The organism is Candidatus Enterococcus avicola, assembly GCF_047470845.1.
Classification (GTDB): domain Bacteria; phylum Bacillota; class Bacilli; order Lactobacillales; family Enterococcaceae; genus Enterococcus_D; species Enterococcus_D casseliflavus.
In genome coordinates, this window is the sequence record NZ_JBLGTY010000003.1 from 171568 (window position 1) to 228994 (window position 57427).

The following is a 57427-nucleotide window of genomic DNA, read 5'->3' on the forward strand; positions in this document are numbered from 1 at the left end:
TTCATGAAAAACTAGAACAAATTAAGAACCAACATCAAAGCGACCTAGCGTTAGCGGAGGAAAAAGTTAAGAATTCTTTTGACAAACAACTTTCCTTAAAAGAGAAAGAACTGGGCGAACTTCAGGCTAAGCTTGATGCTGGTGAACAAGATAAGAAAATAGCTATTTCTTCCGTCGAGTCAGATATGAAAGAAAAACTTGCCAAACAAGAAAAGAAAATTACTGAACTTGAAACAAAAGCAAAGTCGATTGAAAAAGAAAAAGAATTTGAAGTCAAACAAGCGTTAGCCGATAAAGAAAAAGATCTACTTGAGCTTACCGCGAAAATGAATGCGCTTCAAATAGATAACAAATTAAAAATCACAGAATCTAATTCGGAAAAGGAAAAAGAAATTGCTGAGCTAAAATCAAAACTTCAACTTCAAGAAAAAGAAGCTGAGCTTGAGAAGAATTCTATTAAAGAGAAGTTCGATAGCGAGATCAAACAGAAAGAAGAAACAATTGCTTTTTATAAAGATTTTAAAGCTAAACAATCTACTAAAATGATCGGGGAAAGCCTCGAACAACATTGTGAGACTTCTTTCAATCAGCTCAGAATGACAGCCTTTCAAAATGCAGAATTTGGCAAGGATAATGATGCTAAAACTGGTAGCAAGGGTGACTACATTTATCGCGAATATGATGAAAATGACACAGAGATTATCTCTATAATGTTCGAAATGAAAAACGAAGGAGATGAAACAGCTACTAAAAAGAAAAACGAACACTTTTTCAAAGAATTAGATAAAGATAGGAACGAGAAAAAATGTGAATATGCTATTCTCGTTACTATGCTTGAGGCAGATAATGAACTTTACAACAATGGAATTGTAGATGTTTCTTATGCGTATGACAAAATGTATGTGATTCGCCCTCAATTCTTTATTCCAATTGTTACGCTTCTTAGAAATGCAGCACTTAACTCTCTTAAATATAAGCAAGAGGTCGCTTTGATGCGAGAGCAAAATATTGATATTACTAATTTTGAAGAAGATCTAAATATATTTAAAGAAGGTTTCGCTCGAAATTATGATTTAGCTAGTCGAAAGTTCAAAACTGCAATTGATGAGATTGATAAAACAATTACTCATCTACAAAAAACTAAAGATGCACTTCTCTCATCTGAAAATAATCTAAGACTAGCTAATAACAAAGCTGACGATTTAACGGTAAAGAAGCTAGTTAAAAATAATCCAACGATGAAAGAAAAGTTTGATAGTCTATAGAATGAGCAGGTGGAAAATAGTATGGTAAATAACACAGTTGATCAGCACAGAAATGCAAGTGCAAGCTGGAGTGGTTACATTCACCAAGGCAAAGTTGGTTTTTTGGTTTCGTTGAGAGAGCTAAAGAAACGTATACAAGAAAAGGCTTCGGATTATGAGAAATATCAAATTCGCTATGAAAATGCAGAAGATTTTGACATTGTAAATGATGACACAGTAATTTCAAGACACCAGGTAAAAGCATATAAAGATGGTGAGGAAAGAGAAAAATATTCCACCCTCTTCTATATACAAACTCGGAATATTGAAGATGGAAAGATTTTAAAAGAGGGTTTTCAGATTCATAAGTTTGATGAGGACGGAAAGATACTAGAAGTTGAAGTTAACGAAGATTCGCGTTATGTTCACACAATAACTGACGTGCCAGACTTCTACTTGTCCGAAGCTAGCTATTTAAAAAAATATAGTCGTAGAAGTAAATATACGAAAAATGAATCCAAGATCAAACTGTATCCATATTCAGAATTGCATAGTTTTTGCCCGCTATCAGTAAATAAGGATAACGATATGGTTAAAATGTACTGCATTAAGGAGATTGAAGAAATTCTGATCTTATTAGAAAATCCTTTGAAGGAAAATTCAGCACATGCTGAGCAAGTTTACTTTAAATATGTTGCATCTATTTTAGATAATAGCATAGGTACAGCACATACAATTTCAACTCATCCAACTATTACCTTTAAAGAAATTCTGAACTTATTATTAACAGATATTTCTGAGGACGATATTTACAAAGCAAAAAATAATTTTATTTACGCCTGGGATGAATACAAAAAAGATTTTGAAGAAACGCTGCCGGTTGAAACTATGCAACAGATGAATAGCATAGTAAAAAATCTGTTACAGAAAAGGAAGAAAAATTTCGAGGAGATAGTTCGTAAGCTTGCTCCACACGAAGAAATAGACAAACCAATATCTCATATCCTCGACGGAACGGTATCAAAAAACATTTTATTCTGTTTATTTGAAGAATTGAATGAGTTTGATTGTGGAACTATCACCTATCTTGACAAAGTCAAAGATTCATATCGCGTATCCTTGATAACTGCTCGCAATAAAAGAGCGAAAATCGCCAAAATAATTGAACATATTATTAATAATAAAGAGTTTTTAAATAAATCATTTGATAATAGATACTTAATTAATGAAAAAATATCCGGCATTTCATTAAACGATTCCGTAAATGACTCCCCAGAAGCTAATAGTCTTATAAATTATAAAGAAGAGTGGAATACTGGAATTGCTGATAATATTTTCAATATAGATATGGAATTTATCGACATCGAAACAGCTATAGATAATTTAAAGGAGAAATAGATAAATGAAAGACTACTTAGAGGCAATTATCAGGAATAACGAATTTTATCCTGTAAATGAAGAATCCAATATCTACACAAATCAATTAAAAGCAGAATACTTTATTGTCGAAAACTATTCAAAAGAGGACTTTTTGAATTTTTTTGAATCAGATACTACAGAGACGATTATCGAAGAATTCACTAACTCACAACAATCACCCGAATTCGAAAACTTGAAAAAAAATACCTCACTGTTTCTCTTAGTCAAAGTAGAAGATTTAAAGGAAGCTTATGAAAAACTAAAAAGTCATCTTATACTAATTGAGGAAGATGCTTACTATTTCAGAAAATTTGTTATCTTGTATACGGAAAATGCTTTATTTGGATTGCAGAAAAACATCGATTTAAGCCAACTATATGATTTGTTGGAAGAGAAAATTTTGGATTTCGAAGATAATATGTTCTTCGATGAAAGTTATTTCTTAGCTATGGAGATAGCAATCAAATTGCCTTTTTTTAAAATAAAAGACACAAAAGAAGAGTATAAAACTATCGAAGAAGAGTTCAAGGATGATAATGATAGTATAGATAATCAACTACTGGGCATTTTTGAGAAGCAACAGAATTATATATCTTTGCTGTCTGATATAGAAGAAGGTAAAAAGTTAGCGAGTGAGTTAGCTGATATTTTTGATAAGGAGTTGGAAAATTGAAAATAAAAAAAATATCTATAAGTAATTTCAAAAACATCAAGAATGAGATCATAGTTGACTTCGAAAAAGAAGTGTCTTTATTAGTAGGTCCAAATGGCTTTGGAAAAACAACTATTTTCGACGCTATAGAGTTGGCTCTAACAGGTACGATTTATAGAATTGCAAATTCTAGAATTACAGATGGTCGAAGTACGTTTAATAAGGCTTATTTTCAGAATAATACCAATAAGGATGTAATAATAAAACTGCTGATATGTAATCAGAAAGGAGAACAACTTACGATTGTACGGTGGTATAAGAACAATCTGTCAGGAAGGGACAGAAAAATGAGTCCAGCAAATTCTTTAGATCAATTTCAGTTATTAGTTGGTGATGAATCTAATTTTGCTAGTTCTTCCGCTCTGTCTGACATGAAAATCTCCAAACAAGAAATGATTGACGATTTCATTGGTTTTCGTAGTAATAGCTATAAGATTCAGGAAATATACAATTTATTCAACTATATTCAGCAAGAAGACACAGATTATTATTTAAGAAGAAGTGAAAATTCTAGGAAAACCACGTTGAATTTCTTATTGCAGATTCAAGACTATCAAAATAAGAAATTAAAAATAGGGTCTATAGAAAGTGACTTCAACCGAATAGAGCAGACTTTAACTGATCAAGAGAAAATTTTCAGACAGAACCATATTCTAGACACCGTTAACTTTGAAAAGTTACCTTTTATGTCAAAAAGAGAACATAAATTAAATCACGAGGAGATTGAGTTTGACCAAAACTTATCAGAGGATAGTTTACAGAAATATATGAATGAGCTCGATAGACTTATTGATTTTAGAGAAAAGTTTTCCCCAGATGAATATTTCAAAAAGCAGCAAAAGAATAAATTCGCAAAGGAAATCCTGAATAATGAAGAATTACAAAATTATATCATTTTTAGGGGATTAGTCAAAAATGATCAGACTATCAAACTAATTGTTAATAATCACAATTTATTAAATGACAGTAATAATTATAGTAGCTATTTACTAGAAAATTTTATAGATAAAATTGACTTTTTAGAAAAACAAATTGCTACTAAAGATAATCTTAATCAATTTAAGCGTTATATTAATTCTGAGATAGATGAAATAAGTATAGATAATCTGTCTGTTATGTTCGAAAAAGAAGACTCATTCAAAATTATAAGAGAGATATTTACGCTCTTCAAGTTAAACTTGGAAAGCTTTTTAGAAAAAAATAAAGAATTACTTGATATCAAAAACGATTATTCAGAAGTAAATGCTTTACGAAATAAATTAAAAGAATACTCTTTGCCAAAAAATAAAGAGGATAGCCAATGCGTACTTTGTGGCTATGATTGGAAGAGCAAAAGCCTTCTGCAAGAACAATATAATATCGTTGATCGAATTCTTGATAAAAACATGACCACTATACAAAAAGATGTTTCCGACCTCAGACTAAAAATAGATGGGAATATAAAAGAATTACGAGAAGGATTATCCAAGATTGAAGAAAAACTAATTATAGTAAGTCCTAGTTTTATTAATGAAATAAAAATGATTAAAGTCAGTGATAAAATAAGCAGTTTCAAGAAGGTGGTAACTTCAAATACTGATATCAAGCCATTTGAGTTTAAAGCTCTCGATCTTCAGACATACATCCAAGTTAAAGAAAAGATGGAAAATATTTTGAGTGAACAGCTCCTTGTCTCAAATGAAATTTATGATCTTTTCAGTTTCTCTGGTAAAAATAAAGAGTATTTCGATGCAGTATTAGTAGAATATCCCTCTATTGGAAATGATTTATTAATGAGTCATGAAATAACTAATAAAATGTTGCCACTATCTTTGAATGCCTTCAACTCAAAAAAAGAAAAGATAAAGAGTGAATTGGACGATATTTTCGTGAATATAAATTACGATTTTTTAAAAAGTAATGACCCAAGCAATATTTTTGATGATTATTTCGATAAGCAAAAAGAGGCGTTTATCTTATGTTCAGAGGAAAAAATGATTACCAAGAAAAAATATATTCAATTTAAATTTGAAGAGAAACGATCAATTAAGTTGGAAGAAATCAAAAGTAGATTATCAATTGTAAAAAGAACCCATTACTACTTAAAAGAAAGATCTATAAAGCTTGATGAGAACATAAAAGAGTATCAACAGCGAATGATTGATATTCTAAAGCTTCCTTTTTTCTTATATACGGCAAAGATACTACAAAATTATCAGCAAGGAATGGGTGTGCTTTTAACAACACATGATAGAAATGCTAATATTCGTTTCCTCACTAATAGTTATAGTGAACAAGATGCCATGTATCAATTGAGTTCAGGGCAAGTTGCCGTCATATCATTTGCTTTCACTTTATCATTGAATAAAACATTCAAAATTTCAGAGGGGTTGAAGATATTAGCCATAGATGATCCAATTCAGGATATGGATGCTATGAACGTACACGCACTGATTGATTTGCTAAGGCATTCCCTTCCAGATTATCAGATTATAATGTCAACGCATAGCGATGCTAATGCAATGTTTATTAAATATAAATTTGATTTAATGAGTAATGAAAAAGAAGAGAAGGTTAATTTAGTTAATGCAAAAACACTTTTTTTGGAGAAGTTAGTGTAAAGTGAAGAAAAAATTATTGAAGCAGAAGAAAATAAGAAAAGTAGCTAACGAGTTGTTGGCTACTTTGGGTTATAGGCTATTTTCGGACTGCTTAGTGACTGGTCAGCTTTATAAAGTGTCTTTTTTTAGCTCAATATTTTTGTTACGCACAAGCTTTTTATAATAACAAATTTGATATTATTTCACTTGTGGTTGTAATTAATTATGCTGTACGGATGTATAAAAAGTTAGTAAAAATTTGATATAAAAAGAGAACATAATTTCAATTCTTATGTTCTCTTTGCATTTTAAGTTTTTCTTTTGCAAAAAAATAAACTTCTTTTTTTTGTGAATCGTCTAATTGATCGTATATTGATGAAATAGAATCTTGCCTCTCGGATTTTAAACCTAGCAGATAATCAGAAGATACATTAAATAATTTAGCTAAGAGTTTTATGTCTTTTCCTTTCGGGAAATTATCGTCACTTTCCCATTTATATATGAATTCTATGTGATTTATAGCAAAAAACCTTTAATATCAAAGTTTCTATAAAATCTGTTTTGTACAAATATAAAGAAAATATCAGTTTGGTTCTCAAAATGTTCTCACACCTATATAAAAACAAAACAAAGAGTATTATCAGAAATGATAGTACTCTTTGTTTTGTTTTTATCAATCCAAGTAAAATCTTTGAAGAATAGCTATACTGTGAAACATATTAAATATGATATAATTAATTAGAATAAAAATGTGGATGTGGTTTATAAATGATAAGTTATAATTTCAAAAAATTAACACCTGAAAAAAATATAGAAAATCTAACTACTTATCAAGAAGCTATTGATTACGCTCTAGATGATGAAGAAGTGAGAAATATAGCTATAACTGGTATATATGGCTCTGGAAAGAGTAGTATCATTGAAACTTATAAAAATAAAACGAAAAAGAATCGAAAGTTTATTCATATTTCATTGGCACATTTTCAACAAATTGGGAATGATAAACCACCAAAGAATTTGTCAAAAAATAAAGTTTTGGAAGGTAAAATATTAAATCAATTACTCCATCAAATTAATTCATCGGATATACCGCAAACTATTTTTAAAGTAAAAAATACTATTAGTAGGAAAAAAATTTTTATTTGGAGCCTTATTTTTTCTCTAATCTCACTATCAATTTTCTATTTAATTGCATTTGAATCGTGGGAAAAATTTGTTTTAGGGCTAGATAATACATCAGATCACTTAAAAGCAGCTTTAAATTTATCTATAGCTGCATATTCAAGAATTTTTGTATTTGGAATGGTGTTCATTTTTTTTATTTGGATAACTTACACACTTTTATATACACAAATTTCTAGAAAAATCTTAAAGACTATATCAATCAAGTCAAAAAACATTGAAAGTAATATTGAAGTGTTTAGTGAATCTAAAGATTCGTATTTTGATAAATATTTAGATGATGTGATTTACTTGTTTGACCGTTCAAAGGCAGATGTAATTGTGTTTGAGGATATTGATAGATTTGATAGTAATGAAATTTTTTCTAAACTAAAGGAAATAAATTCATTAGTAAACAATAGGAAAAAATCTAGACAAAATATTATCGCTCGAAAAGTTTTTGACTTTCTTAGAGAAGTTAAGTATATAAATTCATTATCTTTTATTAAAGATTCATTCTCGAATGAAAAATTAAGTTTTATTTATCTATTAAAAGACGATATGTTCGTTTCTAAGGACAGAACAAAATTTTTTGATTTTATTATACCCGTAATTCCGGTTATAAATTCTTCGAATTCTTATGAAAAATTAAAAGAAATTTTAGATAAGGATAAAATATTCGATAAATTTGATAAGGGTTTTTTACAAAGTTTATCATTATATATTGATGATATGAGATTGCTAAAAAATATCTGTAATGAATTTATTATTTATAAAGGTCGATTGAAAGATTCTGATTTTCTTAAGTACAATAATCTTTTTGCTATGATCGTATATAAGAATATATTTCCTAATGATTTTGCTGAATTACAATTAAATAAAGGCTTAGTTTATGAGGTCTTTAATGAAAAAAAAGAATATATTAATAAGGAAAAAAAGAAGATAGATAATAAGATTGAGGATATTAGAATTCGTATAGAGAAAGCAAATAATGAAAAAATCAAATCTGAAACAGAATTATATACTCTTTTTTATAAAATTCCTGAAAAATATTTTAGCGTTAGTGTCGATGGAAAGAATTTAAGTGATTTCAACAGCAGAGTTGAATATGTTGCTGCTTTAAGAAATGGACAAATAAAAGCAGCTGTGAATAATGGTTATAGTAAAACTTGGATTGATGTTTCTTCTGATCAAATCTTTTCCGAAGTTGAAAAAAACTCGGAATTTATTGAGCGAAAAAATGTTCTGTATGATAAAGAAAATTTGAGAGATTTAGCAGCAGATATTAAATTGTTAGAAGAAAATAAGATACTTTTGTCTAGTAAAAAGTTAGCACATTTTATTAAAAGAAATGATATTGAAGGAATTGAAAAAAAGCATTTTATTAAAGATAAAGATTCATTTGATGAGATAAAATCAAGTGATTATTTCGATCTTTTAGTTTTTATTTTGGTAAATGGATATATAGATGAAGGTTACGAAGATTATTTAACATATTTTTATCCAAATAGTTTGAAAATAAATGACAAAAAATATTTAAGAAGTATTACTGATGAAAGAAAATTAGAATGGGATTTCAACTTAACTAATAAATCTGAGGTTTATGACAGAATGAGTTTAGAAATGTTTTCAAAGATTGAAGTACTAAACTATAGTTTAATAAAGTATATTCTAAGCGACGATACGTTAATGGATAGATCTGATAGGTTAAGTAGACTACTTTTGATGATTCAACGTGAAAACAAATTAGGATTTTTAATGAAATTTTTTGATGATGATGAAATTCTAATAAGTGCTTTAATAATAGAATGTAATACCTACTTTCCAGATTTCTTTTTGAGTATGTTAAAAGATAAAAGTTTTACTGAGATTGAAAAAAGTAGAGTGTTAATTCATTTTATTAATGTTCTTAATGTAGATGATCTGATAAAGATAGACTCTCCTAAAAAAGAAATAATTATATTTATTGTAAGTCAATCTGAGTTTTTAAAAGAAATTAAATATACTTCAAATGATTTTCTTAATAAATTTAAAATATCAAACATTAAGTTCGAAAATGTTGAATTCTCTAAAGTAAATAAAATTGTTTCAAGATTTATATATGATCATGATCTTTATATTATTAATTTGGATAATATTTGCGAAGCTTTGAATTTGTTTTATGACGAGGAGGTCTCAAAGGATAATCTAAATAGTTTATATACAATTATTAGAAAACATGACAACGAACCTATTGTAAAATATGTAGAAACAAATATCGAAAGTTTCCTTAAAGAATACCTGTATGTTTATAATGGTGAAACCAAAGATGATTTAGATTATATTTATGAAATTTTAAATAACAATAAGTTGACATTAGATACCCGCAAGCTATATATTGATACTATTTCTAGAAAAGATTTAAATTTGTCCTATATTCAAGAAAAGCAAATATGGGATCATGTTGTGCGTTCTAGTATACTTTATCCGAATGCTTCTAATGTTATTGATTACTTTAGTTTCAATGAATCTTCTTGGAATACTAGTCTTGTTGATTTTGTTAATCATAATAAGTCTGTATTAAAATTCGTTCGTCCTAAAAATGAGGACATCTACAATGATAATTTAATGAGTAACTTTTTCAATTCAACAATAGAACAATCTTCTTTAGAAAATGATGTCTATAAAGAAATACTACGTGGAGTTAATCGATATTTTAAAAAGGGTTTCACAATTCAAGGAATAAGTAAGGATAAAATTAATATTTTAATTGATTTAAGGGTTATTAGATTTACTAAAGAAAGTTTAATTAACATAAGAGAGCTATACTCTGATAATCTAATATATTTCATCTCGAACAATATTGATCGTTATTTAGAAATCATTGACAATGAAGAAATATATAATGTAGATGAATTAAATGATGTTTTAGATAGTAATTTAGATAAATCTTTTTCAATTCAAAAGAAACTTGTCAACGTAATTAAAGAACCAATCCAAATTTCTGGTAGAGATTTTAAAACCAATTTAGTTAATTATATTTTGAAAAATAAATTTAGAATGGATGATTTAAACACACTCTGTATAAGATACTCAACTTATTCATCAAGCACCAGAGATATTGTTTACGATATTGTAATACAATATATTGATTTTATTATTACGAATAAAGTGAGATTTAATAAAGATCTATTAAATATAGTGCTCAATAACAAAGATATACTATTAATTAAGCGACAGCTTTTGTTCAGTAGATCCATTAATTTATTTTCAAATAGTGAGTTGAGAGAAAAGTTTATTTTACTTAAAATTTCAAATTATATAGATTTGATTAATGGAGGTGGTAGATCATCTTTTTCAATAAATGAAACAAATGGTAATATTCTAAGCTATCTAAAAAGAAGTTATCTGATTAGTAGTTTTAATGAAGTTGATAATATTTATAAAGCATATGCTAACAAAAAGAAAAATCAAATATAATTTTAAATACTAAGAAACCTATTTTTAAAGATAAAATCAAAAAAGCATGTATTCATTAAAGTTTTCATGCTTTTTTGTTTTTGTATATTGGTAATTATTTAGGCGTTAATTCTGTAACATCTGTTATTAGAATCTTTAAAAATAATAATTACAGACTGAATTAATGTAATTCAAATTAATAATATACGTTTTATGAAAAGAAGTCTTCGATTTTGACATTATAATAATCAGCAAGAATTCTAGCAGATGATAATTTTGGTTCTTCCTTGTTATTCTCCCACTTAGATAGTTTTCCTTTACTGAATTTAGCTGTATCTGGATACTTTTCATTGAGCTGCTTTGCTAAATCTTCTAAGGTTAAATGTCGTTCTATTCTTAGTTGTTTTAATTTGTCCCCAATCAATTTGAATCCTCCTTTTTTGTTCTCTATGATATTATATCTTTCCTGTTGCGAAAACGCAACAAACATATTTTTTACGCTTTTCGTATTGACAGTGTAAATAGCTATGATAATATAGAATTATAAAGTTTCGAAAACGAAACAAGCGAGGGGGTTGAGGTATGGTCACAGCACAACAATTCAAAAGTCCGTATAATAATTTGAAAATAATAATTGAGAAGCAGGAACAGACTCAAAAAGATGTTGCGGATAAAATGGACATGAATCGCTCAACATTCAATCTTAAGATTAATCGAACAAATGGGCGAGATTTTTCACTGGAAGAAGCAAAAAGACTATCGGAGATATTAAAGATAAGCATTGATAATTTTTTTTGAACTTCTAGTTGCGAAAACGAAACAAAGAGGTGTGGAATTACTATATCTAACAAAGGGGTTTTAGCGAAGCAACTTAAAAGAGATGGCAGAATTAGGTTGTTTCACTAAGGCGTTAGCCTTTAATGTCCATTGAAAAGTAAATAGGAACCAACAATACTGCAAGCGGACTTACTCAAAAGAGGTTAGAAGCTGTAAGTATCGTTGATTCCCTACAAAGAGTTTCCCCTTTGCAAATCGTGGTTGATTTCATTATAAGGGAAAAATACTTTGGTTGGTAGTGGAAACCATTTATAAAATCCATAAGTCGCTCGCTTGACTCGGTCATTGGGGGTGCTGATCGCACTAGATGGAACGCTTAGACTCGGTAACGAGATGAGTGTGTGCGTGACTGACAAAGAAGCCTAGCTGGCATGTCTGTATTTCCGTTTTGAGCGTGTTGATGCGACGAATTTTTCTGATTATAGCATTGATAGTGCCAAAATCAGCGGAAGGAAAAATCAGAACTATGATTCGATAGGAGTGTATAAATGAATGTCGAAAGTTGAATTAGTTCGAAGAACAGCTCGTTTATTAAAGATAGTGGGTTGTTTGATTGGTTGGAAAGACAATAAGATTTGTTTTGCCAAAAATCATTCTGAAATTAACTTATTTTACTATTTAAAAAACGCATATAGTGTAGATGAATTAAAAGATTTAGTAGATTATTTGTTGGATGTATTAGATGATCTTGAAGTAATTGTATTTACAGGAGATTATGATGTCAGAGCTATGTAATATAGATACGAGCTATTTGAAAGATTTATTAGAGTCACGATTACAAGAATTGAAATGTTTATTAAGAGAGTTTTCAAAGTGCCGAATTTCGTGTAAAGTAGATATTGAAAATGAAATCCGTATTTGTGAACGTGTCTTAAGTAAAATAAAATGAGAAAGGATCGATGATTACATGATTTATTCTATTGAAGAGATACAATCAGTCATTAAGCCTGTTTGTGAAGCATATAGAATCCGTGAAGTGTATCTTTTTGGTTCTTATGCTAGAGGTGAAGCAGACGAACAGAGTGACTTAGATTTTGTTGTAGATACAGTAGATTCTAAGATCGTTTCCTTATTAGACAAAATGGCATTTAAAAATCAGCTAGAAAATTTATTGGATAAGGAAATTGATGTTATCTTGAAGTCTTCACTGGATAATCCTAGTAATCGTAAAAGAAACCCTTTCTTTTTGAAAAATATTCAAGAAGACATGAAGGTGATTTATGGAGCAGAAAGACAAGTTTTCGTTAACTAATATTGTAATAATTATAGATGAGATTAGAGAAACTGTTACTAAATTTGGTAACAGTTTTTTTTCGTTTGAAAATGATAGTGACTATCAAAAATCAGTAGCATTTAGTCTTACTCAAGTTGGCGAAATGATTCGTCATAACTTGAGTGATGAATTAAAAGAAAAGTATGCGGATATATCTTGGGATCATTATCGTTTATTCAGAAATGACTTAGTGCATGCATATAATACAATAGATTTAAAAGAAATCTGGTATTTTGTCCAAAATGATTTGAAACCGCTAGAAGAGTACATTAGGTATATCTTAGTTGAAGAACAAGGACGATAATTTTTGAGAAAGATGAGGTATTAAATTTATGGAGTTTGCTATTTGTGAGCCTAAAGCAACATTTGGTCGTTTAGAATATGTAGGTAGAAAAGAAGAATTTGCAGAATACGTTAATGGTCGGCGTCAACCAGTGGGCTATTATCATGCAATTATGTCGGTGAAACAACAAGAAACAATCGAAGTAATCATTCCCAATCGTGTGAATACATCAGGATTGAGCTACGGTGATGAAGTTGTTTTGAGAGATGTGAGATGCGAGCCATTTTCACAAGCTGCTGGAACAGACGGAGCGGTTGCAGGATGGACAATCAAAGCGCAAGGCATTGAAAAAGTCTAGATAATGGAGGGCTATTATGGCAAAAATCAATGAATTGAATAAAGGGATTAGTTTAAATATTGAAGAAACCTTTGGTGAATTGAAATTTCTTCGAATGAAAGAAGATAAAAAGCGAGAAAACGACGAGGGAGAACTTATTTCTACCCAAGTTCGTTATGTTGTGCAATCGAAACGTCAAGTGTCTGAGGAGATTGTGAGTATTGATGTTTCTGCTGATCGGAAAGAGTTTGAGTTTGGTGATCAGGTGAAATTGATCAATCCGAGAATTGAATACTATTCGTTCAGACAAGGCAATCGGACAAATAACTATCTGAAGGTTGTCGCTGATGGCATTGAGAAAGTTCAAAAGAAAGTGGATCAAAGAAAACCAGAATTACATGAACAAAAAGCGAATAAGCAACAATAAAAAATTAGCGAAAAGCGTACAACAAAAGATTAAAGTTGTGCGCTTTTTTTTGATAGTTGGAGATACATAAAATGAAATTAAATTGGGCGTTTGTTGGAAAAATAGACTGAGGTGAAAGCAATGGTTAAAATATTTGTTGAAAATTTACATGTGAGAAATCAAGGAAATATTAAAGGTAGCTGGTTTGACTTGCCTATAAGTATCGATCATATTTATCAAAAATTGGGTTTGGATGACGGTGATGAATATGTCATTACTGACTCTGAAAGCCCATTTCCAATTGGTGAGTATGAAGATTTAGAGGAATTAAACGAGTTAGCTGAATTGTTAGACGACTTGCCCAGTGAGTATAGAGATAATCTATCTGAAATCAAGGATGCTTTCTTTAGTGATGTTCGAGAAGCAATCGAAGGTCATGAGGAAATCACTCACCTATCAGAAGTTTTTAATGATCGAGATTATGGCGATTACATGATTGAAGAAGGATTATTCGAAGTTCCAGAGAACATTATTCCTTATATTGATGGAGAAGCACTGGGCAGGGATTGTCGTTTTGAAGGAAATATTATTTACACTGATGACGGAGCTTTCTGCAAGTGAAAATATGCGTTTACCATAATTGTATTGAATTTTTTTCAAGAATGCGACCAATTTCAAATATGACTCCAAGACGATAGTCAATCGGCTTTATAACAGGAGTATTACAAGCTTTGTGAATATAGAATGTACCATCAAATTCAAAGTGTTTGAATCGATCAGACAAATCAATCATATAGGATGTTTTAAGAGTTCCTTCTCCTTTTAGGATTCCAGTGTTTGTAGAATGCAAGCCATTTCCGTTCCAAAAAAATCCTAGAGGTTTGATATATTCTAAATCAAAATGATTATTCTCCTGATGCCTGAATGGAGCGTCAACATCTGCTCCTATAAACATAAACGCTTGGGACATTCGTCCCTTATTCCATATTGGAGAAATAATTGGTGCTGATTGTAAAGCTACTGGTATGTCAAGATCTGTTTGAGGAATTGTTTCAAATTGCTTATAACAGTTGGTGCATTGTGAACGTATAGGAAATGAGTCAATCATATAGTAGTTTATATTTTGGTCTTCACTGGTGATACACTCAGTATTGATGTCTGATTGAATTCCTGAGCTTAATCCTTTGATCATGCAAATGATGGCACTTTTTTGCTGGTTTATGCTCACATTTTTTTTATTCAAAATAGCATCAGTTTGATCTAAATAAGCACGTAAAACATTTTGACGATGCTTCGCTTCTTTTGAAGGAAATTTTCGTGCTATTTTATATGCAGTGGTTTGAGGAAATAACTTCTGTTCCATAACAATGTATACCTTCTTTCTAAAATTTAATGGTGGTGAATAAGTTGGTAATAGTGGTTACCTTAATAATAACAAATTTTTTCTTCGTTATCCTGTTTTTTAAAGAATGGAAACAAAAATACAAAATAAAAAAAGAGTTGCAGCAACTGAGAAAAAAAGAGCTAATTCAGCGTTCTATAGTGAAGATATGCTTAGATATGATGAAAGAAAAAGAATACTTAATTTCAGATAGCTCTTTTTCAACAAAAGAAATAAGCGTAATCGAACTGCTCCGATATTTAAGGGATGCTGATCTAATTTACGAACTGGAGGAAAAGAAGCTTAGTGAGAATAAGGGAAGATTCCCTAGAAGTGTCTATCTAGAGTTATTAAAAGTAGAAGAAATGCTATCTCGTGGATAGTGAACATATTTTTTGCAAAAGAATGGAGGATATGAGTTGAATCCAACGTTAACAAAATGGCTATATCGGTTGGCAGAAAAAGCTGCAAAAAAAGAAAATAGTTTTCGCGAGCTTTTTTACCAGAAGAGAAAACATGTTCCAAAAGAGAAAGCAGATATGTTTCAAAGCTTCTTTTATAGCCGATTACGAAGATTAACAAATTTTCAAGATGAAGGAATTCAAATCATTGTTGATAGATGGTTTGATTGTGTATTCATGGATGATGGAATGCAAGAAGAGCAACTAAAAAACTATGTAGAACAAAAGTTTCAATCAAAGTTGAACGATATTTATGCTCAGTGTGTCGGGGATTTAGAAGAAAAAGCAAAAGTGATAGGTGTAGATTATGCTGAAAGAAATATTTAAGTATCGGGGACGGCGGATAAAGAAAATCCATCTTTACGATTGGTGGCTTCATTTTCTATTTTTGCTGAGTCCATTTTTGATTGGGATAGGTTCCGTAGGTTTTCTTTTGTTAAAACCAGTCATGATTGATTTTCAAAAAGCGCAACAGTTAATTGTGCCGTCCTTGGTAGTGATCATCTTACTGCTAGGCGCTTGTTTTATTATCTATTCGTTTATGATGTGGTCACGTTTTAAGGGCGGCTACTTTCTCAAAGTCAAATACTATGATATGGTCGCTAAAATGTTAAAACTAAGTGGGTTTGTAATAAAAAAAGAATCACATCAAGCAGGAAAAAAGCCTAAAGAGAAATTCCCTAAAGTATATGTTAAAAAAGGCAAACATACAACTGATGTCACATTACCATTAGATGGTGGGCAGCACCATGATCGGTTTTTACAGCTGGGAAAGAAGTTAGAAGAAATGTTTCTAGCTGATCTTGTTGCCGAACAAATGGATTTTGGTTTTGTGACCTATTCTTTTATGACTAACGTTATCTCGAAGAGGATTTCAATCAATGAAGTTATAGCTAAAGATGGCGCAATCACACTCATGAACGGGGTGAAATGGGCATATGACGAGTTACCTCATATGTTAATTGCAGGCGGAACAGGCGGAGGGAAAACGTATTTCATGTACTCGCTGATCAAAGCAATTTTATCAGTTGGAACCGTGCATATTTGTGATCCCAAGTCATCTGATTTAGCTGATCTAGCGGATTTACCAGTTTTTAAAGGGAAAGTTTACTATGGTCAAGGGGAAACAATGATTCGTTGTTTAGAGGATGCAGTCAAACGTATGGAACAGCGATTTAAGTATATGAAATCTTTACCAAACTATGAATCAGGGCGTAATTATGCATTCTATAAGATGCCTCCTGAGTTCATTATTTTTGATGAGTGGAAGGCATTTTATGGGAGTCTAGGTCGTGATTATAAGAAAATTGAACGAGTGGATAATGCAGTTCAACAAATAGTTATGAAAGCCAGACAAGCTGGTATCTTTTTAATCCTTGGCACTCAAAAACCTGACAGTTCTGATTTTCCGTCGGGGGTTCGAGATAATTTAATGTGTCGGGTAACTCTTGGGAAATTATCTGTACAAGGGTATTACATGGTATTCGGTGATGAAAGTAAAAACAAGGCATTTTTTAATAAACCGATCAAAGGTAGAGGTTACATTGATGATGGCAGTGGCGTAGTCAGGGAATTTTATTCCCCGTTCGTACCTAAATCATACAATTTTTTGGAAGAGTTTAAAAAATATGATCACATGATCGAGTTAGATATACAAAACAAAAAAGAGTCCGAAGGGTAAGATGACATTGAGATTAAGTACTTTTTCCATAGAGTATACGAAAGAAGAAGAGCAGTTGATAGCAGATGTAATCACTGCTGCTATTGAATCTATCCGTTTTCATAAGAAACAAATGAAAGATGAGCTTTCCCAAATGCAAATAAGCCGCATGGATAGTGAATGTTCACAATTACAGAATTTACTATATAAGTGTGCTTTACGAAAACAGCTATTGTCTTAATCAATATATTTTGGTGGAATGTGATGAATAGGCTAAGAAGAGCGAGATTGCAAGAAGTTGCTGATATCATTTCTGAGATGATTGGAATTTTGGATGATATCAGAGAGGATGAAGAAAATTATGTAGATAATATGCCTGAAAATTTACATGGGTCACAACGATACGAAAAATCAGAAGAAGCTATTGACCAGATTAGTGATGCTATTGATTCTTTAGAAGAAGCTACGGAATCAATTGAGGAAGCTATGAGTTAAAGTAGTCTAAAGTATAACTTGAGGGTTCGTGAGTGTCGGAAAAAAAGGCGTGGCGAGTCTGCCGTGCAGGATCAGCAAGCGGGGCTGCCCTAAGCAGCGCCGCTGTTAGGCTTTTTTAGGGAGTAGGTGGCGCTGTGCGACGCCTGCGACCGTAGAACCCCCGTATTCTAACAGGGGGGTAATGAAGATGTAAAAATGACAGAATTTAACGATTAAACATTGATATATAAGCGATTTATTACTTTACATTGCGCTCGAAAAAAATGGCGAAAATGTAAAGTAAAGCATGATTAGAGGTGAAGTGTTGGATAGTGAAGAATTGAAGATGATTGGTAAAAGTATAAAAGCTTCGAGAAATCTGTTGAAAATGACTCAGGCAACTTTTGCTGAAAATGTTGGTCTTTCAAGACAATCGATTTATAACCTCGAAAGAGGTTTAAGTTTGCTATCAGATGAAAAAATGTATCGAATTTATGACTTTATTGCAGAGCAAAATTGTCATGAACCGCTGGAAAGTATTATTGATTATATTCGTATCACGTTTCAAACTCATGATGTTGATATGATTTTTTGCGAGATTCTAAAAATCAAAAAGGAATTTTTTGCACAAATATCTAGCCACCTTTACGGTTATGTCGGAGGGTACCAGTTAGATTACTTGATGGTTATGTATTCTAAAAAAGGTGATTCTCGTGGAACAATGATCCAATTATCTGGTCAAGGATGTCGTCAATTTGAAGCATTTCTGAAAGCTCAAGGACGGACTTGGTTTGATTTTTTTCATACTTGTTTTGATTACAGAGCAAAGTTCACTAGAGTTGATTTAGCTATCAATGATTATAAAGAATATTTGAGTATTCCGACATTGCTAAACAAAATAAATCGACAAGAATTGATTTCCCGTTTTGAACGTTTCGATTTCAATGGTTCAGGATCAATTTCTAAAAAGAAACGAGAAGGTGTCACTATTTATCTAGGTTCAAAAAGAAGCGAGCTTTATATTGCGTTTTATCAAAAGAATTATGAGCAGGCGAAAAAACTTAGGATTGATGTAGAGGATGTGCCAATCAAGAATCGTTATGAGCTTCGGTTTAAAGATGAAAAAGCTGAACAGGCGATTCATGGCTATACTAAAACTGGCGATTTAACTGTATTTTTATTGGGAATTTTAAGTGACTATCTTTGCTTTGTAGATAGAAAAGGCGGTGTTTCAAGGAAGTACTGGCCTGTAAATAAAAAATGGGAATACTTTCTTGGCGGTGTTGAAAAAGTAAAGCTAGTAACTGAACCGAATGAAGCTTTATACGAACGCTCAAAAAATTGGTTTAAACGATCGGTGGCTCCTACGATTAAAATGTTGATGGAAGTAGATGAGATTGAAGAAACAGATGAGGTGCAAGAAATTATCGATGAAGCTGAACTTAGTGACAAGCATTTACACATGATTGAAGCACAAACAACAAGAATTGAGGATATGATTCTTTGATGAAAATAGAAAAAATGGAAAGATTGTGATTTATGTCGAGAATAATAAGCAGGGAGGAAATGCATGGATCGGTTAAATGAACTATTGTGCAATCCAGAAAAATATGAATTATCGTTACAGGCAAGAGATGGCTTGCGTGAGTTGAAAAGAATTTTTGATGGGAATCCTTTCTTCCCGATAGAACCTTATGTTTATGCAAAAAATCATTTGTATGGCATGTATGCAAGAGGAGTGATAAGTGGGGACTTGATGCAAAGTATACTGAGCGATTTTTAATATAATGAGGTGAAATCTGTGTGGGGAATTTTTGAAGATGGCGAATTGGAAATATCTTTGGAGATGAGGCTGGTGCTGAATACTTTTTGGAATGTTGGATAAAAGAGGAACCACTGAGGAACTTTGATGATTTCTCTGTTGAGAAAATTGATGACAAAATGAACGAGTAGGTGTTTAAATTGGAGTTTCGGGAATACATTGACTGTTATATGGACTCAATCGACGAGGTATTAAGAAAAACGATTCCTGATTATGACGAAAATTGTTCAAGATCGATATTCTTACTCACAGAAGAAGAAAAAATTGCTGAACAAGATTGGTATAATTATGTGAATGACAATCGAAAGAAGCCTGATCGTGCATTCTTGTTCGAGAATGTTCATCGGTTTGGTGTCAATCGTGCTGATTTATTTGATGCTAATCAACGAGAAGTGTCAAAGACTGACTTCATTGACTTTTACTTAAACGAAATCAAAAATCACACTTTAATGAAAGAAACAAAATTTGAAGCAGAAGATCGTACATTTATTATGGATCGTGAGAAATATATTGCGATTAAAAAATTTGATGAACGCACGAACCCCGCAAAGGGATACGATGAACTGAATATTACTACGTCTAAAAAGACCCAAGAATGGTTGTTACAAGCGCTCATATTGCGTTTTGAACGAGATTTTGGGTCTTTTTATATTGGACTACAAGCAAGGTGAATTTATGAAATCAATTCGTCTAGTAGATCACTTAAAAGAAAAAGGCTTTATGTGTTATGTTTCTAGTCCAACTAGAGAGGATTATGAAAAATTTTTTGAACTACAAAAAAGGACAGGGAATAAGAACATGAAATTTAAGCCTTTCGTTCCAGTCTGTTATGAAAAGCAACTTTCACGAATTACATCATTAATTATTGAAGGTTGTGCAAAGAAAAATGTGTATTATTACGACTTTTATAAAGTCACATTTTTTCCTATGCAAAATCAAGGATCAAATATAAAAGTCTATGGTAGTCATATGACAAGAAATCAATTGTTGCGCTGTGTCGATTGGGTAAAAGAATAAAAGTCAAAAAGGGAGTTTTTGGATGAGTATACGTTCGCCGCCTGAGTTATTTTCAAAAAAAGAAAGAGAGGATGTGAAAACATTGCTAAAAAGAATAGGGACACATTTCTTAATACTAGGAACCTTAGTTGCTATGTTCCTTGTTAATACTACGATTGCCGATGCTTCAAGAAATACAAATACTTGGGGGACTGGAAATTTAGGAAGTTCTGAATATGGTGAAATTGTTAATGATGAAACAGAAATCAGCGGAGAGTATTCTTTTATTGCTCGCTGGATAGATGGAGTAACGACTGTTTCAACTTTTGGTGGTCGCTGGGATAGTTGGTCATATAGTTATGGTGGAGCTACTGGGATTTTAGGATACTTACCTACAAACGATAACAGTAAAGGGAAAATTGGTGTTACTTATCATAATGTTGGTATGCATAATGGTCGTGTGATTGATTTGAAAATCACTGTTACGGATTGGGAAAGAGGCGCTACTAACTATGGGTATATTTTTTATACGACAGGCGCTATCTCACATGTTCAACAAAGTTATCGCTATGTGAAGCAGCGTTGGGAATTTATTGACGCCCAAACAGGTCAGCCTGTGAAGCTAAGTGGCTATATGACCATTACAGATATTGATTTTAACCAAGGGGTTACTTTCGACAAAAACACTGTTCCTCATCTAGGTACGATATATGTAACGGAAGACAGTAATATCAGTGTCAAAAAAGAGAATGATGGTTCTTTAACTGTTTATGATCCGTTTCGTGTGAATGCTGATCCGAGCGATTTGTGGGCTCAGTTCACCTTTTTATACAGAGATACAAGCTTTGTAGAATTCGATTGGAACTTAAAAAATCTACCTAGTCATATGCAAATAGGGGAACCAAACACAAATGAACGAGGTGGGGAATTCTTCGGTTTTACAGGAAAAAAACTTGCTCGTACCGCAACGATTGAGCCAGAAAAATATATTCAAACTGACGATGGCTTGGTAACCAGTTCAGTTCTTGAATCTCTTCACGATTCATTTGTGTACCTTCTGATTCATAAGGTACCAGATGAACTTGATGAGTTTTACTATCGATCGTATGAAATTCGTGACGATCTACCAGCTGGTCTTGAAGTAGTGAATTATCGGATCGTTGATCAAGAAGGAAGAGATGTCTCATTATTTTTTGATGATTATTCGACAAAAGACAAAATTCATTTTGTTGCAAAACCTGCTGTGTTAAAAACAGACCGCTTCTATGATACGGATTATCGGATCGAAGTAGAAGTGAAGGTAAAAGATGTACGGTATTTAGAAGACCTAATCGAATCCGATCATGTGCTGTTTCGAAATGTTGTTCGTGTCAGTGTGGATGATAAACCAAAAGTGTCAGAAGAAGTAACAACACAATTGTTTCGAAGACGGATTGTTGTTGATCATATCGATAAACAAACCGAAGAATTGCTTCGAAAAGTGGAAGAACACAAATTTGATGGTGAATCATATTCGTATGAGCCTTTTGATGATTTAGAAGATGACGAGGGCAATCGATACAAATCGACTGTAAATCATTTAGGTGTTGTGAATGGTCGTGATCTATACTTTGTGATTCCATATCATATCCCATTGTTAGAAGTAAATGTCGAATCGATTCAAATCGATACGTCTAAAGCAGAAAAAGATGGTGGGCTTCCTGCACGACTAGTTTTAGTAAAGGAAGCAGAATACCAAGAGGACTTGTCGAACCTGCGTTTTGTTATCGAAATTGTTGAAGAAGCAACAAATCGTGTGGTCTATGAACAAGAATTGACTGTGAACGATGTAGATGATGTTTTTGAGTTATTGCTCCCAACGGATGCAGTCGAAAAAGCGGAAAAAATTGATTACCTTGTAACAATCAAGGTAGTGGATAATCCAGACAAGAACAAATTTGTCACGGACACAAAAGATTTAGCTACTCACGGTTATACAGCTACTGAAAAGGTTTTGACCGAGCGAGATGTAACGAATGGTGTCGTAGATTATGAAGCGGTGGTTCGAACATTACGCTTGCGTGAGGAAGTATCGGTTCAAGAATTTAGTGAAACAATTCGATTCGATTTTGAGCCAATGGTCAGTTCTAAAACAGGTTATGGCTTTGCGATTGACTTAGCACCAACCTTTTCGAGTGAAGTTCATGATACCGTTGAAGCTTTTGACCTTCGAGTTCGGGTACCGCAAGAGCTGTTAGATAGTCAAATTCATGAGGTTTTTGTCGCAAAAGAAAAGGAAGTAATCATTCCTTTGGATCAAACGTGGGCGTTTGCTCGTTCGGGAGATAGTCGGACAGATAGTTCTTTCACTTATGAATTTCCAGAAATACGTGTTGAGAAACTAACAGGAAATCTCTTCACAGCAAACCAAATGACCAGAAGCAATCGTGAATTGCTTGATGGCGGTCGTAATTTCTATCTACCAATTTGGCTAGACCTTGGCAGTTATGATGTAACAATTGAATCCGATATTGTAGGGAAGAATCGTATCCAATTAGAAATGACTAAAACTGTCGATGTCTTTGCGTATATGTACGCAACAATGGATAGCGACACAAAAGAGTTAGACGAGTTGTTGCTGACACCAGTTTTTCCAGAAACCGATGCACCGAGAGGTTGGTCGGATGAAGAAATTGCTTGGCTGAAAGGGGCGTGAGTGCATGTATGGAAATCATGTATACAGTGTCCAGCGATCATTGGATGATGCCCGTGCTCGTTTTTGGCGGCTAATTTGGTTGTTGCTCTTTATGAGTCTAGGAATCTTTATTGGTAAACAGTTGATTGAGATTCCTTTTTCATTTTTAGGAGGACTTGGTCGAAGTGTTATGGATGGTAGTTTTTCTCCAGTTCAATCGTTTGGACAAGTTTTTCTAGAAAATGACTTAGTACAAGCCGTTATAGTTTTTTTTACGGGATTACTCACTGTTATAGTGACTTTTTTTAAAGAACTTCGCCAGATTTTTTTTCCGAAGTAAATGGTTTTCTGAATGAGAAGGAGGTGAGGATGAATGAACCTAGAGCTAAATACAGATCGCTTTTGGGCAACCTTGGGCGTGATCGCATTGTGCTCGTTAGTCATTGGTGCAGCACTATTGTTCTTTCCAGAATTGATGAACAATGTTTTTGGACAGATGGAAGCGTATATCAATGGTATTAACGTACCTAACTAAGGACAAAGGGAAGAGAAATCTTCCTTTTTTGTTCTTGTTTGAATGGAGGGAATATCATGAACACTGAGAGTACTTATGAAGAAATTTGGCAAGAGTTGTTTTCAACTAGTGCGGAATCGTTTGTCAAAAAAATGGAAGCAGAAAATATACCGTTTGAATGGATTGATCAACGGCTAGATGAATTGAAAGCATTTAGCCGTAATCGAAGAAACAAAGAATTGGCGTCGTTGACAAAACCTTTATCGGCAGCGGTTATTGATCGGCGGATACGGCGGATTTTCGATCATGAAATGTATCCGTTGATTAGTGAAAAAGAAGCGTGGCTAAGAAAAGAAACAGCGCAACGACCTGAAAATGCACAATAAAAATAACTGGAAAAAGGTGGAATTTGAATGAATTTAGAATTGAATACAGATCGCTTCTGGGCGACATTAGGTGTTATTGCTTTATGCTCATTAGTCATTGGTGCAGCATTGCTGTTTTTCCCAGAACTGATGAATAACATTTTTGGGCAGATGGAAGCGTATATCAATGGAATTACTGTTCCTAATTAAACAGTAAAAAAGTAGAGGTGAGGGATATCCCTTGCCTCTTTCTTGTTATGGAGGTGGCAAATGTTATCAGGAATACCTAGAAAAGTGGCTTTGATGTCTCTTAGCTTTTTGATTATTACAGGTCTAATTGTATTTGTGTTAGGAAATTACCAAACGGATGTTGATTCGTTGACATTGACGGAAACATTACGCAGTACGGCGCTTGCCAATCGGGATGATTCGGCACGAGTGAATCAAGGTGATTTTTATTTAGACAAAGAAAGTTTTGAGAAAGACTTTGAACAAACGATCAAAAGACAAGGAACCTATCAAAACCGTTCGCTGACTATTGATTTTGAGTATTTGATGGCTTCAAACGAGAAAGGAATTAAGGCAATTCGTGTGTCGGTCTCTGATGGACGGAAGACAGACCAAGCAACGTGTATTTTGAGTACGCCAGAAAATGAGGAGGAGGGATGATTCGTTGGCATTAAAAATAACTGATGATAGTCAAGAAGAATTGCAAAAAGAAGCTACGGCGGTAAAAAAAGCTGGTACAACCGTGAAAAAGATCGTTAAAAAAATGGAACCAGTCCAAGATGCTGTAACGAACAAGCTGGTGGATGTACAAGCCAATGGCTTATTACCCAAAAAAGAAGAAACACTGTCTAAAAAAGATTTCAAGCGTGCAATATCTGATCAGCAATTAATGAGTATTCGAGAAGATTTGGTCAAGCACCACACGCAACTTATTTTAGATGCAGCAGTGGATCAATCCGCACGAGAGGAATTGTTAAAAATCGTAAGGAAGGAACAGCGATTAAGCATGCACGGCAAAGAAGTTGCGGAATATGTCGTCCAAGAAATTGTCGGTACAGGTTTTATCGAGAAAATTCTTTTAGATAATTCTGTCACAGATATTGGTTGGAATGGTACGTTTTTGACTGTCCAAGGAAGTGATTCGTATCAAGTGTTTTCAAAAGAAGACTTGGAGTTAAGTGATCCAGAAGGTTCCGTTTTACGGATTATTAATCGTTTTGCTAATTCCGAAGGAAAAGCATTTAATCCGTCAAGACCAATCTTGGATGGGGTATTCAATCATTTGCGCTTAAGTGCTGTGGATAAAAGCTTAAGCCCAAATGGAACAACGACTTCTTTACGAGTTGTAAGACCAAGATTGGCATTAACCGAGGAACATTTTGTTGACTTCGCACCTGAGTTTGTTCTTGACTTTTTTAAAGTAGTTATGCAAACAGGTGTGTGTATGACGATTGCTGGAGAAACAGGTTCTGGTAAAACTGAGTTGTTAAAATTGCTTATGTCGTTTATCCCTGAGCAAACACGGCAAATTGTAATTGAGGATGTTCAAGAAACACATATCAAGGAGCTTTTACCTGAACATGATGTTTTCGCATGGGTTACTTCTCCAGAAAAATCGATTGAGGATTTGGTAAAGGCGAGTTTACGTTTTTATCCAAAGTATATCAATGTTTCTGAAACACGTGGAGCAGAAGCGTATGAAATGATTCAAGCAGCGTTAACCGATCATAAAATTGTCACAACAATCCACGCAACCGATGCGTGGTCAATCCCACGACGGTTAGTCAATATGTGTAACTCAAAATATTCAATCAATGAAGAGGCAGTGACTGATGATGTGCTAACCTATTTTGATTTCGGTGTGCATATAAAAACCGTTCGATTAGTTGTGGATGAAGAGAAAAATATATTTAAAATCATTCGTTACTTGTCTGAGATTGTCGAGTTTTCACCGAATGGATCAAGGTCTATTTTTAAACAAAAATTTGCACATGGGCAATTTTATGTAACTACAGGTACGTTGTCGGAAGCTTTTCAAGAACGAATGGCAGAGAAATTTTTGTCATTTGATTTTCCAGAAATGGAGGAGGAAGAAATTCAAAAGTCTGAGGAATTATCGGCGATTATCAAAGATGTGGTGAAACGTCATGAAAATTAGCCAGATTGAAACACAGAAAAAGAACTACTTAGATTTAGAGGAACTTTATGCTCTAAGTGCGGCGTATGGAAATGGAATGCAGCGAAAAGAAGTGATGCGACTGATTGCTATGCCAGCTCTAGTGATAGGGGTCATGCTGGGATTATTAACATATCTTTGGTGGGTTGTGTTAATTGGAATGGCTTTTGGTGCTTGGTATGGGTATCGTAAAATCTTGCCTAAGATTGTACAAAGACGTTATGAAACAGAGGCTTTATCTGCTCGCAATCATTTTATGAACACGATGACGCAAGTTATGGCAGATCCAAGTAAAACAGTAATACGATCGATTGAGCATATCTTGCCACGTATGCGTGGTGAACTTCAAACCGATATGTCAGAATTAGTTGCCTCGTTAATGATTGGTGCAGATATGGAATTAGTGATTGAGACAATGGCAAAGCTGAATGAAAAATACGACGAAGATGTCTTGTTTTGCCAATATCTGGAACAATTGGAAACGACAATTCATGAAGGAAAGCATAATGTATCGTCCATGCAAGATTTGACCAAACACCACAACGATATGCTTCAAAAGCGCAAGTTATTTTTTGCGGCAAAAGATGACTATTTGCGAGGTGTGAAGCTGATGTCAACGATGATTATTGGTTTGATTGGTATGTTTCACCTATCGTCTTATGTCATGGGAAACAGTTTTGAGATGTATATTGACGGTTTTGCAAGAAGCATCTTGGGCTATGTCACTACTGGACTCTATGTGCCGATATATTTTCTAATTATTAACCGCTTTTTAAAAAATTATTTTGATGATTCGGTAATGGAAGTGACGGTGAGAACGAAATGACAACACGTAGTGCACAACATTTAGTTGTTGAGAATAAGCCGCCAATTTGGCTGCGGCTATTACCAGAAGAAATTGTCCGACAATTAAGAGAAATGAACAATAGCACGGTAGCGATTGCAAAATGGCAAAAGAAAAATATACAACGAGCATTTTTTTTGACGAGTTTGTTTTTACTATCAGGTTATTTTATCGATTGGCGCATAGCACCACTTGGTTTTGTGGTGAGTGTATTATTGTATCGCCAACAATTACAAACAGTCAAACGAGTCTATATGCAGTTTCGTTTTGAACGTCAGATGCAATTTGCCAAGTTTGCTCGATTGTTGATTCCACTCTTAAAACAAACAGAATCAGGGATTAATCTTTATCAAATTTTTAGCCGAGTCGTCCCACGTCTAAACTATCAAGTTGACAAAGATTTATTGATGGGCTTGATGAAAGACCTTTCGGATTTTCCCAATAGCATTCAACCGTATGAGGACTATGCGATGGCAGTGTCGGGCAGTGAGATGAGTATTTTGTTTATGAGTACACTCTATGATCTGGAGCAGGGAGCGATCAACTTACAAGTGATTGACCGACTCGGACAACTCGCTAGTGCCGAAATGATGCAAGGCATTGATCAAATCATTGCTTTCAAAATCAAACGATTCCAGTTGTTGTTTACCAAAATGATGACGAGTATCGTGGTGTTGATCGTTGGTTTTGCGCTGGCTTTGTTTCTCTATCAGATTGGTCAAGTCGGGTTTTATTTTTGAGGGGGATTTTCGTGAATCAAGAATCTGAGGAGTATCCATTGTGGCGAGTTTTATTGGCATTTTTATTATTTCTTGTTGTGATGGGTGTGAGTTTTTACTTTTTTCGTAGTACAGGTGTTTTGTTGATGATTTTAGTTTTATTGGCTATATCACACATTTTCAATCGAGAGGGGTGATCTAAAATGTTAGAACAACCAGTATCAGAAATTTTTCGCTATCTTTTCGGCATGATTTTAATGTGCTTTATTTTAAGTGTAGCGATTTTTTGTTACCAAATTCAAGAAGTCAATACGTTCCGCCAACAAGTCAACTATCGGATCGAGCGCCGAGGGGGCTTGACTGATGAAGCGATGGCAGAAATTACCGAGTATACAAATGACTATTACCAAGGGCGTTATATTGTGAGTAGTCCGCAAATGGGACAAAAAGTTCGTTTTGGTGACATAGTAAGTTATGAAATCGTTGGTGAATACCCACTGTTATTTGTCCCGATGCCGAATGTCTTTCTTACCATTGAAGGGCAAGCAATCTCTCAAGTGAGGTGAGGACATGGACCAAGAAAATATGACGGGTCGCTTATGGCTCTTTGTATTGGCGTTAGCGCTTGTGATTATCCTAACACCAATTATTTTGAACTATTGGGAAGTAATTCAAGAGATTTGGAATCAGTGGTTTAGTAATCGTCAGTTGAAGATGTAAAAAGGAGGAAAATTTTTTTGAAGAAAAAGTATAGTTTGCGATTTAGAGGAGTCGAAAAGCACCTTTATCGGAAGTACGGGTTTTTGCGAGGTGCAGATTATGGGGTATATGATGCCCAACAAGCCTTGGTCGAGTTACAAAAAAATCTGCGTGAAGGTACTTTTTTAACTGTGACCGTGAAAGACCTTGAAGCGTCTCAGACGTATCATTTTGAAGGTATTTTGATTGATCCAGTAGGGACGGAATTTAATTTGTTAGATGAATTACAGCGTCAATTATTAGAAGCAGGGGAAGCGATTGATGGCGCAAAAATTTACACAGAAATCAATCGTCAATTCAATACGGAAGCAGAAGCTGTCCGTCCTTCGCCACAAAGTTATGCCCAACCAGCAGTACCAGTATCAGCGCTACCTAAAAAGAATGTGCTGCAAAAAATGTTTCCATATTTGTTTAAACCAAAAACAGTGGGACAAGAACACCAAATCTACAATCAGCCGATTTTCTCGCCGAGAGAAGAGCCAGTGATTGATGATCCAGCACCACGAGTTACCAAAGCAACAGCTGTATCAGAGAAAGCACCAATCTACGACTATGAATTAGTGGTCGTGAAAACCAATGGGGAAGAAATTCGTTGCGAGTTTCAATCAGGAAATCCCAATGAGAGTCGAAACACAGCGCTGAAAACGTATTTTCCGATTGAAGGAAAATATCTTGTCGTTGATACGGAAAAAATTCTCGTTACAGAAATCAAGGCTTGTCGTCTAGAAAAGGTGGAAGCATTTGATATTTTCTCGTTACCTGAATATGCCGTTGGCGATGAATTTGAAGCTGTCAATACCTTCACTAGCCTGACGGAATTGCCAGAATAGAGGAGGTGTATACATGGCATTAAAAGTAATTGATGAACCAATTCAACAAGCCCCAAGAACCGCTGTAATCAAGAAAAGTAAGCTGCTGAAAGGAAAAAACAAACAAAGAAGTACGATTCCGTCAGGAAAGCGTACAATAGCGAAACGTACTCGTTATACGGTTTGGGGAATGATTGTTGTCCTTGGCTTAAGTGGTGTATTCGCATTTATCAAAGCGAATAATGTCTCTGCCAGTAATGCGCAATTATATGAACAAGTGGATGCAATGACAAAGAAACTAGAAACACTAACGGCGGTCTCGGTAGATGAACGAAAAACGGATGCTTATTTTGCTGAGTTTATTCCGCTTTTTATGAATCTTGATGCGGAAGACTACGACTCTAGAGTCGAGCGTGAACAGGCATTAGGATATTACTTTGAATCCACGAGTGATTATACGCTTGGCAATGACACGAATCGCCAATTGGAAGACTTCCGTTTGTATGAACTCAACCAAGCCCAAGAGGGGTTTGTAGCACGTTACTTTGTGCGGTATACAACCAGTGAACTCGAAGGAAGCAATCGTCAAACCTTTGAACACTTATTAAATATTCCCTTTGTAGAAGAAAATGGAGTATTTGCGATTACTGAATTTCCATATTTTGGTTTAGTGCCAGAAAACAGAGGTCTTGTTGCTGCAACGGAAAGTGCTTTGTCAGAACGGAACCAAGTCTCTTTTGCAGAAGTAGAAGGTCTCGAAGAATTTTTGGAACAATTCTTTAATAACTATGCGTCTAGCAGTGTAGAAGATATTGCCTATATGATGCAAGAGCCAATTTCACTGGATGGACAATTTGAGTATGTTCGTTCGGAGAATAAGGTTTACGAATTTGAGGATCAAGAGGAATTAATTGTGCAATCAGTGATTGAACTACAGTTGAACAATACTGGGTTGGCACACAAAGAACATATGACAATAACGATCTCAAATGATGGGGATCGTTTTTTTGTTGAAAAATTATCACATAGTATAGGAGGAATAGATTAATGCCAAGTTTATCAGCGCTTTTAGAATGGGTACAAAGAGAAGGAATCAATGCGGTATGGATTGTCATGGTTGGATTTGCTTTGAAATATCTATATGAACAAAAATGGAGTAAATTTGTGATCTTTTTACTTGCAGCAGGCGCAACTGCTTTTGTTGTGAACAATCCTAGAATTGTTTCGCAAGCCTTTGAAGCTGTTAGTAACTTGTTCTTTAGATAAGGGGCAATTATATGAAAGTTTGTTATAACTACAAGAAGATATTTGATGATCCGATTCGCGTGCGAGCTTTCGGGAATTTAATGTTGCCGATGGCGATTGAGTTAAATCGTGTGGTGCTTTTTTTCGTTCTGCTAGCAATCACTCATATCGTGTTTGGTGGCTTGATTGCAGTGATCAATCAGATTGCTGGAGGAACTAGATTTGCAATTTATTTAGGTTTACCTTATTGGACTTCTGGAAAACTGTTGAACTTGAATCCTGATGGGCAAAAAGTGTTTCCTTACCTGAGAGATTTATTGATCTATTTAGTTATCTTTAAATTGTTTAAGGTACGCTATTGCAATGAAGAAATGGTCAACGATGTTGGCAAAATTGTATTTGAGAAAGTAGGGGACGGAGTTTAAACTCTGTTCTCTTTTTTTTTAAAGGAGGAAAAAATGAAGGCAGTTAAGGAAATGATTAAATTAGCTCAAATTCCCTTTAAGGCAATCAAAGGCAATTTGATGTTTGATAAAAGCGGCTATGTGTGGGCGTATTATCGGATTATCGCTGAAGAAACCAATCCGAATAATTTTGAAGAGCTAGAAAAATTTAAGAAACGTTGGTCAACGATTTTTCGAAAAACATTGCCGAAATATGGCGAATTTGAGTTGGTAATGTATCCGAAAGATAAACAATTGACGGAACGTTTCAAAGAGTTTTCAAAGGATTTAGCACCTGAGTATCACCGTTTAGGATTAGAGTATATGGGTAGAACAGTTGCAGGTTTGAAAAGTGAATTGGGTGAAATTACGGAACCAGATTTTGTGTTAGGTGTCCGATTAAAGGATATGTATGGGAATGAAAATCCAATTGAATCCATAAAGAGGGTCACGGACGAGGTGAGTGATCAAATTCTCTCGTTATTAGGGAAAAAGGTTGTAATGGAAGAGGATGAATTAGAAAAAATTCAACCAATCGAAGAAGAGTTGTTTCGTTCTTTGCGTAGTCGAAGGGCGGCTCGTTTAACCGAAGATGAACTGATTTATTTGAATCGGCTCTCTTTTATTGGTGGACTTCCCCACGAAAAGAAAAACGAAGATTTTTCCCAAGCACGAATCAGCGAAGCGATTGTCGATGCAGGCAAAGACGTTGGCTTTATTCACTTATCTTCTGATCTGGGCAATAGCGTTGTGTCCTATTTACCTATTGCCGACTTTGAAGAAAACAACATTGCCTATAATCACCTCTATCAGGTTGCCCAACAGATGGACTTCCCTTGTGATTTTCGGATAAAGGCGCATTATCCTGACCCTAAAGGGGTGACAGGTTTTTCTTCGAAGGTTATGATCCAAAAAAATCGTCACAAGACTGAAGCCAAAGAAGCAAGGCTTGCAGGAGAATCTGCGAGTGACCGTATCAAAAGTAATGCCCAAATGGTGAATCATATTAGTAATGAACTAGAAAGTGGCGAACCGCTTATCGCTTGGATGGGCTGCTTTGTGATCATAGGAAAAAGTCGGGAACAAAACAAACGTCGTGGTGATGCGTTGATCAATGCGATGAAGAGCTTAAAAATCAGTGTTGTCCGCCCAAGTGCCAAACAAGCACAATTGTTCTATCGGTGCTTGTTTAGTGCGTCTGTTGAATCAATGTCTGATTGGATGCAAGTGACGAATGGACACGGATTAGCTGAGACCTTGTTTGCGGTCACAAATAGTGCAGGTACACGATCGGGCTGGTATTTGGGTCGGATCGATCCTTTTTTAGAATCAGAAACGTTAAAAGGTAGTATCCAGTCTTCTAGAAATAGTGTCTTCTATAATATGTTGGTTGCCAATCAGGGTCAAGAAGGAGCAATTACAGATAGTCCGCACGTCGCAATTACGGGCGAGACAGGAAAAGGAAAGTCCTATTTAACTGGAATGTTATTCTTTTATTCGTCGTTACTGGATGCAAAAGTATTGTATATCGATCCGAAAAATCAAGTTGCCAAGCAATTTAAACGAACTGCCAATGATCCAGTGATTCGACAAAAATTCCCGAGCTTCGTGACATATTTGAATTCCATTAATTACGTGACTTTAGATGCAACAAAAAAAGAAAACCATGGCGTCCTAGACCCGATTGTCTTTTTGAATGGTGTGGAAGCCAAAGATACTGCGCAAGCAATGATTCAATCGATTTATAACTTGGATAATCGAGAAGAGGTAGAAACTGCGATCAACGAAGAACTCGACAAAGTCATTGAAGAACGTGAGCTTGGAGAAAAAGTCGGTCTATTAACGGTGATTCGGCGTTTACATGACTATGAGGATCAAGTGATACAACGTGCAGCTAAGTTGTTGTTTTCTAAAATTCAAAACAGTATCTTGCATTTAGGTTTTAGTGATGGTGATTCTAATGGTTTGGATTTGAATCATAAGTGTACGGTACTGGGAATTGCAGGGCTGAATCTGCCTGAACCGCATGTACCCGTCAAAGACTATTCAGAAGCCAACAAAAAATCAACCTGTTTGATGCTACCATTAGGCAAGTTTTGTGAAAAATTCGGGAATCAAAATGAAGAACAGTATACGATTGAATTTTTTGACGAGGCGTGGATTCTGGCGAAAGCCAAGGGCGGTCGAGAAGTGTTGAAAGCCATGCAGCGTGTCGGACGATCATTTTGTAATATCCTTGTCTATTCTACTCAATCAGTCAAAGACGTTGGAGATGATCAAGATACAAATAGTTTTGGTACAATGTTTGCCTTTGATTGGCAATCTGAACGAAGTGATATTTTGAGCCATATCGGAATTGAAGTTAATGAGCGTAATTTGACGCTGGTCGAGAATATGAAGAAAGGGCAATGCTTGTTCCGAGATATTTATGGGCGTACGGCAAAACTAAGTATTCATAATCTTTTCCCAGAATGGCACCATGCCTTGCAGACAGTGAAGAAAACAGCTTCAAGTGAAGCTGAAAAACAGTTTGCTTAAAGGAGGAGTGTATGGAAATTAAGAAATACTTTAAATGGTTGGCGCTATTCTTGTTATTTTTTACTCTGATGACAACGGTTAGTGCCGATGCAGCACCGACACCAATCAATCCTGATCAAGAATCAAGTGTGACTGATAAAGCGGAACAATATAGCTTAGATTCTTATCAGAGCTACATGTTTGAAAGACCACGTTTTTTTCAAAATTTAGATATCGCAAATTGGTTAAATGGTGGTGCCAATCTATTTTTTGATTTAAATAAAATAGTGTACTCAATGTTTCGAACAGGGATAGATTTGTTTGGTAATGCGAATGTTGTCAACGATTATGTTTCTGTTTTTACAGCATATTCTAAGTCAATGTACGATTCACTGTATCGGGATTTTGGGTTAACAATCATTATTGCGATGGCGTTGTACTGTTTGTATCTATATATCATTAGATCGCCTCAACAAGCCGCAAAACAGTTTTTTGCTTTTTCAGCGGTAGTGGTTATGAGCATGGTTTGGAACAATAGTGCGACGACAATTATTCGTGATTTTAATTCTCTAACGGAAGAGGTTCAGGGGAACTTAATTCGAACAACAAGTAATGCACAATCTACCAATGCCGCAACACCAGTAACTCATGCTCAAAATACATTATTTGAACTAGCGATTGAAGAACCGTTCTTATTGATGAATTTTGGAATGGCAAATAGAAGTGATGTCATATCAGAATATGAAGCAAGCACTCTTTCTTCTTTATTGTTTCAAGGTGAATGGGATGAAAAGAAAGATGAAGATATTAAAGATTTTGTAGAAGAGATGGCAGATGATAATGTATTTATGACGACTGAAAAAGCAGGTTGGAAATTCGTTGTTGGCTTTCTATCACCGATTACTACCATTGTGCTTGGTACACCGATCTTGATCATTCAAGTATTAAATTTACTAACAGGTGTTATGGCACTGGTGGTGGCAGCTTTTATCGGATTAGCGATGTTTATTAGCATGATTCCGAAATTCCGAGGGGCATTTCTCAAATCTTTGCAAACCCTGATTGGTTTGTTTGGGGTAAGAGTTTTGTTAGGTATTTCATTCATGATGTTAGTGTCCGTGATCAATGTAGTTCGTGGCGTGATTCCAGCAGATGGAGTTGCCAACTATTTATTACAAGTCATTGCGATTACTGTAACTCTCGTGGTAATTTGGAAAAATCGTGATAAGATTTTTAGAATGATTTCAGGTGGTATGATTTCAAGTACCGATGGTGGGATCTGGAATAAAGCGAGTGCGCCATTTAAGAAAAAAGCTAAGGATGCGGTGAAGCTTGGTGCAGATGTCGCAGGTATGGTAACTGTTGGTATGCCATTAAGTGAAGTAGGGGGGCATGTCGCTGAAAATGTGAAAGAAAATGCCTATGATATTTTCGCGGATCGTCAAGCATTCAAACAGCATGAGCAAGATAAACACACGCAAGTTGCGGTAGATGATTATTTTGATACTGTTGATCGAGCGAAAAGTGTTATCGACGAAGAAAATCAAGCGAAAAATCAGCCAACAGAAACTACTTTAGAAGATGTCAGTTACCAACAGGCAGCAACGGAAGAAATTTACACCGATGATGTGGCGCTAGATGCAGATGCCGTTCAAGCCGAAATAAATGAACTAATGGCAGATGATATCCATTCTACGAGTGATGATTTTGAGGAAATCGATACCCTTGGAGTCGAGAACGCAGAAACAGAAAACGTAGAACAGGCAGAAATCAATGAGTTGGAAGCGACAGATGTTCAATCTACGAATGATGATTCTAAGGGAATTGATGAGATTGAGATTGATTATGCGGAAACAGAAAACGTAGAACAAGCTGAAATTCAAGAATTGGAAGCAACAGATGTCCAACAAACGAAAGAAGATATCGCACCAATCGATAGAATTGAAATTCAAAATGCGGAAACAAAAAACGTAGAACAAGCTGAAATTCAAGAATTGGAAGCAACAGATGTTCAACAAACGAAAGAAGATATCGCACCGATCGATACAATTGAAATTCAAAATGCCGAAACTGAAAATGTAGAACAAACAGAAATCAATAAGTTGGAAGTAGCCGACGTACAAGCGACTGGTGTAGGATTTGGAAATGAGGAACGCCAAGCGGAAGTATTAGAGTCGTCCGTTATCGAAGGAACAAATCCTGAAATAACGTTGAATCCATTGGAAACTATGCCAGAAATCAAATTAGGTTCACCTGATGTATCGATGGAGTATCTTGATCAACAAACAAACGAGTTTTTTAATCATTTAGAAAATGAAACATTGGTACAAGCCAATAATGTGTTTGAAACAGAGACTGAAACTAACCATGTGTCGGCAGTTTCTGAAAGTGTTGAGCAGCCAGAACAAGTTTTTGAGAGGATTGGTGTGGATTTTCAAGACGAAGTGAATCAACTTGCGGCGGACTCCAAGACTTCGTTTGATGCGTTATTCGCAGAAGTGCGAGGTGAATAAATGATCAAAAAATATATACTATCTGCGTTATTGCCACTGTTTTTTGTAGGCGCTTTACTGATTTTATTTGCAGGAGGCTATGATCAAAGTCAGAAAAAAGGCGCTGATATCTCTTTTGAAGGAGCTTATGGGAATGTCGATTTAAGTGAGGCAGTCTTGCGCTGGAAAAGTGAAGTTGAGCGAGTAGCAAGGGAACATGATATTTTAGATCAAGTACCAATACTATTGGCGATGATGATGGTTGAAAGTGGAGGAAAATACCCAGATTTATTTCAATCAAGTGAATCGCTAGGTTTGCCTGTCAATACGTTAAACGAACGAGAGTCTATTGCACAAGGAGTGAAGTATTATGCGCAAGCTTTAGCAATGGCGCGAGAAAATGAAGTGGATGAGTGGTCAGCAGTACAAAGCTATAATTTTGGGCTGTCTTATATTTCATTTATCGCTAATAATGGCAAACGCCATACAACTGATTTAGCGGAACGATATTCGAGAGATGTGGTGGCGCCAAGCTTAGGTAATATAACGGGTGTGAAAAATGTGTATATCAATGCAGTATCGATTGCGGATGGACGCACGTACCAATACAATAACGGCGGAAACTTTCACTATGTCGGTCTTGTCCGACAATTTATAGTTGTTGGTGGGACAGGAGAATATATCTTACCGCTTGATCCGCCTAATATCAGTTCTTGGTTTGGTTGGCGAATCCATCCGAACAATGGCGGAAGAAATTTTCATCGTGGGATAGATTTTGCCCATCCGCAAGGGACACCGATTCTAGCCATTGCAGATGGTGAAGTAATCTTTTCAGGATGGCATGATTCATGGGGAAACTACGTTCGTATCCGTCATGGAAATGGTCATTGTAGTTTATACGCCCATAATGTGAGTAATAGTGTACGGGTTGGTGATCAGGTGAAGCAAGGGGATGTAATTGGACTTGTAGGAAGTACTGGGAACAGTACTGGACCACATCTTCATTTTGAGTACTCAACAAGTGATAGTTTAGGCGAAGATGTTTTATTAGACCCAGCAGAAGTACTTGGTTTGAAATGATAGGAGGAGTTGTGTGAAAAAAATAGGTTTAATCATTACCAGTATTTTAATGATAGGTGTTGCTGCGTTCTTTATAATATCAAATGAAAAAGTTGATATGGAAGGGAGCAATCCGATTGAAGAATCAAAACATTATTTTGATTTTCGACCTAGTCCGAATGTTTCGGTTTCTTCTTCTGAGTCGTCAATAGAGCAAACGGAGGCTTCCAATTATGTAGTCGACATTCTCCCAATCGAAGAAAAGGAAGAAACTGGAAGTACGGCGATGGCATTTTTGGATGTGAATCATAAACTATTTGATGCATATTATGGTGAGTGGTCAATGGAAGAACGAAATCAACAATTGAGGAATATTTTGTTAGAGTCGTTACACGACGAGTACCTTTTTACAGATGATGGAGAGATTTTTTCAGGAAGTATCACTGAGTATAGCTATCAGTCTTTTCATAGTCAAGAAGAATCCAATCGTGCGGCTGTCGTCAATGTACTGGAAATGATTGTTGATGGTTTAGAACAACGGTTGTTAGTAACGGTGGATTTAGAATTAGATGGTAAATGGTTAATTTCAGGCTTGAACTTTGAGTTGATCTATGGGTAAACTAGTATCAAATGCTAGGGAATTTGTTAGATAAAAGGAGAATTTTATGGGAAAGAGAATAAAAATAGGGTTGTTGTTGGTTGCGATAAGTCTTTTTGTTTTAGTCGGCTGTGGTAATAAAACGAATAAGGACGTTCAAGAGGTCATTGATGCGATAGTAGATGAACGGAATCAAAGATATGAAGAGCATGATTGGGGAGAAGATGACCTTAGTCTCAAGGTCTATTACAGTGAGCTGCTCGATGCATATGTGGTGCATGCTTTTGTACCTCGGATTTCAGATCGTGAGTCTAGCAGAGGAGAAATAAAGCAATCAGAACGTCTGTATTCCTACCATTTGAAAGAGTTAGATTGGACTAGCTCTATCAGCCAATTACCAAGTATTCTGACCGAAGGCAACTATGAGGAAGTTTATCGTAGTGGAAAATTTGTTGAATAAAATAAATGAAGTGAGTACCAGTGAGGAAATTAATCCTTGCTGGTATTTTTTTTAGGAGGAGTACCTTATAATGGAAACATGTACAAAACAAGATTTGATGAAGAAAGGATATCGTGAATATCAAGCAAGAGAAATAATTCGTGAAGCAAAGTTAATGTTAGTAAAAAGGGGCTGCCCTTTCTATTTAAGTAAAGGGAGAGGGAGAGTGCCGAAGTGGGCGATTGAGGAAATTTTGGGTTACGAACTTGAGACGGGTGAGGTATCTCAAAATGGGTAAAAAGCAAAATGTTTATAAGGATTCAAATGGATTTTATTTCAAAGCTAATCTAGGGAAGGATCCAATTACTGGAAAAAGACTTACTAAAACGAAAAGAGGTTTTAAGACAGAGGCAGAGGCATATCGTGCGTATATGGTTTTTATGTTGAATCAGACACAAGCTAACGATCAAGTGGTTTCTGATTCAGATAGTAAAGAAAATATGACTTTTAAGGATTTTAGGGATCAGATATATTTGGATTGGTATAAATCGAGAGTTAAGCCGAACACATTTAATCCAAGAAAATACTGTTTGCTGAAAGATTTTAAAGATTTTGAAAACAAGAATATGCGTGATATTAGTGTTTTGGATGTGCAGATATTTCAAAATAAGCTTTTATCAAGTGGTGTGTGCGGATCATATATTAATTTGTTGTGTTCTTTAATGGCTGGTATATGGGATAGAGCAAAAATCTTTGGGTTTGTTGAAGAAAATCCATTTCGTGCATTAGGAAGAATAAGGGTTGAAAAGAAAAAGATCAATTTTTGGACGTTGGATGATTTCAAAGTTTTTGAGAAAAGTATTTTTACAACTAATCTCGAGAATAAAATTATGTTACTAGAAAATCTATCGCAAACTGAATACTATGATTTTTTTCACTATTTATTTTATCGCTTTTTGTTTTTCACTGGCTTAAGATTTGGGGAGAGCGCTGCATTATTGTGGGAAAATGTTGATTTAGATGAAGGAAAAATCAAGGTGCTATATACAGTTGGTAATCGATCCAAAAAAAAGTCGGAACAATATCTATCTACTCCAAAATCGAAAAGTAGTGAAAGAACATTATTTATTGATAACAGGACGATTTTATTATTAAAAAATTGGAGATATTATCAACATCGTTCTGGTGACATAAAATTAGTGTTTAGCCATGACGATGTATTCATTGATGGAGCTTGGATGGGTGTCAAGTTCAAACGCTTACAAGAGAAGTTTGGTCTTCCTAGAGCTACGTTGCATGATTTGCGGCACTCACATGCTAGTTTACTTATTCATATGAAAGAGAATCCTAAAATGGTTCAAGAAAGATTAGGTCATGCCAAGATTGAAATGACATTAGATATATATTCTCATTTGTATCCGACAGAGAATTTTGATATTGTTGATCGTTTAAATACGATCAGCGGTAGAGAATAACGTACTATAATAGAAGCAAAATATTGGGAAATGTTCTCACGAATGTTCTCACGAGAAAATAAAGGGGCTGTATCCGTTGATAGCAGTGGATTTGTTTCCCTTGTTCATGTTTTTAGCGTATACTAAAGACATGAACTTTTTTATTTTGGAGGGATCTGCATGGAATTAGGATTTATCGGTACTGGTGTCATGGGTCAAGCGATGGTTGGTCATCTCTTAGCTGCAGGACATACAGTGAATGTTTACAATCGGACGAAAGAAAAAACTGATGAACTCGTTGCGAATGGAGCAATTTGGCGTGACACCCCAACAGAAGTTGCATCAGAAAGTGAAATCATCTTTACAATGGTTGGTTATCCATCCGACGTTGAAGAGGTTTACTATGGGCCTCAAGGGATTTTTCAAACGGCTGTGACGGGCAAAACATTGGTGGATTTTACCACCAGTACACCTGATTTGGCAGAACGAATCTACCAGACAGCGAAGGAAAAAGGAGCAGCGAGTATCGATGCGCCAGTTTCTGGTGGGGATCTTGGTGCGAGAAACGCTACGCTAACGATTATGGTTGGTGGCGATGAAGAAGCTTACCAACAAGTAAAACCACTTTTTGAAGTATTAGGAAAGACGTTTCAACTTCAAGGAGGGGCAGGGAAAGGTCAGCACACGAAAATGGCCAATCAGATCATGATTGCCGGAACCATGACGGGGATGACAGAAATGCTGGTCTATGCGAACCAAGCGGGTCTTGATTTACCACGAGTGATTGAAACCCTTTCTGGTGGTGGGGCAGCCAATTGGTCCATGACGAATTATAGTCCTCGTATCCTAAAAGAGGATTATTCACCAGGCTTTTTTGTCAAACATTTCATCAAAGATTTGGGGATCGCTTTGGATGAGGCTAAGAAGATGGGATTGGATTTGCCAAGCACCACTTTAGCTAAAAAATTGTATGATCAGTTGGCTGAAAAAGGCTTCGAAAATGACGGAACGCAGGCGCTGATTAAACTTTGGTGGCAAGATGGAAAAAAATCTTAAAATGACAAAAAAAATACGAAAAATCAATGCAAGATAGAGGATGTTTTGATACAATATAACGGACAGAAAAAGGAGGCTTACGAATGAAAAGTTCGCAATTAGTCGCTATCATCAAACGTTTAGAAGCGATGGTCGAAGCGCAAGACAATGAAGTTCAAGTACGTCGTTTTGAAAAAGAAGGCGTCGAAAAATGTACCGTTACTTATGACAATTCGACAGAAACGTTTGAATTAACGGAAGCAGAATCAAGTCAATCTTATCAATTTGATAACGTTGATATTGTAGCCATGGAAATCTATGATTTGATCCAATAAGAATGAGTGGGACGTTCGTCGTCGCTTTCTCATTTCTAAACAGCAAGCCTACTTGGGCTTGCTGTTTTTTATTTATCTGCTGCTTTTTCTTGGCGATACAAGTGATTAAGGATGATCCCTAATGGATCGAGATCTTCCGGGGCTAAAGGAAGCGCAGCGCTTGCTGGCGGGAGTGGCTGGAATGTTTCCTCGGGAGAAAGAACTTTTGTTTGGATCAACTTGCCAAAGCTAACTTGATAGTATTTGATTTGAGTCGTCTGTGATCCTGGCTCCTCTAAGTCAAGGAGAATAGAAAAAATCACTTCTGGTTCTTGAATAAACTGATTGACCCTCACGATTTCTTGGTAAAAGCTTTGTGCTAAATGGATCTGGCGCTGCAGTACACTAGCTTGTTCAAACAATAGGTGATCAATCAGATATGCTAAGCGTTTTTTAAGGAGTGAAAAACAGTCGGTCTTCTTTCCTGCAAAAAAACAGCCGATCTCCCGCCACTTCTCTTCCAAGGGATACGCATCCATTTGAGGGAGCTGCTTACGTAAGGTTAATAGCGTCAGTTCGTTGACAGTCGGCAATTGAAAGGTTTCTGACAATAATTGAAACAATGCTGGCAATTTTTTTGTTTGCCGAAAGGGGCCATAACTGCCAATTTGGGGTGTTTGAGTGATCGTGAAGGTATGATTCGTCAAGTCAACAAAGCAATAGTTGGCTGAATGGTTCATTTGTCGGTTGTAGATAGGATGAAAAGCTTGGATCAAACGACATTCAAGTAATAGTGCATCCAATTCTGTATCTGTTTCGATCGTTTCAAAATCAACGACATTATAAACAAGTCGAAGTACCTTATTGGCATGCTGCTGATTTTTTCGGAAGTAAGAAACGACACGCTGTTTCAATGATTTGGCTTTTCCTACATACAAGACTTCGTTGTGCTGATCTTTCATTAAATAAACACCAGGCTTTTCAGGCAGTGCATTTGCTTTGTTTTTTAGAAACTCTTTGTTCGGATTCATCGATCGTTCCTCTCCTTCCTTCAAAGAGTAGCAGATGAAGCGTAAGAGAGCAACGTTTGTTGGCTATTGACAAGAAAAAATTAGAAATAGAGTGGAGGCAACAAAATGATAAACTTTGACATTCAAAGGAAATTTCTCTATAACGGAAACGGATTATTTTGTCAACTCGCAGCTTTTAAAATCTTAGAAAATCAATTCTTAAATAAAAATGCGCTTAAAAATAAAAAAAGTTCGAAAAAATTCTTGCATTTCTCAATAACTTCCGATATAGTTTGACTATCAAATGATTTGATTATCAAAGTATTCGGATGGTGAAGGTTATGGAACCCAATTTAGAAACAGTTAATGACTACTTAGTCAGCGTCTTTAATGACATCTTAGTGATTGAAGAATCTGAATTGAAAAAATCTCAATTCAAAGACCTTTCAATTACCGAAATGCATACCATCGAAGCCATCGGGATGTACAAAAAAAAGACCACGACTGAAGTTGCCAAAGAGCTTTCGATCACTGTTGGGACTTTGACCATCGCGATCAATCGTTTGGTGAAAAAAGAATATGTAGAACGGATTCGCAGTGAAGATGATCGGCGAGTCGTCAAACTAGGTTTGACGAAAAAAGGAAAACTCCTTTATCGTGTTCATCAGCATTTTCATCGTGAGATGGTGAAAGGTGTCTTGAGTCAGATGTCTCCTGAAGAGGAACAGGCACTGTTGAAAGCACTGAAAAATCTGCATGACTTTTTACAAGATTATAAGTGAGAATAATGGATGAATATGTTTGGAAAAATTACCGCGACTGCAAGTTATGTTCCAGAAAAAATCGTAACAAATGATGATCTATCAAATTTGATGGATACTTCAGATGAATGGATCCATTCTCGCACGGGAATCAAACGAAGAAGAGTCGCTGTTGGCGAAAACACTTCAGACCTTTGTATTCGCGTCGCTCAAACGCTTTTGCAAGATGCTCAGCTTTCAGCAGAAAGTCTAGATTTTATCTTGGTAGCGACGATCACACCGGATTTCAATACACCGGCGGTTGCTTGCCAAGTCCAAGGGGCGATTGGGGCAGTCAATGCCTTTGCTTTTGATATCAGTGCAGCATGTGCTGGTTTCGTGTATGCATTGTCTATGGCTGAAAAACTGATTCGAACGGGCGCTAAAAAAGGATTGGTCATCGGTGGAGAAGTACTTTCAAAAGTCTTGGATTGGAACGACCGTTCGACGGCTGTTTTATTCGGAGATGGTGCCGGCGGTCTATTGCTGGAAGCATCTTCAGAGCAGCATTTGCTCAAAGAGTCTTTAAAAGCAGATGGGACGCGAGGCATGTCCTTAACATCTGGTTTTCGCACGAATGAGAATCCTTTTTCACAAAACGCTCCGGCGTATAGTGCTTGTATGCAAATGATTGGACGAGAAATCTTTGATTTTGCGACGCGTGATGTGGTCGCCTCGATCAATGATCTGATACAAGATGAAGCAATCGATTATTTTTTGCTTCACCAAGCAAATTCACGTATTTTAGACAAAGTTGCTCGCAAGCTGAAGCAGCCCCGTGAGAAATTTTTGCAAAATATGCAAGATTATGGCAATACTTCGGCAGCCTCGATTCCGTTATTGCTAGATGAAGAAATCAAACGAGGTACACTGTCACTTGGCAGTGGTCAAAAAGTGGTGTTCTCAGGTTTTGGCGGCGGATTGACATGGGGAACTATGTTAGCCACCTTATAACTTGTTCACGAAACAAAATTACTATTGAAAAACACATTGGAGGAATATACACATGGTATTCGAAAAAATTCAAGAAATCGTAGCAGAAGAATTAGGAAAAGAAAAAGAAGAAATCAAATTGAACACAAACATCCAAGAAGATTTAGAAGCAGACAGCTTGGATCTTTTCCAAATCATTAACGAGATCGAAGATGAATTCGATGTGAAGATCGAAACAGAAGATGGTATCACAACCGTTGAAGATCTAGTTAAATATGTAGAAAAACAACAAGCATAAAACAAAGGCTAGGCAGACAGCCTAGCCTTTCCTTTTTAAGAACGTGTTTTTGCTGATTCATAGACGAACTGCAAGAAGCCATGTTCTCCAACGACAACGATCAAAGTAATGAAGGAGTACAAGATGAAGACAGCCTTTTTATTTAGCGGTCAAGGCGCACAGTACCCCAAAATGGGAGAAGAGCTCTATCACCAAGAAGCCATCGTTCGTGAGACGTTTGAACAAGCCAGCACCATTCTAGGATATGATATGGCCGAGCTATGCTTTACTGAAAACGAACGTTTAAACCAGACGGAATATACGCAGCCTGCCATCTTAACGGTAAGTACGGCTTTTTGGCGACTTTTGGATGCGCAAGGAATCAAAGCAGATGCTGTTGCTGGCTTGAGTTTAGGCGAATATACAGCCTTAGTCGCTAGTGGTGCGCTTGATTTCCAGACAGCAGTCGCATTGGTGCAAAAGCGCGGTCGGTATATGGCAAGTGCGGCGCCAGCAGGTGTTGGGAAAATGGTCGCTGTGATGAACACACCCGCTGAAACGATTGAAGAAATCTGTAAAGAAGCAAGTCAAGTGGGGATCGTGACACCAGCGAATTACAATACGCCGCAGCAGATCGTCATTGGCGGTGAAGCGCCGGCAGTGGATAAAGCGGTGGAATTGTTACAAGCTGCTGGAACCAAACGGGTGATTCCTTTAAATGTCAGCGGTCCTTTCCATACTGCTTTGTTGGAACCCGCATCGCAGCAATTAGCACAGGAATTAGCTCAAATCACCTTTGATGAGTTACAAGTACCTGTCATCAGCAATACGACCGCGCAGCCAATGCAGCAAGACCAAATCAAGGAACTGTTGACGCTGCAAGTGAAATCGCCAGTGCGTTTTTACGAAAGCATTGCGACACTGAAGCAGCTTGGCATCCAACAAGTCATCGAGATCGGACCAGGAAAAGTATTGAGCGGTTTTATGAAGAAAATAGACAAAGAAATACAGACTGCGCGTGTAGAAGATAGCCAAACGTTGGCAGATACACTAGCCCGATTCAACTAGGAGGAATTTATGGATCTGCAAAATAGAAACGTCTTTGTAACTGGTAGCTCGCGAGGGATCGGTTTTACCATCGCGGAAGCCTTTGCCAAAGAAGGAGCGAATATCGTTTTAAATGGACGAAAAGAAATTCCCCAGTCACTGATCGATCGCATCACCAGCTACGGCGTGAAATGTGTAGCGATCAATGGGGACATTTCTGATTTTGATCAAGCGGCAGCCATGCTTTTAGAAGCAGAAGCGGCAGTCGGACCGATCCACATTTTAGTCAATAATGCCGGAATCACGAATGACAAATTATTGTTGAGAATGAAACCCGAAGATTTTGATTCAGTGATCAAAATCAATTTGACTGGTACCTTCAATATGACGCAGCACGCGTTGAAAAAAATGATGAAGCTGCGAGAAGGCCGCATCATCAATTTGACGAGTGTGGTCGGCTTGACGGGAAATATCGGGCAAGCCAACTATGCGGCAAGTAAAGCTGGCGTGATCGGTTTTACGAAATCTGCCGCTCGTGAAGGTGCCGCTCGGGGGATCACCTGCAATGCGATCGCCCCAGGATTTATCGAAACAGAGATGACTGAAGTGCTGTCGGATAAAGTCAAAGAACAATCATTGACAAATATTCCATTACAGCGTTTTGGTTCCACACAGGATGTTGCGCAAACAGCAGTCTTTTTAGCAAAAAGCCCCTACATCACTGGTCAGGTGATCAGTGTAGACGGCGGGATGGCAATGCAAGGGTAGGAGGAAGAATAGATGAATCGAGTAGTAGTTACAGGATACGGCGTCACTTCTCCAATCGGAAATGACCCCGAAACATTTTTAGCAAGTTTACAAAACGGGACCAACGGCATCGGCCCGATTACAAAATTTGACTCAGAAGCAACAGGGATCTCAGTTGCCGCTGAAGTCAAAGATTTTCCGTTAGAAAAGTACTTCGTTAAAAAAGATACGAAGCGGATGGATCTTTTTTCCATTTATGGAATTTATGCGGCGTTAGAAGCGATGGAAATGGCGAAGTTAGATACAGAAACCATTGATGTGGATCGTTTTGGCGTGATGGTTGGTTCAGGGATCGGCGGCTTGCCAACGATTCAAGACCAAGTAATTCGGATGCATGACAAAGGAGCAAATCGGGTATCACCAATGTTCGTACCGATGTCGATCGTAAATATGGTTGCCGGCAACATTGCATTACGGGTAGGTGCGAAAGGCATTTGTACGACGACTGTTTCCGCCTGTGCTTCTGGTACCCATTCAATCGGTGAAGCTTTTCGGAACATCAAGCATGGCTATGCAGATGTTATGATCGCTGGTGGTTCAGAAGCGACGATCTGTGAAATCGGTATTGCTGGTTTTGCGTCTCTGACGGCGTTAACCACTGAATCAGACCCTGACAAAGCTTCCGTTCCGTTTGATAAAAATCGTAGTGGGTTTGTCATGGGTGAAGGCGCTGGCGTCTTCATTTTAGAATCATTGGCGCATGCGCAAAAACGTGGGGCAACGATTTTAGGTGAAGTCGTAGGGTACGGTGCGAACTGTGATGCCTACCATATGACTGCGCCAAATCCTGATGGATCAGGTGCCGGAAAAGCAATGAAATTGGCGATGCAAGAAGCAGCGATCACCCCGGCTGAAGTTGGCTACATCAATGCCCACGGTACAAGCACGCCCGCCAATGACAGTGCAGAAGCGACATCGATCCAATACGGTTTGGGCGAAGACTATAAAAAACCATATGTCAGCAGTACAAAGTCAATGACTGGTCATTTGCTTGGGGCGGCTGGTGGAATCGAAGCCATTGCTTCACTATTAGCATTACAACATCAATTTATTCCACCAACCATCAACGTGACAGAACAAGATCCTGAGATCGACTTGAACGTTGTTATCAATCAAAGCCAACCAGCAGAATTGACCTATGCCATGAGTAATTCACTTGGGTTTGGCGGTCATAATGCAGTGATCTTGCTGAAACGTTGGGAGGAAGCGTAATTGGAAACACATGAGGTAAAAGAGCTGCTCAGCCAATTCGATCAATCGACGTTAACTGAGCTTCAATTAAAAAAAGAGACATTTGAACTTTATTTTAATAAAAATACGACAAGTGGGCTACAAAGTGCATCCTCTGCACCTGCATCTGCTCCTGCAGCGAATGCTGCGCCAACTCCTGTTGCACCAACGCCTGCTGTCTCAGCAACACCGGACACAGTAGAAACGACAAAACCTGTCTTAGAGGGCAAAGAAGTTGTCTCTCCATTAGTGGGTGTCGTTTATTTGAAACCAAGTCCTGATAAAGACAACTTCAAACAAATCGGCGATCACGTGAAAAAAGGTGATATTCTCTGTATCGTTGAAGCGATGAAAGTCATGAATGAAATCGTCAGTGACGTCGATGGCGAATTAGTTGAAGTCTTGGTTGAAAGCGAACAAATCGTTGAATACAATCAACCATTATTCCGTGTGAAAGAAGGGTAAAGCAATGAGCGCATTAACGATTCAAGAAATCAAAGAAATCATCCCTCATCGTTATCCGATGCTTTTAGTGGATCGGGTAGAGGAGTTAGAAGAAGGCAAACGGGTCGTTGCGAAGAAAAACGTTACTATCAATGAGCCGTTTTTCCAAGGTCATTTTCCCCATGAACCAGTGATGCCCGGAGTATTGATCGTGGAAGCAATGGCACAAGCAGGTGCTGTGGCATTGCTATCATTGGAAGATTTTCGTGGGAAAACTGCCTATTTTGGCGGTTTAGACAAAGCGAAATTCAGAAAAAAAGTAACACCAGGCGATACCTTGATCTTAGAAGTAGAAATAATCAAAGTGAAATCTGCAGCTGGCATCGGCAAAGGAATTGCCTATGTTGATGGGAAAAAAGTGGCGGAAGCAGAATTGACTTTCATGATTGGATAGGTGAGACATGTTTTCTAAAGTATTGATCGCAAACCGTGGCGAAATCGCCGTACGTATCATTCGCGCTTGTCGCGAATTAGGTATTCAAACGGTCGCCGTTTATTCAGAAGCAGATAAAGAAGCGTTGCATACAGAGCTTGCCGATGAAGCGATTTGTATCGGACCTGCCAAAGCAGCCGACTCTTATTTGAATGTACAGCAGATCCTAAGCGCTGCGATCGTCACAAAGGCTGAGGCGATCCATCCTGGATTTGGCTTCCTTTCAGAGAATAGCCGTTTTGCTGCGATGTGCGAGGAATGCAATATCGTCTTTATTGGGCCAAAGAGTGAGACTATCGATGCAATGGGAAACAAAATCAATGCAAGACGCTTGATGATCGAAGCAGAAGTACCGGTCATTCCCGGAAGCAAAGGCGCGATTTCTGATGTGGAAGAAGCTTTAACAATCGCTGAAGAGATTGGTTACCCAGTCATGCTCAAAGCTGCGGCCGGCGGTGGCGGTAAAGGGATACGGAAAGTCGCAGATAAAGAAGCATTGCCTCATCATTTTGCTTCGGCGCAGCAAGAAGCGAAAGCGGCATTTGGCAACGATGAAATGTACATTGAAAAAATCATTTATCCTGCTCGACACATAGAAGTGCAAGTGTTAGGTGATTCTTTTGGTAATATTATCCACCTTGGTGAACGCGATTGCTCGCTACAACGCAACAACCAAAAAGTGTTGGAAGAATCCCCTTCTGTGGTGATTTCTGAAAGCAAGCGAGCAGAACTAGGAGAAGCAGCGGTGCGTGCCGCACAAGCGGTAGGGTATCGTAATGCTGGCACGATCGAGTTTTTAATGGCGGACACTGGGGAGTTTTATTTCATGGAAATGAACACTCGAATTCAAGTGGAACACCCGATCACCGAAATGGTGACAAACATTGATCTAGTCAAAAAACAACTTGAAGTCGCTAGTGGCGAACCGCTAGGCTTGACGCAAGCAGACATCAAGATGACGGGCGCGGCGATCGAATGTCGGATCAATGCAGAAAATCCAGCCTTCAATTTTGCACCGTCACCAGGCAAGATCAACAATTTGTTTTTACCAAGCGGCGGCCTAGGCGTTCGTGTAGACAGTGCCATGTATTCTGGCTACACGATTCCACCTTATTATGATTCTATGATCGCTAAAGTGATCGTTCACGGCGAGAACCGTTTCGAAGCGTTGATGAAGATGCAGCGGGCGTTAGCCGAATTAGTGACCGATGGTGTCATTACGAATGCAGAATTCCAAATGGACTTGATCAGTCACCCGAAAGTGATTGCGGGTGACTATACAACCGCCTTTTTACAAGAGGAATTTCTGCCAAATTGGACACCTGAACAATAGGAGGGAAGATGAGTGGCTTTATTTAAGAAGAAAAACTACATTCGCATCAATCCTAATCGAGGTCAGCTGCCAACGAACGAACCAGTCGTACCAGATAATCTTTGGGCGAAATGTCCTAGTTGCAAACGAACGCTTTATACGAAGGAGATGGGGGCAGAGAAAGTCTGTCCTCACTGCGGGTATAATTTCCGAATCAGTGCCTGGGAACGGATCGCTATCACGATTGATGAGAAAAGTTTTGAAGAATGGGACACAGATGTAACCACAAAAGATCCTCTTGATTTTCCTGGATATTTGGATAAAGTCGCACAAATGCAAGAAAAAACTGGGTTGCATGAGGCTGTCCTCACAGGAGAAGCAAAAGTTCAAGGATTGCCGTTAGCGATCGGGATCATGGATGCGAATTTCATCATGGGCAGTATGGGAACAGTCGTGGGGGAGAAGATCACCCGTTTGTTTGAACGTGCGATCGAAAAACAGCTACCAGTTGTTCTTTTTACCGCTTCAGGTGGTGCGCGGATGCAAGAAGGAATTTTGTCACTGATGCAAATGGCAAAAATCTCTGCGGCGGTAAAACGCCACAGTAAAGCTGGCTTGTTTTATCTAACGGTTTTAACGGACCCAACAACCGGTGGCGTCACCGCTAGTTTTGCGATGGAAGGGGATATCATCCTGGCAGAACCGCAAGCCTTGATCGGTTTTGCTGGACGACGTGTGATTGAACAAACCATTCGTCAGGAACTACCTGAAGACTTTCAAAAGGCAGAGTTTCTGTTAGATCATGGCTTTGTCGATCAAATCGTTCCACGGACGAACTTGCGGGAGAAAATCCACCATTTGATTTCTTTGCATACGCGGAAAGGATGGGATCGCAATGACTAGAGCAGCCCACGAGATCGTTGAACTCGCTCGCAGCAAAGACCGTTTGACGGCACTGGATTACTTTGACGGCATTTTTTCTGAGTTTGAAGAGTTTCATGGAGACCGTCTGTTTGGCGAAGATGAAGCCGTTGTTGGCGGCATTGCTTGTTTAGATGGCAAGCCAGTGACCGTGATCGGTATTCAAAAAGGCCGTAATCTGCCTGAAAATTTACGCAGAAACTTTGGCTCGCCACATCCTGAAGGTTATCGCAAAGCGTTACGCTTAATGAAGCAAGCAGAAAAATTTCAGCGACCTGTGGTCACATTGATCAATACAGCAGGGGCGTTTTGCGGTATTGGCGCGGAAGAGCGCGGAGAAGGCGAAGCGATTGCCCGTAACTTGATGGAAATGTCCGATTTAACGGTGCCGATCTTGGCAATCATCATTGGTGAAGGCGGCAGCGGCGGTGCCTTAGCACTGGCATTAGGCGATGAGGTTTGGATGATGGAACATTCGATCTATGCCATTTTATCTCCCGAAGGCTTTGCTTCGATCCTATGGAAAGATGGCAGCCGTGCCAAAGAAGCTGCTGGCTTGATGAAGATCACAGCTCAAGAACTATATGAACTCGGTGTTATTGAAAAAGTGATTGCTGAAACCCATGAAGAGGCCTTTTTACCGAAAGAGCAATTGATGGAACAGATGAAAGCGGCAATTTCAAAGAAACTTGCCGAACTTTCTACCTTGCAAACAGATGAATTGCTTGAGGCAAGGTATCAACGTTTTCGCCGATTTTAAAAACTAGGATATCCACTCTGATTAAAGGATGGGTATCCTAGTATTTTTTTATTAAAAGTGTTATTGAATAAATCGTACAAATGGCGAAGTTTTTAGTTTAAAATTTAATTATTCTGTGCTATTATGTATATATTCTGAATATAAGAAGATTATATTGCATAAATATTTGTTTTGAAGAGGAGCGTTTTTAATGAAAAAATTATTTGGAGCACTTGTTGTATTGACGGGGATTTTGGTTTTAGGAGCTTGTGGGAATGGCGGCTCATCGAGTACTGGAAGTTCTAGTGCCAGCGGTTCGGCGGATAATCAATTGGAAGCCATCAAAGCAGCTGGTGTGTTAAATGTGGCAACTTCTGCTGACTTTGCCCCGTTTGAATTTCATGCCTTGATCGATGGCAAAGATACGATCGTGGGCGCAGATATCGATATGGTCAATGAGATCGCTGATCGTCTTGGTGTCGAAGTGAATATTTTGGACCTTGATTTCAATGCTGTTTTGACTGCTTTGCAACAAGGGAAAGCCGATATCGCTGTTTCAGGCATCTCAGCAACTGACGAACGTAAACAGACTTTTGATTTCACCGATAACTATTTTACACCAGAACAAAAATTAGTTGTTAATAAAAACAATGAATCGGCATTTGATTCAATCGAAAGCTTGTCTGGCAAAAAAGTAGGCGCTCAAAAAGGCTCGATCCAAGAAATGATCGTTCAAGATCAATTAGCTGATTCGCAATTGGTTTCCATCGCCAAAGTTCCGAATCTAGTCAATGAATTGAAACAAGGCTCGATCGACGGTTTGGTCCTTGAAAGTGCGGTTGCTGAATCGTATGTTGCACAAAATGATGACCTCGTGATCACTGATGTAGCATTAGAAGCATCTGAAGGCGATTCTTATGCAATTGCTTTACCTAAAGGGAGTACCGAATTACAAGAAGAACTAAACAGTATTTTGAAAGAATTGATTGAAGATGGTACAATCGATGAGTATGTACAAAAGAACACAGATCTAGCCAACGAAAATGCGGCGCAATAGATAGAACGGAGTAGACACAATTATGGATTTATCCTTTTTAGCGATATATTACCCTTATTTTCTTTCTGGTGTGGTGATCACCATCGTGATCTCTATCATCACCGTGATCTTTGGAACGATTCTAGGGGTGATTTTTGCCCTAATGAAATTATCAAAAGTGACGCCTTTGCGCTGGTTTGCTAATGCGTATATTGAAGTCATCCGCGGCACACCGATGCTGGTGCAGATATTGATCGCTTTTGGTCTTTTGCAAGGAATGTTTGCCTTGCCGACGGTCTCGATCGGCGTGTTGAGTCTTGATTTTGGGCGGCTATTTCCTGGGATCATTGCGCTCTCGCTTAATTCTGGGGCATATGTTGCTGAGATCGTCCGAGGGGGAATCAATGCCGTTGATTACGGTCAAACAGAAGCGGCTGGTTCTTTAGGGTTGCGGCCTTTTCAAACGATGCGTTATGTCGTATTGCCACAAGCACTACGCAACATTTTGCCGCCACTAGGCAATGAATTTATCGTTTTGATCAAGGATTCCTCTTTGCTTTCAACGATCGGCATCTACGAGCTGATGAACAGTGCGCAGATCGTTGTCACCAGTTCTTTCCAACCATTAACGCCTTTCTATGTGGCGGCGGTCATTTACTTCATCTTGACGTTTACGACTTCGCGACTATTGAGTTTATGGGAAAAGAAACTAGGCAAAGGCTATCGTCGTTAAAAGGAGAAGACAAGCTATGATGTTAGATATTCAAGATTTACACAAAACCTTTGGCAGCAATCAAGTGCTAAAAGGGATCACAACGACGATCGATCAAGGAGAAGTCGTAGTGGTGATTGGGCCATCTGGGTCAGGAAAAAGCACGTTTTTACGCTGTTTGAACCTATTAGAAGTACCGACAAGCGGAAAAATCTTTTTTGAAGGAACCGATATTACCGATCCAAAGAATGATTTGTATAAGATGCGTGAAAAAATGGGTATGGTATTTCAAAATTTTAATCTTTTTCCGAATATGACGGTTTTAGAAAACATTACTTTGTCCCCGACGAAAGTCAAGAAGGTAGCAAAATCGGCGGCTGATCAGTTGGCAAAACAACTACTAAATGATGTTGGCTTACCAGACAAAGCAAAAGCCTATCCTCAAAGTCTTTCTGGTGGACAAATGCAACGAATCGCTATCGCACGTGCCTTGGCGATGGAACCAGACGTGATGCTCTTTGATGAACCGACTTCAGCGTTAGACCCTGAAATGGTTGGCGAAGTATTGTCCGTCATGCAACGTTTGGCTCAGCAAGGAATGACGATGGTCATCGTCACTCATGAAATGGGCTTTGCGAAAGAAGTCGCGGATCGGATTTTATTTATGGATCAGGGAATCATTATGGAGGAAGGAACGCCAGAACAGATCTTTGATCATCCGAAAAATCCACGAACCATTGATTTTTTGAGTAAAGTATTGTAAACTGCGAGAAGTTCGCAGTTGTTAGTGATAAATTTGGACCTTTCCTAAGCATCCTTTCAGTAAAAGGATGCTTTTTTGACGGAAAAAAGACTACTTTAAAGAAGTGATAGAACAAACGGTTGTCTTGGCAGGTTCCTTTTTCAGTTCTTTTACAAGAAACCTGCAGAAACTGGCGCACTTGCTAGTATTCAAAAAGATTCTATTGTATAATTACAGGTTGAAGAGGTCTGATCTTGATAGAAACCATCTGCGTGATTGTAGGCAGATCGGACTGTTTCTTTTAAGGATCGACAATTTGGATCGATGACTAGTCGCCGATTTTTAATACGTGAAGAAATCATGCAGCAAAGGAGATTTTATGTTTTCAAATTATAAACCGACTTGGATGGTCGATGCGATTTATAAAATCACCCCTAGCCAACTAAAGGCACAGGGGATCAAAGGGATTTTGACCGATCTTGATAATACCTTGATTGCTTGGAACAATCCTGACGGAACCGAAGAACTAAAAAACTGGCTACTGGAAATGAAAAATGCTGGGATACCGGTAGTTGTCGTTTCCAACAACAATAGTGAACGAGTGGCACGGGCAGTTGCGCCCTTTGGTTTAAAGTACGTACACCGCGCATTAAAACCCTTTTCAAGAGGGATCAAACAAGGCTATCAACAATTAGGCTTGAAAAAAGAAGAGGTCGTGATGATCGGCGATCAAATCATGACGGATGTACGAGGTGCCAATCGTGCCGGTGTTCGCAGTATTTTAGTGAAACCAGTGATCCCAACGGATTCTTGGAAAACCCAATTTAATCGAGCCGCAGAAAGAAAAATCATGAACTATTTATTGAAGCACAACCCAGAGTTAAAATGGCGTGGAGGAATTTAATATGACAGAAGGAATCGAAGAAATTCACTGTATCGGCTGCGGGGCAGTGATTCAGACAACGAACCCCAATGAATTGGGCTACACCCCGCAATCCGCATTAGAAAAAGGACTTGAATCAGGAGAAGTCTATTGTCAACGCTGCTTCCGTTTGCGCCATTACAATGAGATCCAAGATGTTTCCCTTACCGACGATGATTTTCTGCGTCTACTGAATGAAATCGGGGAAAAAGAAGCCTTGATCGTTAATGTCGTTGATATTTTCGATTTTAATGGTTCATTGATCCCAGGACTGCACCGCTTTGTCGGCAATAATCCTGTTTTATTAGTGGGCAACAAGGTGGATATTTTGCCAAAATCTTTGAAAAAATCGAAGATGACCCAATGGATGAAGGAACGTGCTCATGAAGCTGGTTTAAGACCAGTGGATGTATTATTGACGAGTGCCAAGAAGCCAGGTGAAACGGAAGCTTTACTGCAAGCGATCGAAACGTATCGTGAAGGACGCGATGTCTATGTGGTGGGTGTGACGAATGTTGGAAAATCAACATTGATCAATCAAATCATCAAACAAACAGCGGGGATCAACGAATTGATCACGACTTCGCGTTTCCCAGGAACCACATTGGATAAAATCGAGATTCCATTGGATGACGGACACTTCTTGATCGACACACCAGGAATTATTCATCGTCATCAAATGGCGCATTATTTAGGTAAAAAAGATCTAAAAATCGTGGCACCAGCCAAAGAGATCAAACCAAAGGTGTATCAGTTGAATCCAGAACAAACTTTGTTCTTAGGAGGACTTGCCCGATTTGATTTCATTCAAGGAGAACGCAGTTCATTTATTGCTTATGTAGCAAATGATGTGGCGATCCATCGGACCAAATTAACGAAAGCCGATGAGTTTTATGAGAAACATGTTGGTGGGCTGCTGCAGCCGCCGCGAGCAGATGAAGTGGCGGATTTTCCTGAACTCGTCCGTTTCGAATTTTCAATCAAAGAAAAAACCGATATCGTTTTTGCGGGACTTGGCTGGATCACGATCACCAAACCGTGTGTCATCGCTGGGTGGGCGCCAAAGGGTGTCGATGTGCTTAAACGTAAAGCATTAGTATAAGGAAGAAGGAAGAATATGGACTTACGAGGAAAACAAAAAAGATTTTTACGAAGTGAAGCGCACCATTTAAACCCGATTTTTCAAATCGGCAAAGGCGGCTTGAATGACGCGATGATGGCGCAAATTGAAGAAGCGCTAGAAAAACGAGAATTGATCAAAGTCTCATTGCTCCAAAATACCGATGAGGTTGCTGACGAAGCAGCTGAAACGATCCGTGAGAAAGTCGGCTGTGAAGTGGTACAGATTATCGGACGAGTGATCGTTTTATTCAAACCGTCAAGCAAAGAAAAATACCAAACGATTTCAAGCAAAGTTCGTTCAATTTAGGAGGGAGAAGGCATGCAAGGACAAACATTTGGTAAGGTACAAACGGTTTTAGAGACACAAACACAAGAACTTGTACCGAAAAAGCAAGTGGGCATTCTTGGTGGGAATTTTAATCCAGTACACTACGCGCATCTGGTCATGGGTGAGCAAGTAGGGCAAGCATTAGGGCTGGATAAAGTTTATTTCATGCCTGAGTATTTACCGCCTCATGTTGATGAGAAAAAGACGATCCCAGCTGAGCACCGCTTGGCGATGTTGGAGTTGGCGATCGCCGATAATCCGCGATTTGCTGTAGAGACCATTGAGTTGGAACGAAAAGGTAAGAGTTATACGGTTGATACGATGCGGGAATTGACAGCTAAGAATCCAGATACCAATTATTATTTTATCATTGGCGGGGATATGGTGAACTATTTACCAAAATGGCATCAAATCGATGAGCTGATGGAATTGGTGACTTTTGTGGGGGTTCGCCGTCCAGAAGTGCCCATCGATAGCCCATACCCGATTATTTGGATCGATATCCCGCTAATGGATGTCAGCTCAACAACAATTCGTAAAAAAGTGCAACAAGGTTGTTCGGTTCGCTACTTATTGCCAGATAATGTGTTACACTATATTCAAGAAAAGGGGTTGTACTTGGATGAAGAGTGAACACTACACACAAGCAGAACGGGAACTTTTGATGCAAAAGGTCCAAATGCAGATGAGTCAAAAGCGCTTTGAGCATGTGTTAGGTGTCGAAAAAACGGCCGTTGCCCTTGCGGAAAAATATGGTGCTTCACCGGTCAAAGCCAGCATCGCCGCCTTGACGCATGATTATGCGAAAGAACGCAGCGATGAAGAATTTCAATTAGTCATTCGTAGAGACGGATTCGACTTGGATCTCTTGAACTGGAACAATGCCATCTGGCATGGACTTGTCGGTGCTGATTTCGTTCAACGAGAATTAGAAATCGATGACGAAGAAATCTTACAAGCGATCCGTTTGCACACCACCGGAGCTGCTAAGATGAGCCTGTTAGATAAAATCATCTATGTGGCAGATTATATCGAACCCGGACGTACGTTTCCTGGAGTCGTTGAAGCCAGAGAGATCGCAATGATTGACTTAGATGCCGCTGTTGCTTACGAAACGAAACATACCTTGCTTCATTTGATCGAAACAGAAGCTGTTATCTACCCAAAAACGATCGAAACCTACAATTTTTGGGTAGCCAAATATAGGAGGGAATTACCATAGATAGTCAGAAAATATTAGAAATTGCTGTAAAAGCCGCCGATTCCAAACATGCCGAAGATATTATGGCATTAGATGTGCGGGAAATCTCTTTGCTAGCAGATTACTTTGTGATCTGTTCAGGAAATAGCGAACGTCAAATCAATGCGATCATTGATGAAGTCATCGATAAAGAAGAAGAAAATCAAGTATCTGTTCGCCGTGTCGAAGGAAAAGATGGTGGAAAATGGGTCTTGATCGACTTAGGTGACGTGATCGTTCACGTATTTAGTGCCTCAGAACGTGCTTTTTACAACCTAGAAAAATTATGGTCTGATGCGCCGCTTGTGGATCTTAATGAATGGGTCGTGGCGTAATGGCTTACGAAACCTTCGCATTTGTCTAT

General features: G+C 37.3%; 69 protein-coding genes (2 of these 69 running past the window's edge). 66 read left to right on the forward strand and 3 right to left on the reverse strand.

From position 1 onward, the window contains the following. The 5 genes from ACI3E5_RS04395 to ACI3E5_RS04415 all read left to right on the forward strand — a co-directional run. Positions 1-1265, forward strand: the 3' portion of a protein-coding gene (locus tag ACI3E5_RS04395; RefSeq protein ID WP_498820884.1) for a DUF2130 domain-containing protein. Its footprint begins 106 nt before the window's first position; the window shows 1265 of its 1371 coding nt (coding positions 107-1371); its start codon lies off the left edge, out of view; its stop codon occupies positions 1263-1265. 21 nt (positions 1266-1286) lie between these two features. Beyond that, positions 1287-2642 (forward strand): ABC-three component system protein, encoded by a 1356-nt coding sequence (locus ACI3E5_RS04400; protein ID WP_498820886.1) that lies wholly within the window; start codon positions 1287-1289, stop codon positions 2640-2642. 4 nt (positions 2643-2646) lie between these two features. Then, on the forward strand, positions 2647-3336 hold the full coding sequence (locus tag ACI3E5_RS04405; RefSeq protein ID WP_498820887.1) for an ABC-three component system middle component 1: 690 nt from the start codon (positions 2647-2649) through the stop codon (positions 3334-3336). Then, a complete protein-coding gene (locus ACI3E5_RS04410; RefSeq protein ID WP_498820889.1) occupies positions 3333-5975 on the forward strand; it encodes an AAA family ATPase in 2643 nt (880 codons plus the stop codon). The genes ACI3E5_RS04405 and ACI3E5_RS04410 overlap by 4 nt, the downstream gene beginning before the upstream one ends. Positions 5976-6722: 747 nt before the next feature. Further along, complete coding sequence (locus tag ACI3E5_RS04415) at positions 6723-10574, forward strand: coiled-coil domain-containing protein (protein ID WP_498820891.1); 3852 nt, start codon at positions 6723-6725, stop codon at positions 10572-10574. A 190-nt stretch (positions 10575-10764) separates the two neighbouring features. Here ACI3E5_RS04415 and ACI3E5_RS04420 read toward each other — a convergent pair whose 3' ends face one another. Further along, positions 10765-10977, reverse strand: coding sequence for a helix-turn-helix domain-containing protein (locus tag ACI3E5_RS04420; protein WP_498820893.1), 213 nt, complete (start codon positions 10975-10977; stop codon positions 10765-10767). Between the two features lie 158 nt (positions 10978-11135). Between ACI3E5_RS04420 and ACI3E5_RS04425 the strand changes: the two genes are divergently transcribed. From ACI3E5_RS04425 to ACI3E5_RS04455, 7 genes are all read left to right on the forward strand, one after another. After that, entirely contained in the window at positions 11136-11351 is a 216-nt protein-coding gene (locus ACI3E5_RS04425) for a helix-turn-helix transcriptional regulator (RefSeq protein ID WP_375814934.1), read from the forward strand. Between the two features lie 531 nt (positions 11352-11882). Further along, the gene (locus tag ACI3E5_RS04430) at positions 11883-12125 is read left to right on the forward strand and encodes a hypothetical protein (protein WP_498820895.1); all 243 of its coding nucleotides are present in this window, start codon (positions 11883-11885) and stop codon (positions 12123-12125) included. A 172-nt stretch (positions 12126-12297) separates the two neighbouring features. Next, on the forward strand, positions 12298-12642 hold the full coding sequence (locus tag ACI3E5_RS04435; RefSeq protein WP_270276409.1) for a nucleotidyltransferase family protein: 345 nt from the start codon (positions 12298-12300) through the stop codon (positions 12640-12642). Further along, complete coding sequence (locus ACI3E5_RS04440; RefSeq protein WP_498820898.1) at positions 12611-12967, forward strand: HepT-like ribonuclease domain-containing protein; 357 nt, start codon at positions 12611-12613, stop codon at positions 12965-12967. The genes ACI3E5_RS04435 and ACI3E5_RS04440 overlap by 32 nt, the downstream gene beginning before the upstream one ends. A 28-nt stretch (positions 12968-12995) precedes the next feature. Beyond that, positions 12996-13304, forward strand: a complete 309-nt coding sequence (locus ACI3E5_RS04445) for a DUF961 family protein (RefSeq protein ID WP_270276405.1) — start codon at positions 12996-12998, stop codon at positions 13302-13304. Positions 13305-13320: 16 nt separating this feature from the next. Beyond that, a complete protein-coding gene (locus ACI3E5_RS04450) occupies positions 13321-13710 on the forward strand; it encodes a DUF961 family protein (protein WP_498820900.1) in 390 nt (129 codons plus the stop codon). Positions 13711-13830: 120 nt separating this feature from the next. Next, positions 13831-14310: an antirestriction protein ArdA gene (locus tag ACI3E5_RS04455; protein ID WP_271811946.1), complete on the forward strand. Its 480-nt coding sequence runs from the start codon at positions 13831-13833 to the stop codon at positions 14308-14310. A 10-nt stretch (positions 14311-14320) separates the two neighbouring features. Here the strand turns inward: ACI3E5_RS04455 and ACI3E5_RS04460 are convergent, their stop codons facing one another. Continuing rightward, a complete protein-coding gene (locus ACI3E5_RS04460; protein WP_498820902.1) occupies positions 14321-15052 on the reverse strand; it encodes a DUF6710 family protein in 732 nt (243 codons plus the stop codon). Positions 15053-15096: 44 nt separating this feature from the next. Here ACI3E5_RS04460 and ACI3E5_RS04465 point away from each other — a divergent pair, with 44 nt between their 5' ends. From ACI3E5_RS04465 to ACI3E5_RS04625, 33 genes are all read left to right on the forward strand, one after another. Continuing rightward, positions 15097-15453: a hypothetical protein gene (locus tag ACI3E5_RS04465; protein WP_498820904.1), complete on the forward strand. Its 357-nt coding sequence runs from the start codon at positions 15097-15099 to the stop codon at positions 15451-15453. Between the two features lie 36 nt (positions 15454-15489). Next, positions 15490-15858, forward strand: coding sequence for a hypothetical protein (locus ACI3E5_RS04470; protein ID WP_271811937.1), 369 nt, complete (start codon positions 15490-15492; stop codon positions 15856-15858). Next, a complete protein-coding gene (locus ACI3E5_RS04475) occupies positions 15839-17212 on the forward strand; it encodes an FtsK/SpoIIIE domain-containing protein (RefSeq protein ID WP_498820906.1) in 1374 nt (457 codons plus the stop codon). Before ACI3E5_RS04470 ends, ACI3E5_RS04475 begins: the two co-directional genes overlap by 20 nt. Position 17213: 1 nt before the next feature. Continuing rightward, the gene (locus ACI3E5_RS04480; protein ID WP_271811931.1) at positions 17214-17432 is read left to right on the forward strand and encodes a hypothetical protein; all 219 of its coding nucleotides are present in this window, start codon (positions 17214-17216) and stop codon (positions 17430-17432) included. Between the two features lie 47 nt (positions 17433-17479). Next, the gene (locus ACI3E5_RS04485; protein ID WP_498855850.1) at positions 17480-17686 is read left to right on the forward strand and encodes a hypothetical protein; all 207 of its coding nucleotides are present in this window, start codon (positions 17480-17482) and stop codon (positions 17684-17686) included. A 301-nt stretch (positions 17687-17987) separates the two neighbouring features. Further along, positions 17988-19172, forward strand: coding sequence for a replication initiation factor domain-containing protein (locus ACI3E5_RS04490; protein ID WP_498855851.1), 1185 nt, complete (start codon positions 17988-17990; stop codon positions 19170-19172). A gap of 63 nt (positions 19173-19235) precedes the next feature. Continuing rightward, positions 19236-19448 (forward strand): hypothetical protein, encoded by a 213-nt coding sequence (locus ACI3E5_RS04495; protein ID WP_498820909.1) that lies wholly within the window; start codon positions 19236-19238, stop codon positions 19446-19448. A 179-nt stretch (positions 19449-19627) separates the two neighbouring features. Continuing rightward, the gene (locus tag ACI3E5_RS04500; protein ID WP_429960717.1) at positions 19628-20158 is read left to right on the forward strand and encodes a hypothetical protein; all 531 of its coding nucleotides are present in this window, start codon (positions 19628-19630) and stop codon (positions 20156-20158) included. A gap of 4 nt (positions 20159-20162) precedes the next feature. Next, complete coding sequence (locus ACI3E5_RS04505; protein WP_395997270.1) at positions 20163-20504, forward strand: hypothetical protein; 342 nt, start codon at positions 20163-20165, stop codon at positions 20502-20504. A gap of 22 nt (positions 20505-20526) precedes the next feature. After that, a complete protein-coding gene (locus ACI3E5_RS04510; RefSeq protein ID WP_498820912.1) occupies positions 20527-23178 on the forward strand; it encodes a hypothetical protein in 2652 nt (883 codons plus the stop codon). 4 nt (positions 23179-23182) lie between these two features. Further along, on the forward strand, positions 23183-23497 hold the full coding sequence (locus tag ACI3E5_RS04515; protein ID WP_395997272.1) for a hypothetical protein: 315 nt from the start codon (positions 23183-23185) through the stop codon (positions 23495-23497). A gap of 33 nt (positions 23498-23530) precedes the next feature. Continuing rightward, entirely contained in the window at positions 23531-23692 is a 162-nt protein-coding gene (locus tag ACI3E5_RS04520) for a hypothetical protein (RefSeq protein WP_395997273.1), read from the forward strand. Positions 23693-23748: 56 nt separating this feature from the next. Further along, the gene (locus tag ACI3E5_RS04525; RefSeq protein WP_395997274.1) at positions 23749-24057 is read left to right on the forward strand and encodes a hypothetical protein; all 309 of its coding nucleotides are present in this window, start codon (positions 23749-23751) and stop codon (positions 24055-24057) included. A gap of 27 nt (positions 24058-24084) precedes the next feature. After that, the gene (locus ACI3E5_RS04530) at positions 24085-24246 is read left to right on the forward strand and encodes a hypothetical protein (protein WP_395997275.1); all 162 of its coding nucleotides are present in this window, start codon (positions 24085-24087) and stop codon (positions 24244-24246) included. A gap of 60 nt (positions 24247-24306) precedes the next feature. After that, positions 24307-24705: a pXO2-26 family protein gene (locus tag ACI3E5_RS04535; RefSeq protein ID WP_395997276.1), complete on the forward strand. Its 399-nt coding sequence runs from the start codon at positions 24307-24309 to the stop codon at positions 24703-24705. Between the two features lie 4 nt (positions 24706-24709). After that, a complete protein-coding gene (locus tag ACI3E5_RS04540; protein WP_498820914.1) occupies positions 24710-26203 on the forward strand; it encodes an ATPase, T2SS/T4P/T4SS family in 1494 nt (497 codons plus the stop codon). Beyond that, positions 26193-27047 (forward strand): hypothetical protein, encoded by an 855-nt coding sequence (locus tag ACI3E5_RS04545; RefSeq protein ID WP_498855852.1) that lies wholly within the window; start codon positions 26193-26195, stop codon positions 27045-27047. Before ACI3E5_RS04540 ends, ACI3E5_RS04545 begins: the two co-directional genes overlap by 11 nt. Beyond that, a complete protein-coding gene (locus ACI3E5_RS04550) occupies positions 27044-27805 on the forward strand; it encodes a hypothetical protein (protein ID WP_498820917.1) in 762 nt (253 codons plus the stop codon). The genes ACI3E5_RS04545 and ACI3E5_RS04550 overlap by 4 nt, the downstream gene beginning before the upstream one ends. A 182-nt stretch (positions 27806-27987) precedes the next feature. Then, a complete protein-coding gene (locus tag ACI3E5_RS04555; RefSeq protein ID WP_270276376.1) occupies positions 27988-28350 on the forward strand; it encodes a hypothetical protein in 363 nt (120 codons plus the stop codon). A 4-nt stretch (positions 28351-28354) separates the two neighbouring features. Further along, a complete protein-coding gene (locus ACI3E5_RS04560; RefSeq protein ID WP_270276375.1) occupies positions 28355-28504 on the forward strand; it encodes a hypothetical protein in 150 nt (49 codons plus the stop codon). 17 nt (positions 28505-28521) lie between these two features. Continuing rightward, a complete protein-coding gene (locus ACI3E5_RS04565) occupies positions 28522-29373 on the forward strand; it encodes a hypothetical protein (protein WP_270276374.1) in 852 nt (283 codons plus the stop codon). A gap of 13 nt (positions 29374-29386) precedes the next feature. Continuing rightward, the gene (locus ACI3E5_RS04570; protein WP_270276373.1) at positions 29387-30400 is read left to right on the forward strand and encodes a conjugal transfer protein; all 1014 of its coding nucleotides are present in this window, start codon (positions 29387-29389) and stop codon (positions 30398-30400) included. Then, positions 30400-30618 (forward strand): TcpD family membrane protein, encoded by a 219-nt coding sequence (locus tag ACI3E5_RS04575; RefSeq protein ID WP_270276372.1) that lies wholly within the window; start codon positions 30400-30402, stop codon positions 30616-30618. Before ACI3E5_RS04570 ends, ACI3E5_RS04575 begins: the two co-directional genes overlap by 1 nt. An 11-nt stretch (positions 30619-30629) precedes the next feature. Further along, positions 30630-31022 (forward strand): TcpE family conjugal transfer membrane protein, encoded by a 393-nt coding sequence (locus ACI3E5_RS04580; RefSeq protein WP_270276371.1) that lies wholly within the window; start codon positions 30630-30632, stop codon positions 31020-31022. A 33-nt stretch (positions 31023-31055) separates the two neighbouring features. Next, positions 31056-33578: an ATP-binding protein gene (locus ACI3E5_RS04585; RefSeq protein WP_498820921.1), complete on the forward strand. Its 2523-nt coding sequence runs from the start codon at positions 31056-31058 to the stop codon at positions 33576-33578. Positions 33579-33589: 11 nt separating this feature from the next. After that, positions 33590-36070 carry a CD3337/EF1877 family mobilome membrane protein gene (locus tag ACI3E5_RS04590; protein ID WP_270276369.1) on the forward strand — a complete coding sequence of 827 codons (2481 nt, stop codon included), beginning with the start codon at positions 33590-33592 and terminating at the stop codon, positions 36068-36070. Further along, positions 36071-37129, forward strand: a complete 1059-nt coding sequence (locus tag ACI3E5_RS04595) for a lysozyme family protein (protein ID WP_270276368.1) — start codon at positions 36071-36073, stop codon at positions 37127-37129. It abuts the gene before it with no gap. Positions 37130-37142: 13 nt separating this feature from the next. Further along, positions 37143-37727 (forward strand): hypothetical protein, encoded by a 585-nt coding sequence (locus ACI3E5_RS04600; RefSeq protein ID WP_270276367.1) that lies wholly within the window; start codon positions 37143-37145, stop codon positions 37725-37727. Positions 37728-37773: 46 nt separating this feature from the next. Continuing rightward, a complete protein-coding gene (locus ACI3E5_RS04605; RefSeq protein WP_270276366.1) occupies positions 37774-38166 on the forward strand; it encodes a hypothetical protein in 393 nt (130 codons plus the stop codon). A gap of 70 nt (positions 38167-38236) precedes the next feature. Further along, positions 38237-38443 (forward strand): DUF3173 family protein, encoded by a 207-nt coding sequence (locus ACI3E5_RS04610; RefSeq protein WP_016620367.1) that lies wholly within the window; start codon positions 38237-38239, stop codon positions 38441-38443. Then, positions 38436-39620, forward strand: a complete 1185-nt coding sequence (locus tag ACI3E5_RS04615) for a site-specific integrase (RefSeq protein ID WP_498820924.1) — start codon at positions 38436-38438, stop codon at positions 39618-39620. Before ACI3E5_RS04610 ends, ACI3E5_RS04615 begins: the two co-directional genes overlap by 8 nt. Before the next feature lie 159 nt (positions 39621-39779). Next, positions 39780-40655: an NAD(P)-dependent oxidoreductase gene (locus ACI3E5_RS04620; protein WP_194185297.1), complete on the forward strand. Its 876-nt coding sequence runs from the start codon at positions 39780-39782 to the stop codon at positions 40653-40655. 83 nt (positions 40656-40738) lie between these two features. After that, entirely contained in the window at positions 40739-40969 is a 231-nt protein-coding gene (locus ACI3E5_RS04625; protein ID WP_005225886.1) for a YkuJ family protein, read from the forward strand. A 68-nt stretch (positions 40970-41037) separates the two neighbouring features. Here the strand turns inward: ACI3E5_RS04625 and ACI3E5_RS04630 are convergent, their stop codons facing one another. Continuing rightward, positions 41038-41979 (reverse strand): GIY-YIG nuclease family protein, encoded by a 942-nt coding sequence (locus ACI3E5_RS04630; RefSeq protein WP_015509570.1) that lies wholly within the window; start codon positions 41977-41979, stop codon positions 41038-41040. A 320-nt stretch (positions 41980-42299) separates the two neighbouring features. On the opposite strand from ACI3E5_RS04630, the gene fabT reads away from it, so the two are divergent. From fabT to ACI3E5_RS04735, 21 genes are all read left to right on the forward strand, one after another. Beyond that, positions 42300-42740 carry a fatty acid biosynthesis transcriptional regulator FabT gene (gene fabT / locus ACI3E5_RS04635; protein WP_008378199.1) on the forward strand — a complete coding sequence of 147 codons (441 nt, stop codon included), beginning with the start codon at positions 42300-42302 and terminating at the stop codon, positions 42738-42740. A gap of 9 nt (positions 42741-42749) precedes the next feature. Then, positions 42750-43712 carry a beta-ketoacyl-ACP synthase III gene (locus ACI3E5_RS04640; RefSeq protein WP_005235580.1) on the forward strand — a complete coding sequence of 321 codons (963 nt, stop codon included), beginning with the start codon at positions 42750-42752 and terminating at the stop codon, positions 43710-43712. A 52-nt stretch (positions 43713-43764) separates the two neighbouring features. Then, on the forward strand, positions 43765-43989 hold the full coding sequence (locus ACI3E5_RS04645) for an acyl carrier protein (protein ID WP_005225890.1): 225 nt from the start codon (positions 43765-43767) through the stop codon (positions 43987-43989). A 123-nt stretch (positions 43990-44112) separates the two neighbouring features. Continuing rightward, a complete protein-coding gene (gene fabD, locus ACI3E5_RS04650) occupies positions 44113-45036 on the forward strand; it encodes an ACP S-malonyltransferase (protein WP_034872550.1) in 924 nt (307 codons plus the stop codon). 9 nt (positions 45037-45045) lie between these two features. Next, the gene (gene fabG, locus ACI3E5_RS04655) at positions 45046-45783 is read left to right on the forward strand and encodes a 3-oxoacyl-[acyl-carrier-protein] reductase (RefSeq protein WP_194185298.1); all 738 of its coding nucleotides are present in this window, start codon (positions 45046-45048) and stop codon (positions 45781-45783) included. Between the two features lie 12 nt (positions 45784-45795). After that, entirely contained in the window at positions 45796-47034 is a 1239-nt protein-coding gene (gene fabF, locus ACI3E5_RS04660) for a beta-ketoacyl-ACP synthase II (protein ID WP_194185299.1), read from the forward strand. Further along, positions 47035-47517, forward strand: a complete 483-nt coding sequence (accB, locus tag ACI3E5_RS04665) for an acetyl-CoA carboxylase biotin carboxyl carrier protein (protein WP_325845462.1) — start codon at positions 47035-47037, stop codon at positions 47515-47517. It begins immediately after the preceding gene. 4 nt (positions 47518-47521) lie between these two features. After that, positions 47522-47950 (forward strand): 3-hydroxyacyl-ACP dehydratase FabZ, encoded by a 429-nt coding sequence (gene fabZ / locus ACI3E5_RS04670; RefSeq protein ID WP_005225895.1) that lies wholly within the window; start codon positions 47522-47524, stop codon positions 47948-47950. A 7-nt stretch (positions 47951-47957) separates the two neighbouring features. Next, the gene (locus ACI3E5_RS04675; protein ID WP_005225896.1) at positions 47958-49322 is read left to right on the forward strand and encodes an acetyl-CoA carboxylase biotin carboxylase subunit; all 1365 of its coding nucleotides are present in this window, start codon (positions 47958-47960) and stop codon (positions 49320-49322) included. A gap of 12 nt (positions 49323-49334) precedes the next feature. Further along, entirely contained in the window at positions 49335-50204 is an 870-nt protein-coding gene (gene accD / locus ACI3E5_RS04680) for an acetyl-CoA carboxylase, carboxyltransferase subunit beta (RefSeq protein WP_005225897.1), read from the forward strand. After that, on the forward strand, positions 50197-50982 hold the full coding sequence (locus tag ACI3E5_RS04685; protein ID WP_015509573.1) for an acetyl-CoA carboxylase carboxyl transferase subunit alpha: 786 nt from the start codon (positions 50197-50199) through the stop codon (positions 50980-50982). Before accD ends, ACI3E5_RS04685 begins: the two co-directional genes overlap by 8 nt. 190 nt (positions 50983-51172) lie before the next feature. Continuing rightward, a complete protein-coding gene (locus ACI3E5_RS04690) occupies positions 51173-52018 on the forward strand; it encodes a transporter substrate-binding domain-containing protein (RefSeq protein ID WP_005225899.1) in 846 nt (281 codons plus the stop codon). Positions 52019-52040: 22 nt separating this feature from the next. Next, the gene (locus ACI3E5_RS04695; protein ID WP_005225900.1) at positions 52041-52730 is read left to right on the forward strand and encodes an amino acid ABC transporter permease; all 690 of its coding nucleotides are present in this window, start codon (positions 52041-52043) and stop codon (positions 52728-52730) included. Positions 52731-52746: 16 nt separating this feature from the next. Then, positions 52747-53472 carry an amino acid ABC transporter ATP-binding protein gene (locus tag ACI3E5_RS04700; protein WP_005225901.1) on the forward strand — a complete coding sequence of 242 codons (726 nt, stop codon included), beginning with the start codon at positions 52747-52749 and terminating at the stop codon, positions 53470-53472. A gap of 358 nt (positions 53473-53830) precedes the next feature. Further along, positions 53831-54355: a YqeG family HAD IIIA-type phosphatase gene (locus ACI3E5_RS04705; protein ID WP_005225903.1), complete on the forward strand. Its 525-nt coding sequence runs from the start codon at positions 53831-53833 to the stop codon at positions 54353-54355. Position 54356: 1 nt separating this feature from the next. Beyond that, positions 54357-55475 carry a ribosome biogenesis GTPase YqeH gene (gene yqeH / locus ACI3E5_RS04710; protein ID WP_005225904.1) on the forward strand — a complete coding sequence of 373 codons (1119 nt, stop codon included), beginning with the start codon at positions 54357-54359 and terminating at the stop codon, positions 55473-55475. 15 nt (positions 55476-55490) lie between these two features. Continuing rightward, positions 55491-55802 carry a ribosome assembly RNA-binding protein YhbY gene (yhbY, locus tag ACI3E5_RS04715; RefSeq protein WP_005225905.1) on the forward strand — a complete coding sequence of 104 codons (312 nt, stop codon included), beginning with the start codon at positions 55491-55493 and terminating at the stop codon, positions 55800-55802. 12 nt (positions 55803-55814) lie between these two features. Then, on the forward strand, positions 55815-56456 hold the full coding sequence (locus ACI3E5_RS04720; RefSeq protein ID WP_005225906.1) for a nicotinate-nucleotide adenylyltransferase: 642 nt from the start codon (positions 55815-55817) through the stop codon (positions 56454-56456). Then, complete coding sequence (yqeK, locus tag ACI3E5_RS04725; protein WP_005225907.1) at positions 56446-57045, forward strand: bis(5'-nucleosyl)-tetraphosphatase (symmetrical) YqeK; 600 nt, start codon at positions 56446-56448, stop codon at positions 57043-57045. The genes ACI3E5_RS04720 and yqeK overlap by 11 nt, the downstream gene beginning before the upstream one ends. Positions 57046-57056: 11 nt before the next feature. Continuing rightward, positions 57057-57398, forward strand: a complete 342-nt coding sequence (rsfS, locus tag ACI3E5_RS04730; protein WP_034695537.1) for a ribosome silencing factor — start codon at positions 57057-57059, stop codon at positions 57396-57398. Next, positions 57398-57427: the 5' portion of a class I SAM-dependent DNA methyltransferase gene (locus ACI3E5_RS04735; protein ID WP_016610179.1), read on the forward strand. It continues 699 nt past the right edge of the window; the window shows 30 of its 729 coding nt (coding positions 1-30); its start codon is at positions 57398-57400; the stop codon falls past the right edge of the window. Before rsfS ends, ACI3E5_RS04735 begins: the two co-directional genes overlap by 1 nt.

Bases quoted from the DNA above. Each gene is read 5' to 3' on its own strand.
- ACI3E5_RS04640 (WP_005235580.1), top strand. From the start codon at position 42,750: ATGAATATGTTTGGAAAAATTACCGCGACTGCAAGTTATGTTCCAGAA.
- ACI3E5_RS04590 (WP_270276369.1), top strand. From the start codon at position 33,590: ATGGAAATTAAGAAATACTTTAAATGGTTGGCGCTATTCTTGTTATTT.
- ACI3E5_RS04505 (WP_395997270.1), top strand. From the start codon at position 20,163: ATGAAATCAATTCGTCTAGTAGATCACTTAAAAGAAAAAGGCTTTATG.
- ACI3E5_RS04615 (WP_498820924.1), top strand. From the start codon at position 38,436: ATGGGTAAAAAGCAAAATGTTTATAAGGATTCAAATGGATTTTATTTC.
- ACI3E5_RS04675 (WP_005225896.1), top strand. From the start codon at position 47,958: ATGTTTTCTAAAGTATTGATCGCAAACCGTGGCGAAATCGCCGTACGT.
- yhbY (WP_005225905.1), top strand. From the start codon at position 55,491: ATGGACTTACGAGGAAAACAAAAAAGATTTTTACGAAGTGAAGCGCAC.
- yqeH (WP_005225904.1), top strand. From the start codon at position 54,357: ATGACAGAAGGAATCGAAGAAATTCACTGTATCGGCTGCGGGGCAGTG.
- ACI3E5_RS04435 (WP_270276409.1), top strand. From the start codon at position 12,298: ATGATTTATTCTATTGAAGAGATACAATCAGTCATTAAGCCTGTTTGT.
- ACI3E5_RS04575 (WP_270276372.1), top strand. From the start codon at position 30,400: ATGCCAAGTTTATCAGCGCTTTTAGAATGGGTACAAAGAGAAGGAATC.
- fabG (WP_194185298.1), top strand. From the start codon at position 45,046: ATGGATCTGCAAAATAGAAACGTCTTTGTAACTGGTAGCTCGCGAGGG.
- ACI3E5_RS04690 (WP_005225899.1), top strand. From the start codon at position 51,173: ATGAAAAAATTATTTGGAGCACTTGTTGTATTGACGGGGATTTTGGTT.
- ACI3E5_RS04515 (WP_395997272.1), top strand. From the start codon at position 23,183: ATGTATGGAAATCATGTATACAGTGTCCAGCGATCATTGGATGATGCC.
- ACI3E5_RS04535 (WP_395997276.1), top strand. From the start codon at position 24,307: ATGTTATCAGGAATACCTAGAAAAGTGGCTTTGATGTCTCTTAGCTTT.
- fabZ (WP_005225895.1), top strand. From the start codon at position 47,522: ATGAGCGCATTAACGATTCAAGAAATCAAAGAAATCATCCCTCATCGT.
- ACI3E5_RS04440 (WP_498820898.1), top strand. From the start codon at position 12,611: ATGGAGCAGAAAGACAAGTTTTCGTTAACTAATATTGTAATAATTATA.
- ACI3E5_RS04475 (WP_498820906.1), top strand. From the start codon at position 15,839: ATGCTGAAAGAAATATTTAAGTATCGGGGACGGCGGATAAAGAAAATC.
- ACI3E5_RS04560 (WP_270276375.1), top strand. From the start codon at position 28,355: ATGGACCAAGAAAATATGACGGGTCGCTTATGGCTCTTTGTATTGGCG.
- ACI3E5_RS04510 (WP_498820912.1), top strand. From the start codon at position 20,527: ATGAGTATACGTTCGCCGCCTGAGTTATTTTCAAAAAAAGAAAGAGAG.
- ACI3E5_RS04445 (WP_270276405.1), top strand. From the start codon at position 12,996: ATGGAGTTTGCTATTTGTGAGCCTAAAGCAACATTTGGTCGTTTAGAA.
- ACI3E5_RS04520 (WP_395997273.1), top strand. From the start codon at position 23,531: ATGAACCTAGAGCTAAATACAGATCGCTTTTGGGCAACCTTGGGCGTG.
- ACI3E5_RS04595 (WP_270276368.1), top strand. From the start codon at position 36,071: ATGATCAAAAAATATATACTATCTGCGTTATTGCCACTGTTTTTTGTA.
- ACI3E5_RS04530 (WP_395997275.1), top strand. From the start codon at position 24,085: ATGAATTTAGAATTGAATACAGATCGCTTCTGGGCGACATTAGGTGTT.
- ACI3E5_RS04580 (WP_270276371.1), top strand. From the start codon at position 30,630: ATGAAAGTTTGTTATAACTACAAGAAGATATTTGATGATCCGATTCGC.
- ACI3E5_RS04525 (WP_395997274.1), top strand. From the start codon at position 23,749: ATGAACACTGAGAGTACTTATGAAGAAATTTGGCAAGAGTTGTTTTCA.
- ACI3E5_RS04480 (WP_271811931.1), top strand. From the start codon at position 17,214: ATGACATTGAGATTAAGTACTTTTTCCATAGAGTATACGAAAGAAGAA.
- ACI3E5_RS04620 (WP_194185297.1), top strand. From the start codon at position 39,780: ATGGAATTAGGATTTATCGGTACTGGTGTCATGGGTCAAGCGATGGTT.
- fabF (WP_194185299.1), top strand. From the start codon at position 45,796: ATGAATCGAGTAGTAGTTACAGGATACGGCGTCACTTCTCCAATCGGA.
- fabD (WP_034872550.1), top strand. From the start codon at position 44,113: ATGAAGACAGCCTTTTTATTTAGCGGTCAAGGCGCACAGTACCCCAAA.
- ACI3E5_RS04550 (WP_498820917.1), top strand. From the start codon at position 27,044: ATGACAACACGTAGTGCACAACATTTAGTTGTTGAGAATAAGCCGCCA.
- ACI3E5_RS04700 (WP_005225901.1), top strand. From the start codon at position 52,747: ATGATGTTAGATATTCAAGATTTACACAAAACCTTTGGCAGCAATCAA.
- ACI3E5_RS04610 (WP_016620367.1), top strand. From the start codon at position 38,237: ATGGAAACATGTACAAAACAAGATTTGATGAAGAAAGGATATCGTGAA.
- ACI3E5_RS04625 (WP_005225886.1), top strand. From the start codon at position 40,739: ATGAAAAGTTCGCAATTAGTCGCTATCATCAAACGTTTAGAAGCGATG.
- ACI3E5_RS04405 (WP_498820887.1), top strand. From the start codon at position 2,647: ATGAAAGACTACTTAGAGGCAATTATCAGGAATAACGAATTTTATCCT.
- ACI3E5_RS04705 (WP_005225903.1), top strand. From the start codon at position 53,831: ATGTTTTCAAATTATAAACCGACTTGGATGGTCGATGCGATTTATAAA.
- ACI3E5_RS04570 (WP_270276373.1), top strand. From the start codon at position 29,387: ATGGCATTAAAAGTAATTGATGAACCAATTCAACAAGCCCCAAGAACC.
- ACI3E5_RS04545 (WP_498855852.1), top strand. From the start codon at position 26,193: ATGAAAATTAGCCAGATTGAAACACAGAAAAAGAACTACTTAGATTTA.
- yqeK (WP_005225907.1), top strand. From the start codon at position 56,446: ATGAAGAGTGAACACTACACACAAGCAGAACGGGAACTTTTGATGCAA.
- ACI3E5_RS04555 (WP_270276376.1), top strand. From the start codon at position 27,988: ATGTTAGAACAACCAGTATCAGAAATTTTTCGCTATCTTTTCGGCATG.
- ACI3E5_RS04585 (WP_498820921.1), top strand. From the start codon at position 31,056: ATGAAGGCAGTTAAGGAAATGATTAAATTAGCTCAAATTCCCTTTAAG.
- ACI3E5_RS04450 (WP_498820900.1), top strand. From the start codon at position 13,321: ATGGCAAAAATCAATGAATTGAATAAAGGGATTAGTTTAAATATTGAA.
- ACI3E5_RS04400 (WP_498820886.1), top strand. From the start codon at position 1,287: ATGGTAAATAACACAGTTGATCAGCACAGAAATGCAAGTGCAAGCTGG.
- fabT (WP_008378199.1), top strand. From the start codon at position 42,300: ATGGAACCCAATTTAGAAACAGTTAATGACTACTTAGTCAGCGTCTTT.
- ACI3E5_RS04455 (WP_271811946.1), top strand. From the start codon at position 13,831: ATGGTTAAAATATTTGTTGAAAATTTACATGTGAGAAATCAAGGAAAT.
- ACI3E5_RS04605 (WP_270276366.1), top strand. From the start codon at position 37,774: ATGGGAAAGAGAATAAAAATAGGGTTGTTGTTGGTTGCGATAAGTCTT.
- ACI3E5_RS04695 (WP_005225900.1), top strand. From the start codon at position 52,041: ATGGATTTATCCTTTTTAGCGATATATTACCCTTATTTTCTTTCTGGT.
- ACI3E5_RS04645 (WP_005225890.1), top strand. From the start codon at position 43,765: ATGGTATTCGAAAAAATTCAAGAAATCGTAGCAGAAGAATTAGGAAAA.
- ACI3E5_RS04630 (WP_015509570.1), bottom strand. From the start codon at position 41,979: ATGAATCCGAACAAAGAGTTTCTAAAAAACAAAGCAAATGCACTGCCT.
- ACI3E5_RS04720 (WP_005225906.1), top strand. From the start codon at position 55,815: ATGCAAGGACAAACATTTGGTAAGGTACAAACGGTTTTAGAGACACAA.
- ACI3E5_RS04415 (WP_498820891.1), top strand. From the start codon at position 6,723: ATGATAAGTTATAATTTCAAAAAATTAACACCTGAAAAAAATATAGAA.
- ACI3E5_RS04685 (WP_015509573.1), top strand. From the start codon at position 50,197: ATGACTAGAGCAGCCCACGAGATCGTTGAACTCGCTCGCAGCAAAGAC.
- ACI3E5_RS04430 (WP_498820895.1), top strand. From the start codon at position 11,883: ATGTCGAAAGTTGAATTAGTTCGAAGAACAGCTCGTTTATTAAAGATA.
- ACI3E5_RS04425 (WP_375814934.1), top strand. From the start codon at position 11,136: ATGGTCACAGCACAACAATTCAAAAGTCCGTATAATAATTTGAAAATA.
- ACI3E5_RS04460 (WP_498820902.1), bottom strand. From the start codon at position 15,052: ATGGAACAGAAGTTATTTCCTCAAACCACTGCATATAAAATAGCACGA.
- ACI3E5_RS04495 (WP_498820909.1), top strand. From the start codon at position 19,236: ATGGATCGGTTAAATGAACTATTGTGCAATCCAGAAAAATATGAATTA.